General features: G+C 68.8%; 46 protein-coding genes (1 of these 46 running past the window's edge). 22 read left to right on the top strand and 24 right to left on the bottom strand.

Annotated elements, in window-relative coordinates:
* Positions 1–2,078 carry the 5' portion of a CDC48 family AAA ATPase gene (locus Q5H91_RS15460; protein ID WP_305174351.1) on the bottom strand. 208 nt of this gene lie to the left of the window's left edge, so only the first 2,078 of its 2,286 coding nucleotides appear in the window; the start codon lies at positions 2,076–2,078; its stop codon lies beyond the left edge, outside the window.
* A 283-nt stretch (positions 2,079–2,361) separates the two neighbouring features.
* Here Q5H91_RS15460 and Q5H91_RS15455 point away from each other — a divergent pair, with 283 nt between their 5' ends.
* Positions 2,362–3,252: a LysR substrate-binding domain-containing protein gene (locus Q5H91_RS15455; RefSeq protein ID WP_305174350.1), complete on the top strand. Its 891-nt coding sequence runs from the start codon at positions 2,362–2,364 to the stop codon at positions 3,250–3,252.
* Between the two features lie 57 nt (positions 3,253–3,309).
* Here the strand turns inward: Q5H91_RS15455 and Q5H91_RS15450 are convergent, their stop codons facing one another.
* Complete coding sequence (locus Q5H91_RS15450) at positions 3,310–3,765, bottom strand: peptidylprolyl isomerase (RefSeq protein ID WP_305174349.1); 456 nt, start codon at positions 3,763–3,765, stop codon at positions 3,310–3,312.
* A gap of 107 nt (positions 3,766–3,872) precedes the next feature.
* Between Q5H91_RS15450 and mgtE the strand changes: the two genes are divergently transcribed.
* Positions 3,873–5,276: a magnesium transporter gene (mgtE, locus tag Q5H91_RS15445; protein ID WP_305174348.1), complete on the top strand. Its 1,404-nt coding sequence runs from the start codon at positions 3,873–3,875 to the stop codon at positions 5,274–5,276.
* 16 nt (positions 5,277–5,292) lie between these two features.
* The gene (locus tag Q5H91_RS15440) at positions 5,293–5,700 is read left to right on the top strand and encodes a DUF1489 family protein (RefSeq protein WP_305174347.1); all 408 of its coding nucleotides are present in this window, start codon (positions 5,293–5,295) and stop codon (positions 5,698–5,700) included.
* 7 nt (positions 5,701–5,707) lie between these two features.
* Here the strand turns inward: Q5H91_RS15440 and Q5H91_RS15435 are convergent, their stop codons facing one another.
* The 6 genes from Q5H91_RS15435 to Q5H91_RS15410 all read right to left on the bottom strand — a co-directional run bounded on the left by Q5H91_RS15435 (position 5,708) and on the right by Q5H91_RS15410 (position 11,242).
* On the bottom strand, positions 5,708–6,409 hold the full coding sequence (locus Q5H91_RS15435; RefSeq protein ID WP_305174346.1) for a GIN domain-containing protein: 702 nt from the start codon (positions 6,407–6,409) through the stop codon (positions 5,708–5,710).
* 10 nt (positions 6,410–6,419) lie between these two features.
* A complete protein-coding gene (locus tag Q5H91_RS15430) occupies positions 6,420–7,157 on the bottom strand; it encodes a head GIN domain-containing protein (RefSeq protein WP_305174345.1) in 738 nt (245 codons plus the stop codon).
* Between the two features lie 111 nt (positions 7,158–7,268).
* Positions 7,269–7,802 (bottom strand): CarD family transcriptional regulator, encoded by a 534-nt coding sequence (locus Q5H91_RS15425; protein ID WP_305174344.1) that lies wholly within the window; start codon positions 7,800–7,802, stop codon positions 7,269–7,271.
* Between the two features lie 263 nt (positions 7,803–8,065).
* Positions 8,066–8,407 (bottom strand): ferredoxin FdxA, encoded by a 342-nt coding sequence (gene fdxA / locus Q5H91_RS15420; RefSeq protein ID WP_305174343.1) that lies wholly within the window; start codon positions 8,405–8,407, stop codon positions 8,066–8,068.
* 52 nt (positions 8,408–8,459) lie between these two features.
* Complete coding sequence (locus Q5H91_RS15415) at positions 8,460–8,744, bottom strand: S4 domain-containing protein (RefSeq protein ID WP_305174342.1); 285 nt, start codon at positions 8,742–8,744, stop codon at positions 8,460–8,462.
* Between the two features lie 14 nt (positions 8,745–8,758).
* Positions 8,759–11,242 (bottom strand): helicase-related protein, encoded by a 2,484-nt coding sequence (locus tag Q5H91_RS15410; RefSeq protein WP_305174341.1) that lies wholly within the window; start codon positions 11,240–11,242, stop codon positions 8,759–8,761.
* Between the two features lie 199 nt (positions 11,243–11,441).
* Here Q5H91_RS15410 and Q5H91_RS15405 point away from each other — a divergent pair, with 199 nt between their 5' ends.
* Together Q5H91_RS15405 and Q5H91_RS15400 are read left to right on the top strand one after the other, a co-directional pair.
* Positions 11,442–12,917 carry a M23 family metallopeptidase gene (locus Q5H91_RS15405; RefSeq protein WP_305174340.1) on the top strand — a complete coding sequence of 492 codons (1,476 nt, stop codon included), beginning with the start codon at positions 11,442–11,444 and terminating at the stop codon, positions 12,915–12,917.
* Between the two features lie 441 nt (positions 12,918–13,358).
* Complete coding sequence (locus Q5H91_RS15400) at positions 13,359–14,090, top strand: Npun_F0296 family exosortase-dependent surface protein (protein WP_305174339.1); 732 nt, start codon at positions 13,359–13,361, stop codon at positions 14,088–14,090.
* A gap of 102 nt (positions 14,091–14,192) precedes the next feature.
* Here Q5H91_RS15400 and Q5H91_RS15395 read toward each other — a convergent pair whose 3' ends face one another.
* The 6 genes from Q5H91_RS15395 to Q5H91_RS15370 all read right to left on the bottom strand — a co-directional run bounded on the left by Q5H91_RS15395 (position 14,193) and on the right by Q5H91_RS15370 (position 20,815).
* Complete coding sequence (locus tag Q5H91_RS15395) at positions 14,193–15,839, bottom strand: ATP-binding protein (RefSeq protein ID WP_305174338.1); 1,647 nt, start codon at positions 15,837–15,839, stop codon at positions 14,193–14,195.
* Positions 15,840–15,905: 66 nt separating this feature from the next.
* Positions 15,906–16,625: a TIGR02186 family protein gene (locus Q5H91_RS15390; RefSeq protein ID WP_305174370.1), complete on the bottom strand. Its 720-nt coding sequence runs from the start codon at positions 16,623–16,625 to the stop codon at positions 15,906–15,908.
* 41 nt (positions 16,626–16,666) lie between these two features.
* A complete protein-coding gene (locus Q5H91_RS15385) occupies positions 16,667–17,581 on the bottom strand; it encodes a sulfite exporter TauE/SafE family protein (protein WP_305174337.1) in 915 nt (304 codons plus the stop codon).
* A 184-nt stretch (positions 17,582–17,765) separates the two neighbouring features.
* Positions 17,766–18,728, bottom strand: a complete 963-nt coding sequence (locus tag Q5H91_RS15380; protein ID WP_305174336.1) for a hypothetical protein — start codon at positions 18,726–18,728, stop codon at positions 17,766–17,768.
* Positions 18,725–20,068, bottom strand: a complete 1,344-nt coding sequence (locus Q5H91_RS15375) for a glycosyl transferase family protein (protein ID WP_305174335.1) — start codon at positions 20,066–20,068, stop codon at positions 18,725–18,727. The genes Q5H91_RS15380 and Q5H91_RS15375 overlap by 4 nt, the downstream gene beginning before the upstream one ends.
* Positions 20,069–20,329: 261 nt before the next feature.
* The gene (locus tag Q5H91_RS15370; protein WP_305174334.1) at positions 20,330–20,815 is read right to left on the bottom strand and encodes an outer membrane protein assembly factor BamE; all 486 of its coding nucleotides are present in this window, start codon (positions 20,813–20,815) and stop codon (positions 20,330–20,332) included.
* Positions 20,816–20,957: 142 nt separating this feature from the next.
* On the opposite strand from Q5H91_RS15370, the gene Q5H91_RS15365 reads away from it, so the two are divergent.
* The 6 genes from Q5H91_RS15365 to Q5H91_RS15340 all read left to right on the top strand — a co-directional run bounded on the left by Q5H91_RS15365 (position 20,958) and on the right by Q5H91_RS15340 (position 26,486).
* Positions 20,958–21,473 carry a ubiquinol-cytochrome C chaperone family protein gene (locus Q5H91_RS15365; protein WP_305174333.1) on the top strand — a complete coding sequence of 172 codons (516 nt, stop codon included), beginning with the start codon at positions 20,958–20,960 and terminating at the stop codon, positions 21,471–21,473.
* Positions 21,470–22,006, top strand: a complete 537-nt coding sequence (locus Q5H91_RS15360) for a YceD family protein (protein WP_305174332.1) — start codon at positions 21,470–21,472, stop codon at positions 22,004–22,006. Before Q5H91_RS15365 ends, Q5H91_RS15360 begins: the two co-directional genes overlap by 4 nt.
* A gap of 135 nt (positions 22,007–22,141) precedes the next feature.
* A complete protein-coding gene (locus Q5H91_RS15355; protein ID WP_305174331.1) occupies positions 22,142–22,645 on the top strand; it encodes a Ros/MucR family transcriptional regulator in 504 nt (167 codons plus the stop codon).
* Positions 22,646–22,937: 292 nt separating this feature from the next.
* On the top strand, positions 22,938–24,104 hold the full coding sequence (locus Q5H91_RS15350; RefSeq protein ID WP_305174330.1) for a PepSY-associated TM helix domain-containing protein: 1,167 nt from the start codon (positions 22,938–22,940) through the stop codon (positions 24,102–24,104).
* Positions 24,101–24,274, top strand: coding sequence for a hypothetical protein (locus Q5H91_RS15345; RefSeq protein WP_305174329.1), 174 nt, complete (start codon positions 24,101–24,103; stop codon positions 24,272–24,274). Before Q5H91_RS15350 ends, Q5H91_RS15345 begins: the two co-directional genes overlap by 4 nt.
* 16 nt (positions 24,275–24,290) lie before the next feature.
* The gene (locus tag Q5H91_RS15340) at positions 24,291–26,486 is read left to right on the top strand and encodes a TonB-dependent receptor (RefSeq protein WP_305174328.1); all 2,196 of its coding nucleotides are present in this window, start codon (positions 24,291–24,293) and stop codon (positions 26,484–26,486) included.
* A gap of 202 nt (positions 26,487–26,688) precedes the next feature.
* Here the strand turns inward: Q5H91_RS15340 and Q5H91_RS15335 are convergent, their stop codons facing one another.
* On the bottom strand, positions 26,689–27,258 hold the full coding sequence (locus tag Q5H91_RS15335) for an alpha/beta hydrolase (RefSeq protein ID WP_305174327.1): 570 nt from the start codon (positions 27,256–27,258) through the stop codon (positions 26,689–26,691).
* 189 nt (positions 27,259–27,447) lie between these two features.
* On the opposite strand from Q5H91_RS15335, the gene epsC reads away from it, so the two are divergent.
* From epsC to Q5H91_RS15315, 4 genes are all read left to right on the top strand, one after another.
* A complete protein-coding gene (epsC, locus tag Q5H91_RS15330; RefSeq protein WP_305174326.1) occupies positions 27,448–28,428 on the top strand; it encodes a serine O-acetyltransferase EpsC in 981 nt (326 codons plus the stop codon).
* Positions 28,428–29,198: a gamma-glutamyl-gamma-aminobutyrate hydrolase family protein gene (locus Q5H91_RS15325; protein WP_305174325.1), complete on the top strand. Its 771-nt coding sequence runs from the start codon at positions 28,428–28,430 to the stop codon at positions 29,196–29,198. Before epsC ends, Q5H91_RS15325 begins: the two co-directional genes overlap by 1 nt.
* A gap of 1 nt (position 29,199) precedes the next feature.
* Positions 29,200–29,451 (top strand): hypothetical protein, encoded by a 252-nt coding sequence (locus Q5H91_RS15320; RefSeq protein ID WP_305174324.1) that lies wholly within the window; start codon positions 29,200–29,202, stop codon positions 29,449–29,451.
* Between the two features lie 175 nt (positions 29,452–29,626).
* On the top strand, positions 29,627–30,493 hold the full coding sequence (locus tag Q5H91_RS15315) for an SMP-30/gluconolactonase/LRE family protein (RefSeq protein WP_305174323.1): 867 nt from the start codon (positions 29,627–29,629) through the stop codon (positions 30,491–30,493).
* A 42-nt stretch (positions 30,494–30,535) separates the two neighbouring features.
* Here Q5H91_RS15315 and Q5H91_RS15310 read toward each other — a convergent pair whose 3' ends face one another.
* Positions 30,536–31,255, bottom strand: a complete 720-nt coding sequence (locus Q5H91_RS15310) for a FadR/GntR family transcriptional regulator (protein WP_305174369.1) — start codon at positions 31,253–31,255, stop codon at positions 30,536–30,538.
* A gap of 137 nt (positions 31,256–31,392) precedes the next feature.
* On the opposite strand from Q5H91_RS15310, the gene Q5H91_RS15305 reads away from it, so the two are divergent.
* Together Q5H91_RS15305 and Q5H91_RS15300 are read left to right on the top strand one after the other, a co-directional pair.
* Positions 31,393–32,991 (top strand): sodium/sugar symporter, encoded by a 1,599-nt coding sequence (locus tag Q5H91_RS15305; protein ID WP_305174322.1) that lies wholly within the window; start codon positions 31,393–31,395, stop codon positions 32,989–32,991.
* Positions 32,992–33,165: 174 nt separating this feature from the next.
* Entirely contained in the window at positions 33,166–35,643 is a 2,478-nt protein-coding gene (locus tag Q5H91_RS15300; protein WP_305174321.1) for an ATP-binding protein, read from the top strand.
* Positions 35,644–35,687: 44 nt separating this feature from the next.
* On the opposite strand, the gene Q5H91_RS15295 is transcribed toward Q5H91_RS15300, so the two are convergent.
* The 3 genes from Q5H91_RS15295 to Q5H91_RS15285 form a co-directional block, all read right to left on the bottom strand.
* The gene (locus tag Q5H91_RS15295; protein WP_305174320.1) at positions 35,688–38,741 is read right to left on the bottom strand and encodes a TonB-dependent receptor; all 3,054 of its coding nucleotides are present in this window, start codon (positions 38,739–38,741) and stop codon (positions 35,688–35,690) included.
* 175 nt (positions 38,742–38,916) lie between these two features.
* Positions 38,917–40,347 (bottom strand): glucoamylase family protein, encoded by a 1,431-nt coding sequence (locus tag Q5H91_RS15290; RefSeq protein WP_305174319.1) that lies wholly within the window; start codon positions 40,345–40,347, stop codon positions 38,917–38,919.
* Positions 40,344–41,354 carry a LacI family DNA-binding transcriptional regulator gene (locus Q5H91_RS15285; protein ID WP_305174318.1) on the bottom strand — a complete coding sequence of 337 codons (1,011 nt, stop codon included), beginning with the start codon at positions 41,352–41,354 and terminating at the stop codon, positions 40,344–40,346. Before Q5H91_RS15285 ends, Q5H91_RS15290 begins: the two co-directional genes overlap by 4 nt.
* A gap of 141 nt (positions 41,355–41,495) precedes the next feature.
* On the opposite strand from Q5H91_RS15285, the gene Q5H91_RS15280 reads away from it, so the two are divergent.
* A complete protein-coding gene (locus tag Q5H91_RS15280) occupies positions 41,496–43,778 on the top strand; it encodes a glycoside hydrolase family 3 N-terminal domain-containing protein (RefSeq protein ID WP_305174317.1) in 2,283 nt (760 codons plus the stop codon).
* 55 nt (positions 43,779–43,833) lie between these two features.
* On the opposite strand, the gene Q5H91_RS15275 is transcribed toward Q5H91_RS15280, so the two are convergent.
* From Q5H91_RS15275 to Q5H91_RS15265, 3 genes are read right to left on the bottom strand one after another with little or no spacing between them, the layout of a single operon-like run.
* On the bottom strand, positions 43,834–45,351 hold the full coding sequence (locus Q5H91_RS15275) for an efflux transporter outer membrane subunit (protein WP_305174368.1): 1,518 nt from the start codon (positions 45,349–45,351) through the stop codon (positions 43,834–43,836).
* A 45-nt stretch (positions 45,352–45,396) separates the two neighbouring features.
* Entirely contained in the window at positions 45,397–48,624 is a 3,228-nt protein-coding gene (locus tag Q5H91_RS15270; RefSeq protein WP_305174316.1) for an efflux RND transporter permease subunit, read from the bottom strand.
* A gap of 6 nt (positions 48,625–48,630) precedes the next feature.
* Positions 48,631–49,905 carry an efflux RND transporter periplasmic adaptor subunit gene (locus tag Q5H91_RS15265; RefSeq protein ID WP_305174315.1) on the bottom strand — a complete coding sequence of 425 codons (1,275 nt, stop codon included), beginning with the start codon at positions 49,903–49,905 and terminating at the stop codon, positions 48,631–48,633.
* A gap of 106 nt (positions 49,906–50,011) precedes the next feature.
* Between Q5H91_RS15265 and Q5H91_RS15260 the strand changes: the two genes are divergently transcribed.
* The 4 genes from Q5H91_RS15260 (at position 50,012) to Q5H91_RS15245 (ending at position 55,480) form a co-directional block, all read left to right on the top strand.
* Positions 50,012–50,635: a TetR/AcrR family transcriptional regulator gene (locus tag Q5H91_RS15260; RefSeq protein ID WP_305174314.1), complete on the top strand. Its 624-nt coding sequence runs from the start codon at positions 50,012–50,014 to the stop codon at positions 50,633–50,635.
* Between the two features lie 80 nt (positions 50,636–50,715).
* Positions 50,716–52,233 (top strand): tryptophan halogenase family protein, encoded by a 1,518-nt coding sequence (locus tag Q5H91_RS15255; protein ID WP_305174313.1) that lies wholly within the window; start codon positions 50,716–50,718, stop codon positions 52,231–52,233.
* A gap of 125 nt (positions 52,234–52,358) precedes the next feature.
* The gene (locus Q5H91_RS15250; protein ID WP_305174312.1) at positions 52,359–54,911 is read left to right on the top strand and encodes a TonB-dependent receptor domain-containing protein; all 2,553 of its coding nucleotides are present in this window, start codon (positions 52,359–52,361) and stop codon (positions 54,909–54,911) included.
* 53 nt (positions 54,912–54,964) lie between these two features.
* Entirely contained in the window at positions 54,965–55,480 is a 516-nt protein-coding gene (locus Q5H91_RS15245) for a GNAT family N-acetyltransferase (protein WP_305174311.1), read from the top strand.
* An 84-nt stretch (positions 55,481–55,564) separates the two neighbouring features.
* Here the strand turns inward: Q5H91_RS15245 and Q5H91_RS15240 are convergent, their stop codons facing one another.
* Both Q5H91_RS15240 and Q5H91_RS15235 read right to left on the bottom strand, forming a co-directional pair.
* Positions 55,565–56,872 (bottom strand): sigma-54-dependent transcriptional regulator, encoded by a 1,308-nt coding sequence (locus Q5H91_RS15240; protein WP_305174310.1) that lies wholly within the window; start codon positions 56,870–56,872, stop codon positions 55,565–55,567.
* Positions 56,869–57,671, bottom strand: an 803-nt coding sequence (locus Q5H91_RS15235) for a sensor histidine kinase (RefSeq protein ID WP_305174309.1), incomplete at its 5' end; no start/stop codon positions are given. The genes Q5H91_RS15240 and Q5H91_RS15235, both read right to left, overlap by 4 nt.

Genomic DNA, 57,671 nt, shown 5'->3' with positions numbered 1-57,671 from the left:
ACGTCCTCCAGATCGGCGCCGGTGTAGCGATCGGTCCGCCGCGCGACCGCGTCGAGGTCGACATCGGCGGCCAGCGGCATCTTCTGCGTCTGGATCTTGAGGATGCGGCGGCGCCCCTCCTCGCTCGGCACGCCGACATAGACCAGCTCGTCGAACCGCCCGGGGCGCAGCAGGGCGGGATCAACCAGATTGGGGCGGTTGGTGGCGCCGATCACCACCACCGCCTGCAACTCCTCCAGCCCGTCCATCTCTGCGAGGATGGTGTTGACGATCCGCTCGGTCACCTGCGGCTCGCCCGCGCCGCCGCCACGCGCCGGCACCAGAGAATCCAGCTCGTCGATGAAGACGACGCACGGCGCCACCTGCCGCGCGCGCTGGAACAGCTTGGCGATCTGCTGCTCGCTCTCGCCATACCATTTCGACAGCAGGTCGCTCGACTTGGTGGCGATGAAGTTCGCCTCCGCCTCGCGCGCGACCGCCTTCGCCAGCAGGGTCTTGCCGGTGCCGGGCGGGCCATAGAGCAGGAAACCCTTGGCCGGACGGATGCCGAGGCGGCGAAACGCGTCGGGGTCCTTCAGCGGCAGCTCGACGCCCTCCTTCAGCCGCATCTGCGCGTCGTCGAGGCCGCCGACATCCTCCCAGCGGACGGTCGGCGCCTGGACCATCACCTCGCGCATCGCCGATGGCTGAACGCGTTTCAGCGCGCCGAGAAAGTCCTCGCGCGTGACCGACAGCGTGTCGAGCACCTCGGGCGGGATCGTCCGCTCCTCCAGGTTCAGCTGCGGCATGATGCGGCGCACCGCCTCGATCGCCGCCTCGCGCGCGAGGGCAGCGAGATCGGCACCAACGAAGCCATAGGTTGTGCGCGCCAGTTCGGCCAGGTCGACCTTGTCGCCCAGCGGCATGCCGCGGGTATGGATGCCCAGGATCTCGCGCCGCCCGCGCTCGTCGGGAACGCCGACGACGATCTCGCGATCGAAGCGGCCGGGGCGGCGCAGCGCCTCGTCCAGCGCCTCGGGCCGGTTGGTGGCGGCGATCACGACCAGGTTGGCGCGCGACTCCAGCCCATCCATCAGCGTCAGCAACTGGGCGACGAGGCGCTTCTCCGCCTCGCCCTGCACCTGCCCGCGCTTGGGCGCGATCGAATCGATCTCGTCGATGAAGACGATCGACGGGGCGGACTTCGACGCCTCCTCGAAGATCTCGCGCAGCTTGCCCTCCGACTCACCATAGGCCGAGCCGAGGATCTCGGGGCCATTGACGAGGAAGAACGAAGCGTCGGATTCATTGGCCACCGCGCGCGCCAGCCGGGTCTTGCCGGTGCCGGGCGGGCCATAGAGCAGCAGCCCCTTGGGCGGCTCGACCCCCAGCCGCTCGAACAGTTCGGGATAGCGCAGCGGCAGCTCGACCATCTCGCGCAGCTGGTCGATCGTCGATGCCATGCCGCCGATATCGTCATAGGTGACGTCGGCACGGCGCGTGTCGCGCGCCTCCTCATATTCCGGCCGCAGTTCGATCTCGGTATTCTCGTCGATATGGACAACACCCTTGGGGCTGGCCGAGACGACCTGCAGGCGGATTTCCTGCAGGGCATATGCGGGCGCGTTCATGAAGCGCTGGACGGTCGGCGGCATGTCGGCGACCCGCTGATGCCCGGCGGTCGCGACGACATCGCCCTGGCAAAAGGGGCGGCCGAGGAACGTGCGCTTGAGCGCGGCCGACGATCCCTGCAACCGCAGATTCTGCTGCGCCGGCGCGAAGACGACGCGGGTGGCCGGCCGCGAGACGGCGCGGCGCACCTCGACGAAATCGCCCGAACCGACCCCGGCATTGGCGCGCTGGAGACCGTCGATGCGCAACAGCTCCAACCCCTCATCCTCGGGATAGGGGCCGACGGCGCGGGCGGGAGTGGATTGCTTACCGACGATCTCGATAATATCCCCTTCGCCGATACCCAGCGTCGCCATCAGCGCGCGGGGCAGGTGGGCCAGCCCGCGGCCGGAATCCTCGGACCGGCTGTTGGCGACCTGGATCTTGCGCACTTCGGAGTCGGTGGGGGCAGTATCGGCATCGGCCATCGTCGGTCCTCTCTTCGTCGGGCAAGCGCGCGAGACGGATGACGGGTTCCGGATGCGAGCAGGGCAGGAGCGAGCAGAAGGTAGCGACTGCGAAGGCGAAAAAAAGGGCCGGTGCCCGAAGGAACCGACCCATTAAGTTTTTAGGAGAGGATGCCTGAAAGGCGGGTTCCTTTTGCGTTGCGGTGGACTATGTTGCAAGTGCGAAATGGTTGATTGTGATTGCGCTAACAACAATCGTGGTCGGTATAGTCCGGCCCTGGATGATCCGGGATAGAGAGGAGAGATGCGGAGGCTACCCCCCCTAGGTGCGATCGAGGCATTCGTGCAGGTCGCGCGACTCGGCTCGATCAAGGCGGCGGCCGAGGAGCTGGCGCTGTCGGCGCCGGCCCTGTCGCGGCGCGTGCAGTCGCTGGAGCGATTCATCGATCGCCCGCTGTTCGCGCGGCGCCATCAGGCGATGGTGCTGAACGAAGACGGCGAGAAGCTGCTGGCGCAGATCGCGCCGGTGCTCGACCAGCTGTCGAACGCGGTCGAGGAGATGACCGCGGGCAAGGAATTGCTGCGGCTGCGGCTGGGCGTGCTGCCGCTGTTCGCGGCGCAGCGGCTGTTTCCGCATCTGGGCGACCTGCGCCGCACGCACCCGGAGCTGCACCTCGACATCGATACCGCCGGCCATGGCATCACCCGGCTGGGCGAGGGGCTGGACGCAGTCATCGCGCTGGCGCGTGACATCGATCCGTCGCTCTATTCGAAGCGGTTCGATACCAACTCGGTCTATGTCATCGGCGCGCGCACGCTGGTCGAGGGACCGCGGCCGATCACCAGCCCCCGGCAGCTCTCGGAGCAGACCGCGCTGCTCCACCGCGAAATGCCCGACACCATTGCGGCGTGGAGCCAGGCGGCCGGCATCGGCCCGATCAAGCCGCTGGCGGTCGATTATTTCGATGCGGGCGGGCTGATGCTGGAGGCGGCGGCGCAGGGGCTGGGGGTGGCGTTCATGCACGCCAGCCACTTCAACCACGCCAACGATCCGCGGCTGGTGCGGCTGTTCCCCGAGATCGAGGTGGAGAGCCCGTACAGCCACTGGTTCGTCTGCCGCCCGCGCGCGATGCTGTCGCGGCCCGTGCGGCTGTTCCACGACTGGCTGTTCGGGACGCTTGCGGGGCTGGAATAGGATCAGCCCCGGACCGTCACGCCAGCTTTCGCCGGGGTGACGGTCCGAAGCGCGGCGTTACGCCGCGCGGGCCTTCACGATCTTGCCCGGCTCGCGCGGGGGTTCGCCCTTGGGCAGCGCGTCGATCAGGTCCATGCCGTCCGATACCTGGCCCCAGACGGTGTACTGGCCGTCGAGGAAGCGCGCGTCGTCGAAGCAGATGAAGAACTGCGAGTTGGCCGAGTTCGGATCATTGGTCCGCGCCATCGAGCAGGTGCCGCGGACGTGCGGCTCCTTCGAGAACTCCTGCTTCAGATTGGGCTTGTCCGAACCGTGCATGCCGGTGCCGGTCGGATCGCCGCCCTGTGCCATGAAGCCGGGGATGACGCGGTGGAACACCACGCCGTCATAGAAGCCCTCGTTCGCCAGCTCGGCGATGCGGGCGACATGCTCGGGCGCCAGGTCGGGGCGCAGCTTGATCGTGACGTCGCCGCTGTCGAGCGTGATCGTCAGCGTTTCGGGGGTGTCGGCCAATGGTCTTCTCCTGAATGGATGGTCGGCAGATAGGGAGGGTGGTCGCGACTGGCAAATCGCCCGACAGCGCGGTAGGAGCGCGCCGACGCAAGCGAAGGGAGGCGGCGATGAGCGACAGCGAGCTTCCCGAAGTGGAAACCCCGGAGCTGGACGAGCTGGACGAGGACGACCGGCTGCGTCCTGAATTCGTCCGCGCCGTGCTCGACGCGGTCGAGGAGGGCGAGACCGACGCGGCCCGCGCGCTGGTCGAGCCGCTCCACCCCGCCGACGTCGCCGACCTGTTCGAGCTGACCCCGCACGAGCAGCGCGCCGGGCTGGCGCACGCGGTCGCCGACCTGCTCGACGCCGACGTGTTCGCGGAGATGAACGATTATGTCCGCGAGGACCTGATCGATGCATTGACCCCGACCGAGGTCGCCGACCTGGCGGCCGAACTCGATACCGACGACGCGGTCGCGATCATCGAGGACATGGAGCCCGAGGATCAGCGCGAGGTGTTGCGCGCGCTGGACCCCGACGACCGCGCCGCGATCGAGGAGGCGCTGTCCTACCCCGAGGAGTCGGCCGGGCGCCTGATGCAGCGCGAGCTGATCGCGGTGCCGGAGCATTGGACGGTCGGCGACGTCATCACCTATCTGCGCGGGCACGAGGAGCTGACCACCGATTTCTGGGAAGTCTTCGTCGTCGATCCGCAGCACAAGCCGGTCGGCACCTGCGCGCTGTCCTGGATCCTGCGCACCCCGCGCTGGGTGCCGATCGCCGACGTGATGAGCCGCGAGCAGACGCTGATCCCGGTCGACATGGACCAGGAAGAGGTGGCGCTGCGCTTCCAGAAGTACGCGCTGATCTCCGCCGCGGTCACCGACTGGTCGGGGCGGCTGGTCGGCATGATTACCGTCGACGACGTCGTCCACATCATCCAGCAGGAGGCGGGCGAGGACGCGCTGCGCCTGTCCGGCGCGGGCGAGGGCGACATCAACCAGCCGGTGCGGCTGACCGTGCGGACGCGGATGATCTGGCTGATCGTCAACCTGGGCACGGCGATGGTCGCATCGTCGATCGTCGGGCTGTTTCAGGACACCATCGCCGCCTTCGCGCTGCTCGCGGTGCTGATGCCGATCGTGTCGGGCATGGGCGGCAATGCCGGCACCCAGACGCTGGCGGTGGTGGTGCGCGCGCTGGCGACCAACCAGCTGACCAGCTCGAACACCCGCTGGATGATCCTGCGCGAGCTGCGCATCGCCGCGGCTAACGGTACCATGCTGGGGCTGCTGATCGGTGCCGGCACCTATCTGGTTTTCGGCAATGCCGATCTGTCGATCGTGATCGCGACGGCGATGCTCATCAACAACGTGACTGCCGGGCTGGGCGGGGTGCTGGTGCCGGTGACGCTGGACAAGATGAACGTCGATCCGGCGGTGTCGTCTGCGGTGTTCGTGACCACGCTGACCGACACGATGGGGTTCTTCTCGTTCCTGGGACTGGCGACCTTGTGGGGGCTGCACGGCTGACCCACATCGGTCGGCGATGACGTTGCACCTGACCAAAGTGGCGTTCGGCGCGACCAGCGTCGAGCATCTGGACGAGCGCCTGACAGCCCGCGCCGCGGCGGGCGAGCTGTTCCTGACCACCCGCTACCTGCCCAAGCGGCACGAGGAGGTGGCGGGCGCCGGATCGCTGTTCTGGATCATCAAGCATCAGCTGGTCGCCCGCTCGCCGATCCTGTCCTTCGGCGAAGCGGAAGGGGGTCGCGTCGCCATCCATCTCGGCCCCGGACTGGTGCTGGTGCAAGCGCGGCCCAAGCGAGCGCATCAGGGCTGGCGCTACCTTGAGGCCGCCGACGCGCCGGTCGACCTGGGCGGCGAGGCGGCGAGCGGCCTTGCCGCGATGCCGCCGGGGCTGGTGGGGAAGCTGGCGGAACTGGCGCTGATCTGAAGGTCGTCTACGACCCCGTCCCGCACGCCACCGGCCCGGCGGGTGCGGGGCGGATGACGCACTTCGGCGTGCCGGCGACCGTCACGTGGCCGATACCGGCGCTGGTCACGGTCGCGGTGTAGCGCGCCTGCGCGGCGATGTCGCCGGTGCCCCCCAGCCGAACCGAGAGGTCGTCGGCGACCAGCCCGCCCGCGTCGATCCCGCCTGCACCGCCGGCGGCGAGTCGCACGGTCCGCGCACGCCCACCGGCGATCGCCAGCGTGCCGTCGCCGATCACGCTGGCGAGCGCCAGGTCGGCGTCGACCGCCCCGGCGGTGATCCGGCCGGGACCAGCGATCGACAGGTCGACGCGCGGGCCCTTCAACCGATCGACCGTCACTGCCGCGGCACCGTTGACGGTGATCGCCGCCAGCGCGCCGGTGCCGAGCGTCACGATGGTCGGCTCCGCCGCGTTGCCGGTCGGGCGTTCCTGCCAGCCATCGGTGCGGCGACGGATCGACAGGGTGGTGCCGCTGACCCGAACCTCGATCGAGTCGACCGCGTCCTGACCGCCGGTGATGCGCGCCGCGGGCGAGACGCCGGTGGCGATCCGCACCACGACGGCCGTGTCGACGCGCACCCGGTCGAAGCTGCCGACCGACACCGTCCGCTCCGCCGCCCCGACCGGCGCGGCGACGGCGATCAGGGCGAGGAAGGGGGCAATCCGCATGCCGCGGAGCTTAGCCGCAATTGACCTTGCCGCCACCCATCTTGGCCACCGAGCATTTCGCGCCGCCGGTGATGTCGACATCGCCCGATCCCATGATCGTCACCTCGGCATGGCGGGTGACGGTCGCCTGGATGTCGCCCGCGCCGGCAATGGTGATCTCGCCCGTCTCAGCGCGCAGCGGCTGGGCGCGGACCTTGCCGGAGCCGCCGATCGACACCTCCAGCGAACGCGCGGTGCCCGCCGCGGCGATATCGCCCGAGCCGCCGATCGCGAACTCCGCCTTGTCGACCGCCAGCCCGCGCACATCGAGCCGGCCGGAGCCGCCAATGTTCCCCTCGAACGAGCCGCCGGGCACCCGGTCGATCGTGATCGTGCCCGACCCGCCGATATCGGCGCCGGTGATCCGCGGCATGGTGACGAGGAAGCGGACCTTGTCGCCTGATCCCCAACTGATGCCCTTGCGCCGCGACAGCTTCAGCGCCTTGCCGTCACGCTCGACCAGAACTTTGTCGAGTGCGGCGGGCGTGCCGGTCGCCGTGACCGAGTAGCCGCCGCCGACCCGCACCTCGACATCGCCGGCAGCGCCCAGCTCGATCGTCTCGAATCCCTCGACCGGATAGGTCCGCTCGCCGCCGGACCCGCGCGGGGTCACGCCCTGATCGTCATCGTCGCTCCACGACATCGAACAGGCCGCGACCGGCACGGCGAGCAGCGCGAGGATCAGCGGGAGTTTCAGGCGACGGTTCATGTTTCCCTCCTGTGTGTTGCTGTACTAATACAGGCGGAATGGCACGACCGCAACGAAAAAGGGGCGGCCCGTTGCCGGACCGCCCCTTTTGGGAGTGTAGCGGTGCGCCGGTTAGGCGGCCGGCTTGTCCTTGTTGTAGATCGCGGCGGCAGCGCGAAGGATCTCCAGGATCTTCTCCTGCGCGCGCGGCTCGTCGATCTCTTCCATCGCGGCCAACTCGCGCGCCAGGCGGCTGCATGCCGCCTCGAAGATCTGGCGCTCGGAATAGCTCTGCTCGGGCTGGTCGTCGGCGCGGAACAGGTCGCGGGTCACCTCGGCGATCGACACCAGGTCGCCCGAGTTGATCTTCGCCTCATATTCCTGCGCGCGACGCGACCACATGGTGCGCTTGACCTTGGGCTTGCCCTTCAGCGTGTCCATCGCCTCGCGCATCGTCTTGTCCGACGACAGCTTGCGCATCCCTACGCTCTCGGCCTTGTTGGTCGGCACGCGGAGCGTCATGCGCTCCTTCTCGAAACGGAGGACATAGAGTTCCAGGCTGGCACCCGCGATCTCCTGCTTCTGCAGCTCGATCACGCGGCCTACGCCGTGCTTGGGATAGACAACATAATCGCCGACGTCGAAGAACAGCGCCTTGGCAGCCATGATGGCCCTTTCATCGGAACGCCGATCGGGCCCGACGCAGGACGGGCGGGCGATCGGTTACAGGAGTTCGAACAGGCGGGCGGCAAAGCATTGCCCCCGTCGCGAACGCCTTTAACACGTTCGCAACAAAATTACCAGCGGACGCACGCGCAGCCGACATCGTCCATTGGCCGAAGACGTCACCCCGGTGCAGGCCTGGGTCTTTCCGCTCTCGCCGTCACGCCTGCCAAGCAGGAGATCCCGGACTCCGCCGGGAACTGGCGTCAGTCGCCGGCGCCGGGTTCCGGCGAGAAATATTTGTCGTACTTGTCCTCAACGCCCTTCATCGCGTCGGCGTCGGGCGGCGTCTGGTCCAGCTTGCGCGTGACATTGGGCCATTGCGCGGAGAAGGTGGTGTTCAGCTCCAGCCACTTTTCCAGCCCGTTCTCGGTATCGGGCAGGATCGCCTCGGCCGGGCATTCGGGCTCGCACACGCCGCAGTCGATGCACTCGGACGGATTGATGACGAGCATGTTCTCGCCCTCGTAGAAACAGTCGACCGGGCACACCTCGACACAGTCCATATATTTGCAACGGATGCACGCGTCGGTGACGACGTAGGTCATATCAGGCTCCGGGACTTTATCCGCGCGCTGCTATGCGTCGCGGGAGGTGTCGTCAATCAAGCTCGCCTTCTGGCGGCGAATTAGCAGCTTGCAGGTCGAGATAGCAGCCCTGCGCCTCGGCGGGCGGACCGCGCCGCGCCGGCAGCGCCTCGACCCGCAGCACGCGTACCCGGCCGCCGGGCGCGACGAACGTCAGGATATTGCCCGACCGCACCGGCGCATGGGCGCGGTCGACCAGCCGCCCGTCAAGGCGCAGCCGCCCCTCTTCGGCCAGTGCCTGCGCGGCAGTGCGGGTACGGGCAAGGCGCGCCCACCACAGGAATCGGTCGAGGCGCATCGAGGGCTCGCCCATCAGCCGTGGCCCAGCAGCGCCGACAGGCCGGCAAAGGCATTGTCGCCGGCAGCGGGGTGGACGGCGACGCGCTTCGCCGCAGGGCGGCCACGCCAGACCCAATGGGCCGCGTCACCCTTCGGATTCTGGAAGCCGAGTTCGGCCATCAGCCGTGCCAGCGTCGCCGGCTCCAGCCCGATCGAGGTGGCAAGCGCCGGATCGGGGGCAAAGGGTGCGCGTCCCTGACGGGCATCATGCGCGGCGCGGGCGATCCGCTCGACCAGATCGACGCGAACCGCCTGCAGTCCCAGCGGCCGGTAACCGGCGGCGACGGTCGCGCCGGGTGCGCCGCGGGAGAGGACGGTCGCACCCTCGCGCGGGGTGTCCGGTGCCTCACCCCGCACCGCCATCAGCGCGCGCCGCAACGCGGCGGCTCCGGGTTTCAGCAGGCGCGGGTCGAACAGGTCGAGTGCGCCGAGCGTCACGCCGATCCGGCGGAAGCGACGGCGCTCGTCCTGCCCCAGCGCGTCGAGCGATGCCCTGAGCGGGAGGCGCGGCGCGATGCCGCCGGCTGCCTCCAGCGCCGCGGCGATGGCGCGAAAGGCGGGCGTGGCGGAGGGATCGCGCGCGCCGTCTGCCAGCGCGGCGAGCACCGGCGCTTGCCGCGCGACGGCCGCGGTCAACCAGCAGGCCAGCCGCTCGGCGATCCGCTCGCGAGTCGAGCGGTCGAGACAGTCCAGGTCGCGGTCAAGGACGATGCGTGGCCTGGCGACGGCCGGACCGGGTGCCAGCGAAGCGACGCGGTGCCCGGTCCAGCCGATCGCCCCGTCGGCAAGCGCGAACTGCGCGTCGTCCGCCTCGACCAGAGCGGCGGCGCGGCGCGCGCGCTCGGTGCCGAGGCGCTTTTCTGCCGCGGCGAGCAGCATTCGCTTGTCACCCGCCCGTGCGCCCGGCTCGACCGAGAAGCGGAACCCGTCGAGCCGACCGATCGGATGATCCTCGACCGTCACCTCGCCCTCCGGCCCGACCACGACCGGCAGCGCGCCGGCATCGGCACCGATGCGGCGGATCAGCGCGGTGGTGCGCTTGTCGACGAAGCGCTGGGTCAGGCTGGCGTGGAGCCCGTCGGACAGCCGCTCCTCGATCGCGCGGGTGCGCTCGGCCCAGTGCGCGGGGTCGGCGAGCCAGTCGGCGCGCTGCGCGATATAGGCCCAGCTGCGGATCGCCGCGAGCCGCCCGGCCAGCGTCTCGACATCGCCGGCGACGGTGTCGAGCCGGGCGATCTCGTCGGCGAACCACTGGTGGGGAATATGGCCGTGCCCCTCCGACAGGTGGCGGAACAGCCGCTCGACGAAGCGGGCATGTGGGTCGAGGCCGAGCTTGCGGAAATCGGGCACGCCGCACGCCGCCCACAGCCGCGCGACCATCGACGGGCGACGGGTGCGGTCGCGCACCCAGGGCTCGTCGGCCAGCCGCTTCAGCACGGCAAGGTCGATCGCCTGTGGCGCTGCGCGCAGGACGCCGGGTGGAGGAGGGCGCTCCAGCGAGGCGATCAACGCATCGATGCTCGACAGGTCGGGATCGCCGTCGCGCCAGAACAGATGGTCGAGGCGGGGGAAGCGATGCTCCTCGATCGCCAGCACCTCCTCCGGCAGGAAGGCGCCCGGCCCCTCCTCGACCAGCGCACCGAAGGTGCCGTCGCGTTGGTGCCGCCCGGCGCGCCCGGCGATCTGCGCCATCTCGGCCACGGTCAGCCGCCGCTGCCGCCGCCCGTCGAACTTGTGCAGCCCGGCAAAGGCGACGTGTGCGACATCCATATTCAGGCCCATGCCGATCGCATCCGTGGCGACGAGATAGTCGACCTCGCCCGCCTGGAACATCGCGACCTGGGCGTTGCGGGTGCGGGGAGACAGCGCCCCCATCACCACCGCCGCCCCGCCGCGCAGCCGGCGCAGCATCTCGGCGACCGCATAGACCTCCTCGGCGCTGAACGCGACGATCGCGGAGCGCTTGGGCAGGCGGCTGATCTTCTTCGCGCCGGCATAGGTCAGGGTGGAAAAACGCGGGCGACCGACGATCTCCGCCTCGGGCACCAGGTCGCGGATCATCGGCCGCAGCGCCTCCGACCCCAGGATCATCGTCTCCTCGCGCCCGCGCACGCGAAGCAGCCGGTCGGTGAAGACATGCCCGCGCTCGGGATCGGCGCCCAGCTGCGCCTCGTCGAGCGCGACGAAGGCTGCCTCGTGCGCGGGCATCGACTCCGCGGTGCAGAGGAACCAGCGCGCGTCGGGGGGCAGGATCTTCTCCTCGCCCGTCACCAGCGCGACACGATCCGCACCCTTGATCGCCACCACCCGGTCGTACACCTCGCGCGCCAGCAGGCGCAGGGGAAAGCCGATGATGCCGCTGGAATGCGCGCACATCCGCTCGACCGCCAAATGCGTCTTGCCCGTGTTGGTGGGCCCCAGAACGGCGGTCACGGTGCCGGATACGCGGCTGTTCATGCCCACAACATCGGGACTTACGCGGTTCGGCGCAATGACCAGATTGCGCGGGGCGGCACCCTGGCGCGGGGCGGCCACTGCTCGTCGCAGCTGGGGGCTGCAGGGGCCGCGGTTAATTTGACTTTAGCACGTCTGCTTCACAACGTCCGGGCACGCCGGGGGGAACGGCGGCACCCGATAGCAACGAGAGCGTCGCCCTTTGTTTCTGAAAAGCGATCAGGGTCTGGAACTCGCCGGCGGCACCAGTCAGCGTGGATTTGGCCGTCTTGCAGCAGCTCCCACCCACACCGACTGGCGCGCGCGTGCCGCGCAGATCGACTGGGTACCCGATCTCGGCACGCAGATCGGCAGCCGCGACTGGTGGCGCGGCGTCGCGACCTGCACCGCGCTGTGCGCCGCGACCTGGGCGCTGGCGCCCGGACTGAACCGGCCGCTGATCGGCAACGTCCCCGCACCACTCACCGGGAACGAGTGGGAAGAGGCGCGCGCGCAGGGCGTCGCGCCGCTCGGCCTGGGCGCCGGTACCGGCCGCCGCATGGCCGCGACCGACCTCGTTCGCCCGCTGGCCGAAGCACCCGAGCGGCCGCTGATCGAGCTGACCGCGACGCTGGGCGACGGTGACAGCTTCACCCGCGCGCTGGAACGCGCCGGCGTGGGCCGGGGTGAGGCCGCGACCGCGGCGAAGCTGGTCGGTGGCGCCGCGACGCTCTCCGACATCCCCTCTGGCACGCGCATCGCGATGACGCTGGGTCGTCGCGCCAGCCGCTCGGTGCCGCGCCCGCTGGAGCAATTGTCGCTGCGCGCGCGCTTCGACCTGGCCGTTACGGTGGCGCGTGCCACCGACGGATCGCTGTCGCTGGAGCGCAAGCCGATCGCGATCGATCACACGCCGCTGCGCCTGCAGGGGCTGGTCGGGTCGAGCCTCTACCGCTCCGCCCGTGCCGCCGGTGCGCCAGCCCGCGCGGTGGAAACCTATATCAAGGCGATCGCCACGCGGCTGTCGATCGGGCGCGACGTGTCCTCAGCCGATACGTTCGACATGGTGATCCAGCAGGATCGCGCCGCGACCGGCGAGGTGAAGCTGGGCGAGCTGATGTACGCTGGGCTAGACCAGGGCCGCCGCAAGCTGCGCCTGCTCCACTGGACTGCGGCGGGTGAGCGCAACCCCGACTGGTTCGACGCCGCAGCCGCGCAGGTCGAGCGGCGCGGCAATATGGGCATGCCGGTGGCGGGGCGCGTCACGTCGAACTTCGGGATGCGGATGCACCCGCTGCTCGGCTTCATGCGGATGCACAAGGGGATGGACATCGCCGCCGCCTACGGCACGCCGATCCTCGCGGCGCGCGACGGCACCGTCGCCAGCGCCGGGCGCAACGCGGGCTATGGCAATTTCGTGAAGCTGAACCATGCCGGCGGGCTTGCCAGCGGCTATGGCCATATGAGCCGGATCGCGGTGCGCGGCGGCCAGCATGTCCGGCAGGGACAGGTAATCGGCTATGTCGGCTCGACCGGCATGTCCACCGGGCCGCACCTCCACTGGGAAGTCTGGCGCAACGGCCAGTCGATCAACCCGCGCTCCATCTCGTTCGCCAGCGTCGCGCGGCTGGCGGGCAGAAACCTGTCGGCATTCAAGCGTCGGGTTGCCGAGCTGACGCAGGTGCGTGTCGGCCGCTGATCGATCAGCCGGCTGATCGGGCGGGCGGATGCCGCCTGCCCGACTTCATGTGCCGGGCGCACGACAGCAATGATTCCCCGATTTCGCTGAACCGGAGATGACCCGGGGGTCGAGTCGACGCCGCGCGTCCCGTGCGGCGACTCTGACTTCCATGAATTCAGCACATTTCAGCAAGAATATTGTAAATAAAACGCGTCGGTTCACGCGAAAAAGCAGTCCGATGGATAATTGTCGGAATATCATGGACTGACTAAGTGCCTGCACGTTCCGTGAAAATACGACTTCGGGATGCGTGTTCGAGGTCCTGTCCCAAAATTGGATCGATTTCCATGTCCCGGAACTCGCCGGATCTGCCTATTAGGCGCCAACGGTCCAGACGGTTTCATTTTGCTCCGGGTGGGGCGTTGTTCAAAAACCAATTTTGATTTGGGGGTTTATACCATGCGCAAGATTTCCGCCGCTCTCGCCTTCGGCGCTGCCGTTCTCGCCACGCCGGCTTTCGCAGGCGTCGCGTTCACCTCGGTCGCTGGCACCAGCGCGAACAACACCGGCGTCGCCGGTGCGACTGCCAACATGACGTTCAACACCCCGAGCATCGGCACCGCGGGCGAAGCAACGTCGAAGGGCCTCGTTGCGAACCTGTCGGGCTCGGCGACGCGCAGCGACGTTGTCGGTTCGGGTCAGGCCAACGGCAACGGTTCGGGCAACTTCAACGTCTACACGCCGGCGCCGTATGACGGTAACGGGTTCTTCGCGATCGGTGGCGACGGGTCGCTGAAGCTGTCGTCGGCTACCGGCACCAACTTCTCGAGCATCAGCGTATTCATCGGTTCGATCGACGCGTACAACTCGATCGACCTGTTCGACCAGACCGGCGCATTCATCCGCAGCTTTTCCGGCACGCAGTTGAACAACGATGTCGCTCCGGCCTATCCGGGTGACGGGACGCAGGCCGGCAGCCGTTTCGTGACCTTCAACGCCACCGCTGGTACGCTGTTCAGCGGCATCAAGTTCTACAACACGGGCGGCAACAGCGCGTTCGAGTTCGACAACGTCTCCTTCACCGCCGCCGTCCCTGAGCCGGCGACCTGGGCGATGATGTTCCTCGGCTTCGGCATGGTCGCCGGTGCGGCGCGCTACCGCCGTCGCAGCAGCAAGGCCGTGTTCGCCTGATCGCGCATCCGTTATCCTTGGGATAACTGAAGGGGGGCTGTCGGTTTCGACCGGCGGCCCCTTTTTGTGGTCGGCGACGTGGCGGGGTCCGCCGATACCGGCTTAGCGGCCCTGCGCACGCCAGCGCTTGATCGTTCGCTCCAGGATCCCGTCCTCTCCGCCCGTTTCCCTCCACAGTTGCGAGAACAGCGGATCGTCCGACGCGGGGCGGCGATTCTCCTCCAGCGCGTCGAACGCCACACGGATCGGGATCGACACGCCCTCGCCGCAGATGATGCACTCGCGGTTACGCAGTGCCGGGATCGAATCGAGGAAGCCGCGCGCACCCTCGGGCATCGCCGCCTTGACGAAGGCCTGGTCGCGATCGTTGTTCAGCCGCATCGCGATGATCGTGCCGCACTGCGACAGCACGCCCTCTGCCAGATCCGACGGCCGCTGGGTCACGAGGCCGAGCGAAACGCCGTATTTGCGCCCTTCCTTCGCGATCCGGCCGAGCACGCGGCCGACCGCATTGTCCGTCTCGCGCCCGGCGGGGATGTAGCGGTGCGCCTCCTCGCAGACGAGCAGGATCGGGCGCTGGGGCTCATTGCGTGCCCAGATCGCGAAGTCGAACGTCATGCGGCTCAGCACCGCGACGACGACCGCGGTGATGTCCGACGGCACACCAGACACGTCGACGATCGAGATCGGCTTGCCATCGCCACCCATGCGGAAGATGCGGGCGAGAAAATCGGCCATCGTATCAGCGACGAGCATGCCGGAGAACATGAAGCCGTAGCGCGGGTCGGACTTGATCTCGTCGATCTTGGTCTTCAGCCGCAGATAGGGGGCGGTGTCGCCGGCACGGTCGAGCTTGCCCATCTCGGTCGTGATGATGCCGGTCAGGTCGGACAGCAGATAGGGGACCGGCGCGTCGACGGTCAGCTTGCCGATCTCCTGGCCCAACCGCCCCTTGGACTTGGCGGCGAGCAGGCACTTGGCGAGGATGTCGGCATCGACCTGGCGCTGCGACCCAGCGCCCGTGAGGAACACCTCGCAATGCTCTTCGAAGTTCATCAGCCAGTACGGCATCTGCAGATTGCCGACATCGTAGATCGCGCCGTTGCCGCGGAAGGCAGCGGCATATTCGCCGTGCGGATCGATCATGACGATATGGCCCTGCGGCGCCAGATCGCAGATGCGATGCAGGATCAGCGCAGCAGCGGTCGACTTGCCCGTACCGGTCGAACCGACCAGTGCGAAATGCTTGCCCAGCAGCGCGTCGACCTGAAGCGCGGCGCGGACGTCGGCGGTCGGATAGACGTTGCCGATCTGGATGTGCGGTCGGTCGGTGGCCGAATAGACCTGGCGCAGGTCGGCGGTGGTCACCGGATAGATCTCGCATCCCGGCATCGGATAGCGGGTGACGCCGCGCCGGAAGCTGTAGAGCTTGCCGGTCAGCCGTTCCTCCTCACCCTCGCCCAGAAAATCGATGTCGGCGGCGACCAGCGTGCCGGCGGCATCCTCCAGTTTCAGGGCGCGAATGTTGGCGACAAGCCAGGTGCTGCCGATCCGCATCTTGACCTGGCTGCCGACCTGTCCTGCCGCCGCCGCGACCGTATCAGGATCGTCGGCGATTGCCGCGATGGCGGCCCGGTCGAGCAGCACGCGGCTCGACGAGCCGGCAATCGCCAGCACGCAGCCGATCGCCGCGTGGGTCGTCAGCGGCGTGGCGCCGGCGAACGCTTCCGATCCGAACATCTGGCTCATCGCGCGGCGCTGCTTTCTCTTGTTTCGAGAACGGCCTAGCGCGGCATCGGTAAATTAAGCGTGGACTTAGAAACGCCGTGCGACCGCGCCGGCGATCCATCCCAGCCCCACCGACAGGACCACCGCGACCGCGCCGTAGAGCAGTCCCGCCCGTTCCGCGGCCCGCGCGACGAACCGCTCGAAACCCGACTTGCGGATGTCGATGTCGCGCACCGCCGCCGCCAGCACACGGCCGTCGCGGATCAGGAAGGTCTCGGCGGTGAAGCGCCCTACCGGGACGCGCGCCGGGATGGTGACACGGGCGCGGTAGAGGACGCTGTCGGTGATCTCCACCGCACGCGGGTTCTCCAGATAGAGCCCGGCGCGGCTCTTCAGGTCGACGAGCCCGCGTCCGAAGCGCTGCTGCACATCCGGCGCGGCGGTCGAGACGGGCGAGAGCTGCAGGCTGTCGAGGCCCAATTCGTAGATCGCGCGTGCGCGATCGTCGACGATGTCGGCGATCGGCCGCGACGAGGCGATGGCGTAGAAGGAGGGAGCGGAGCGATAGCGGGCGCTGGCGGCGTTGACCCAGATGCCGGCGACCTTTTCCTTCTCGCGCAGCAGGATCGACTGGGTCGGGCCCTTCACGACGACGACGATGTCGGCCGGCTTCTCGCCCACGGGCACGCGGCCGCCGGGATAGAGGATCGCGCCGAACAGCAGCAGGTCGGCGCCCGTGAAGCTGTAGGCGATATCGATTGCCCGCTGCGACACGTCGGGCACCAGCACCGGCTTTGCCTGCCCCATCGCCAGCGGCGCGGCGACGACGAGCAGGGCGGCACGCGCCCTCACGACAGCGTTACCGAGAAGATCTCCTCGGGCCGCCACACGAGCCCCAGCAGGATCCGCACCCCGACTGCCAGCACCATCAGCGCCAGCGCGAGGCGAAGATATTCGGGGCGGATGCGGTTCGCCAGCCGCGCGCCGATCTGCGCGCCGGTGACCGAGCCGACCAGCAGCAGCCCGGCAAGCACGATGTCGACCGCGTGCGTCGTCGTCGCATGGACCATCGTCGCGACGGCGGTGACGAACAGCGTCTGGAACAGGCTGGTCCCGACCACCACGCCGGTCGCCATGCCGATCAGGTAGATCATCGCCGGCACCAGGATGAACCCGCCGCCGATGCCCAGCAGGATGGTCAGCACACCGGTCACGAAGCCCAGCAGCAGCGGCGCCAGCGGCGAGATGTAGAGGCCCGAGGCGTAGAACCGGGTGCGGAACGGCAGCGCCGCGACCAGCGGGTGATGGCGGCGCTTCGCCGCGCGCGGCGCGTGGCCCCGGCGGCTGCGGACGATCGCCGACAGCGCCTCGCGCGCCATCAGCCCGCCGATCGAGCCGAGCATCACGACATAGACGATCGCGATCACCGTATCGATCTGGCCGAGCGCCTGGAGCAGCTTGAAGATCCACGCGCCGGCAAAGGTGCCCAGCACGCCGCCCGCGACCAGCACCCCGCCCATCTTGAAATCGACCCCGCCGCGGCGGACATGCGCGAAGACGCCCGACACGCTGGCACCGGTGACCTGGCTGGCCGAGGAGGCGGCGGCGACAGTGGGGGGGATGCCGTAGACGATCAGCAGCGGCGTGGTCAGGAACCCGCCGCCGACCCCGAACATGCCCGACAACAGGCCGACCCCGCCGCCGAGCAGCACGATCACCAGGGCGTTGACCGACAGGTTCGCGACCGGAAGGTAGAGATCCACGCCCGCTCTCCTAGGACGCTATGGCCTCCGCGCCAATCGCACGAGTACAAAAAGGCGGCCCGGCGGATCGCGCCGCCGGGCCGTGAAGGTGGTGCGCGCGAAGGTGAATGAAAACGCGCCATTTCGGCATAGGCGCGGTGAGTTGAACGGTGCTTGATCGCGTCGTTCAGGGACGGTTTGGCTTCTACAGGTCGGTGCCAAGGGTCAGGGCGGGACCAGAGCCGGGCCGCGCGTCGCCCGCGATCCGCTGTCGCCAATCGAGCGTCAGGCGGATCACGCGACCGTGCATTGGCACACCAAGCGAGGCGGTTGGGCCGATGTCGACGCGGGCAGCGCCGCGCTGCGCACCCGCCCAGCCACCGATGCCGAGGTCGAGCCGCAGGCCGCCGGCAGTGGTGACAGGCCGTGTCACGCGAACCGCGCCGTCCGCGAATCCGTCCAGCCGGCCACGAACGACAGCACCGGCCTGCGCATAGGCTTCCGCTGTCAGTCCGAGCGGCAGCGGGTGCGGGTCGAGGCCGGCTACCACCAGCGCCGCCGGCCCGCCGCGGCCTCCATTCAGGGCGACGCGCTGCTCGACCAGCAGGTGGACCGGGGCGGCGGTCGGTTGCCAGTCGAGCCCGAACGCCGCCTCTCGCGCGCCGCCGTCGAGCGCCGTTGCGAATCGCGCCGATGCCGCGAGCCGGTGCGTGCGGTCGAACGTGTAGCGCAGGCGGATGCCGGCCTGCGAGCCGCCGAGCTGATTGCCGGGCCGCGTCTCGGCCAGCCCGGTGCGGCCGATCGCCCAGAGGCTGGCCGACCAGCGACCCGGCTTGCTGGTCGGCGAGAGGGACGGCAGGCGCAGCGACCGCGGGAGATCAGGCTCTGCCGGCCGAGCGGCGGGCGTCGGAGGCGACGTCGTCGCAGGCGTTGGTATCGCGGACGCGATCGGCACGATCTTGGTCGGTGTCGCGGCTGTCGGCGCATGGGCCACGACAGGTCGGGTCACAGGCGCCTCGGCATAGAAGGCCGTGGCGGCAGCGACCGGCGGTGCGATCGCGCGGATCAGCGCGGGCACCGAGTCGACGCTCGGCCACAGGATCGCGACGCGCACGCCGCTCCAGCCCATGACGATCAGGCCCAGGAAGCGGAGCGGCCGGCCGGTCACGCGGGCGCGTCCGGGAAGACATGCGCGGTCTTCTCCCAGGCGAGCGGCCGGCCGCGCATCATCGCGACATAGCGGCGGATCGCTCGCGCCGCCGCGAGCATCGCGACGAGATTGCCCACCAACAGTCGCGGCACCGACCAGAAGCCCTGCCGCCAGCCATAAGCCTGGGCGGTGAAGATCGCCCGCATCGCTATACGCCACGCCAGCAGCCCGGCGTTGATCGCGAGCAGCGTGCGCAGCAGCGGCGGCAGCGGCGCGACCGGCGTGCCGGTCCACCAGTGGCCGACCGCGCTCGCCAGCCAGGCGGGAACGGCCAGATAGGCGACGAGCAGCAGCAGCATGGCGAGCGGCGTGCGCCGGTCCCGCGCACGCCACCAGTGTTCCATGATGGCGAGCGGGCGTCCCCAGCCGGTCCGGTCCCAACCGGCAAGCGCGATGCCGGTGATCCAGCGTGCCTTCTGCTTCACGGCCGCCGCCAGCGTGTCGGGGAAATAGGCGCGCACCGCGACGATCTCGCCATCGGCGTCGAGCAGCCGCGCGAAGATCGCACCATGCCCGAGCGCGGCGATGCGCAGCCCGAGTTCATAGTCCTCGACCAGGCTGTCGGGGTCGAACGGGTCGCCGCCATTGCCCGCTGCCAGCCCCGCCAGCGTCTCGACGGCGATCGCGCAGCCGGTGCCCGCCAGCGGCATGCCTGCGCCCAGCGCGGTGCGGACGGCGAGGTGATTGGCATGCGCCTGCGCGAAATCGTCGGCATAGTGCGCACCCACGATCGAGCCGGGTGCGATCAGCGGCAGCACCGGCAATTGCACGACGCCATGCCGCTCGATCAGCGAGTCGAAGACGCGCAGCTCGTCGGGATGGACCACGTCCTCGGCATCGTGGAGGATCACGGCCTTCGCGGGCCGGTCGAGCGACATCAGGTCGCGCCACAGGCTGTTCAGGCAGTCGGCCTTGGTCGTCGGGCCGGGGCGGGGGCCGATGACCAGCCGGACGCGGCGGTCGCGATCGGCCACGGTGCGGGCCGCCGCGATCGTCGCCGCGTCATTCGGATAGAGCCCGACATGGATGGCGAAATCGGGATGGTCGTAGCGGGCGAGGGCGGTCGCGAGCATCGCGGCGATCACCGGCTCCTCGTCCCAGGCGGGCACGAACACGAACAGTCGGCCTGGGCGGCCGGGTACGGGCAGTCCGGCCACCGTCGCCGCGGGCCGGCGGCATCGCCAGATCCGCCGCAGCCAGTAGAGCAGGTCCACCGCCAGATCGTCGATGCCGCCGACCAGCAGGCCGACTGCCGCAAACAGCATCGCCTCCCGGACGAGCAGGTCGATCGTGTCCATGCGCTCCCCCCGAGCCCCTATCCCACCGGAATGGAGGAACCGGGCATGGGCATCAACGCGGTGTTTTCAGGACTTTTCTGCGTGCCGAACCAAAGCGGGACTGGTGCGTTTGGCGCGGTGATCCCTCCCCCTTTCCGGGATCGGTGCCGGTTCCAAGCACGGCCCGGCCGCGCCGCTGCGTAGCAGGCGGCGCGGCCAAACGTGTTCGTGGATGGCGGTGCCGGCCCCGCCCCACACGCGCGAGCGCGTTAGATAGCGCCGTTACGGTGTGTCGCGATTGCCGCCGGTGCTGCCGCCCATGCCGCCCGCGGCCCCGACCGTGCCGATATTGCCGAACAGATCCTCGAAGAAGCCGCGCTGGCGGCCTAGGGTCGGCGTCTTCTTGCCATAGGGCGAGATCGCCGCGACCTGCGCCATGCCGCCGCGACGGATCGCGGTGACGGTGCCGGCCTTGTCGAAGCTGATCTGGATGGTCGTCTGGTCGCGGACCTTGGGCGTCTGGAACCCGTAATTGCGGCTGTCGCGCGAGACGTAATACCAGTCGCCCGCGCCGAACTGGCTGGCAATGGTCGGCTGGCCCAGCACCTGCTGCACAGATTGGCGGTTGTCGACGCCCGGTTGCACCGAATTCACCAGATCGGCGTCGATGACATAACCCTGGTGCGACCGGAGCGGCGTGCAGCCGGTGGCGAGGAGGCCGGCCACGAGGCTCGCCGTGACGGCGACGCGGACAGGGAGGGAGGACATTGGGGGCAACTCCGCGCGGGCGACGAGACGGCGACAGCGTCGAACAGGGCGAGCCGGCCCGCGATTGCATCGGCCGCCGATCGCCTCGATATGCGAGGAGCCGGCCGCGCACAAGCCGCCGGTCAGGATCGGGAAGACGGGTGTGGGCTGGCTGCAATCGCTATGGGGCAAGAAGCGGGACGAGGCGTGGCTGCCGCTGTACAATGCGGTGGTGCTGCGCGCGCGGGCCGAATACTGGTATCTGGCAGGCGCGGTGCCCGACACGGTCGACGGCAGGTTCGACATGATCGCCGCGGTTCTGTCGATGGTCCTGCTGCGGCTGGAGGGCGAGGCGGACGGCGCCGCGCCCGCCGCGCATCTGACCGAACATTTCGTCGACGACATGGACGCGCAGCTGCGCCAGATCGGCATCGGCGACATCACCGTCGGCAAGCATGTCGGCAAGATGATGGCGGCGCTCGGCGGGAGGCTGGGCGCCTATCGCGACGCCTTCGCCGGGCCGGGCGAGCCGTTGGAGACCGCATTGGCGCGCAATCTCTATCGCGGCCAGCCGCCTGCCGACACGGCGGTGGCGCATGTGGCCGACGCTCTGCGCGCGCTACGTGCCGGCTTGGCCGACACCCCCCTCGACGCGCTGCGCCAGGGGATGCTGCCATGACGCCCGAGTGGAGCCGGCCCGAGCGCCTCGACGCGATCGGCGAGGGCGAGCGGACTGTTGCGATCGAGGCCGATGCGGATGAGCGCACGGCGCTGGCGCGGCGGTTCGGCGTGATCGCGATCGACCGGCTGTCAGCGCGCCTGACGGTGCGGGCCGAGGCGGGCGGCGTGCTGGTGACGGGCCAGGTGACCGGAGAGGTCGTACAGGCCTGCTCGGTGACCGACGAGCGGCTGACCACTGCGGTCGACGAGCCCGTGGCGCTGCGCTTCGTTCCGCCCGCGGAAGGGACGGACGAGGTCGAACTGTCGGCTGACGCGCTCGACACGATCGAGATCGAGGGGAGCGCGATCGATCTGGGCGAAGCCGCGGCGGAAACGCTGGCCCTCGCCATCGATCCTTTCCCCCGTGGCCCCAATGCGGCGACGGTGTTGCGCCAGGCTGGCGTGGTCAGCGAAGATGAAGCACGGCCATTCAATGCGTTTTCCAGCTTGAAGGACAAGCTTGCCGGCAAGAGTGGACCGCCTGAAAGCTGATACTGTTCTGCGGCCGGTCGGTGATTGTCGACGATTATCGACAGATTGTAACATATTTCAGCTTGATCTTCGGTCGCAACGATGTTGACGGCACAAATGCGGACGCTAGGTAAGACTGCGTATTTGGAGACGTAAATGGCCGACGATATCAACGACGCGAATGCCGTCGAACTCGCAACCGAACTGACGATTGCTTGGTTGGGCAATCCCAACACTCGTACGTCGGCCGAAGAGGTGCCCGCATTCCTGGGCAAGATGCACGAAACCGTTGCGGCTTTGCTGGGTGCGGGTACGCAGGCGCCGGTGGCCGAGGCTCCGGCCAGCGACTTCACCCCGGCGGTCAGCGTGCGCAAGTCGCTGGCGTCGAAGGATCACATCATCTCGCTGATCGACGGCAAGCCGTACAAGACGCTGCGCCGCCACCTGGCGACCAACGGCCTCACCCCCGCAGAATATCGCGAGCGCTACGGCCTGAAGTCCGACTATCCGATGGTGTCCGAGAATTACTCGGAGAGCCGCCGCGCGATGGCCAAGAAGATCGGTCTGGGCCGCAAGCCCGGTACCAAGGTCGCGCGTTCCGACGAGGGCGCCGCCGCTGCCCCGCGTCGCCGCAAGGCCGAGCCCGCGCGCGCGGAGTAATCAGGATCGGCCGGGTGACCGGCTGTGATGATGATCGAGGCGCCGGTGGCGATCGGGGGTGTGTCCCTGCGATCGTCGCCGGCGCTTTTCCTTGTGCGGGATGTTCGGAAATTTCTCGTTCTGCTTGCGGACCGGCCGAGCGGTCGCGCTGAAGCGCATATCGGGAGATCTCAGGTGTCTCGCGCTCTCAGCAAGGTCGCGGACCTGTAGGTGACCCGCCCGACGATCCTCGGCCACCCATAGCTCGCAGATAACGATTGCGAGTGAATTTCATTAACGTTAGCAGGCGTGTGTGACGCGCGCGACGATCCGGTGCTGGTATCTGATTCATAAGTGGACGAGCCTCGTCTGCACCGCGTTCCTGTTGATGCTGTGCCTGACCGGCTTGCCGCTGATCTTCCATGACGAGATCGACGCGGCACTCAAGGCCGGTCCTGCCGTGCAGGGACCGGGATCGTCGGGCGACGGACCGGGGCTGGTGTCACTCGACACGATGCTCGCGACGGCGCTGGAAAAGCGGCCGGGCGAGGTGCCGCTGTTCATGGCGTTCGACAATGACGGGCCGCTGACCACGATCACCACCGGACCCCGGCCCGACGCGCCGGCCGCAGCGATGACGATGCAGATCTTCGACCGCACGACCGGCCGCGCCGTGGGCATGGAGGACGAGAGCGGGGTGATGCCGTTCCTGCTCCAGCTGCATACCGACATGTTTCTGGGACTGAAGGGTGAGCTGTTCCTGGCGGCGATGGGCCTGTGCTTCGTCGTCGCGCTGGTGTCGGGGACGGTTCTCTACGCGCCGTTCATGCGCAAGCTGGACTTCGGCACGCTGCGCACCACGCGCAGCCAGCGACTGAAGTGGCTGGACTATCACAATCTGCTCGGCATCGTCGCGCTCGCCTGGATGTCGGTGGTTGGGCTGACAGGCATCGTCAACGCGCTGGTCACGCCGATCACCAAGGCGTGGCAGGCGGGCGAGCTGGCGGCGATGACCGCCGCCTATGCGGAGCGACCCGCGCTGCCGCCCGCGCGCTACGGCTCGCTCGACCGGGCGATGGTGGCGGCGCGGCGGGCGATCCCGGGCATGAACCCGCAGTTCATCGCCTTTCCGGGCGGCAGCTATAGCTCGAAGCATCACTATGCCGTGTTCTTCCAGGGCGCGACGCCGCTGACCGAGCGGTTGCTGACCACCGCGCTGATCGATGCGGAAACCGGGCGGCTGACCGACGCGGCGCCGATGCCGTGGTATTTCAAGGCGCTGTCGCTGTCGCGACCGCTGCATTTCGGCGATTATGGCGGCTTGCCGCTGAAGCTGCTCTGGGCGCTGCTCGACCTGTTCACGATCGTGGTCCTGGGGTCGGGGCTGTACTTGTGGCTCGGCAAGCATCGCACTCCGCTCGACGCGCGGGTGCGCGAGGTGGAGAGCGGCGGCCGGTTGGAACCGGTGGCGGTGCCATGATCGCGGGCTGGCGCCGCTCGACCTGGGCGATCCCGATCCTGCTCGCACTGGCGAGCGTGGTGGGTTTGGTCAGCGCGCTGACCGGCGACGGTTTTCGCGACGGGATAGCGTGGGTTGCGCTCGCTTTGCCCGTGGCCGCCACGATCGGCGCGATCTGCGCCAGACGATAATTACAGACAAAGGGGAATGACGTTGAGACTGTTCGGCACCGCATCGCTGGCGGCAATCGCCGCGATGACTACCGCCATGCCGGCGATGGCGCAGGACCGCCCGGCCGAGCCGGCGAGCGACGACATCGTCGTGACCGCGCAGGCGCAGAACCAGACGCAGGTGATCCGCGGCGGTCAGTTGGGCATCCTCGGCGACAAGCCCGCGTCCGACGTTCCGTTCAACATCCGCAGCTATGACAGCACGCTGATCCTGAACCAGCAGCCGCAGACGCTGGGCCAGCTGCTGGAGAACGACCCGGCCGTCCGCACCACCTATGGCTTCGGCAATGCCGCCGAGCTGTTCGTGATCCGCGGCTTTCCGCTGTTCAGCGACGATATCGGCATGGACGGCCTCTACGGCATTACCCCGCGCCAGCTGGTCGCACCCGAACTCTACGACCAGGTGCAGGTGCTGAACGGGGCGAGCGCGTTCCTGAACGGCGCGGCGCCCGGCGGCACCGGCATCGGCGGCAGCGTCAACCTGATCCCCAAGCGCGCCGGGGCGAAGCCGCTGACCCGCGCGACCGCAAACTACACCGCCGACGGGCATTTCGGCGGCGCGGTCGACGTCGCGCGGCGCTTCGCCGACGGCGCGGTCGGGGTACGGCTGAATGGGGCTTACCGCGCCGGTGACGTGGCGGTCGACGGCGAGTTCCGGCGCACCGCCGTGGCGGGCGGCGCGATCGACTATGACGGCGGCAACCTGCGGCTGATGCTCGATGGTGCCTATCAGAAGGTGCGCGTCGACCGGCTGCGGCCCAAGGTGACGATCGCCTCCACCGCGATCCCGCGCGTGCCCGACGCCAAGGCCAATTATGCGCAGGACTTCACCTATTCGACCTTACGCGACGTGTTCGGCACGGCGCGGCTGGAATATGATCTTGCCCCGAATGCGCTGTTCTACGCCATGGCGGGCGCGCGCGACGGGTCGGAGGACGGCATCTATGGCGGGATCACCGTCACCGATGCGGCGACCGGCGCCGGCACCGGGAACGCACTTTACGTGCCGCGCACCGACAATAACGAGGCGGTGCAGGCCGGCGTGCGGGTGAAGCTGGCGGCGGGTGGCATCACCCACGAGTTCAACGTCGGCGGCAACCGCAGCTGGCAGGTGAACCGCAACGCCTATGACTTCCGCTACGGCCCGGGCTTTGCGGGGTTCGCGACCAACCTCTATGCGACGCCGCAGGTGGCGCTGCCGTCGTCGACGCTGGTCGGCGGTGATCTGGACGATCCCTTCCCGATCGCGCGCAGCCGGCTGGGCAGCATGTTCGCGTCGGACACGATCGGCATCGCTGGCGACCGGGTGCTGGTGACGGGCGGGCTGCGGCTCCAGACCCTGTCCTATCGCAGCTACTCCTATGCGGACGGCAGCCTGTCGTCGGGCTATTCGAAGGACGCGGTGACGCCTGTCGCCGGGCTGGTGGTGAAGCCGGTCGATGGCGTGTCGCTGTTCGCCAATCGTATCGAGAGCCTGGCACAGGGGCCGGTCGCGCCGACGACCGGCTTCGACCCGACGACGGGCGCGACCCTGCCGGTCATCAACGCGAGTGAGACGCTGAGCCCCTATCGCTCCGTCCAGTACGAGGCGGGTGGCAAGCTGGCGGTCGGGCGGTTCAACGCCAGCATCTCGGTGTTCAGCACCGCGCGGCCGATCGGGCAGGTCTCCGCCGACGCTGCCGCCCCCGGCTTCGTCCGCTTCGGCTTCTTCGGCGAGCAGCGCCACCGCGGCGTCGAGCTGTCGGTCGACGGCGAGCTGACGCGCGGGCTGCGGCTGATCGCCGGCGGCTCGTACATCGACGCGCGGCTGCGCGATACGATCGACCCTGCGACCGAGGGCAATCGCGCACCCGGCGTGCCCGCGTGGCTCGCCAATGCCAATGCCGAGTGGGACCTGCCGTTCCTGCGCGGACTGACGCTGACCGGTCGCGTCGTCTATACCGGGGAGCAGCAGGTGAATGTGGCGAACACGCTGGAGATCCCAGCCTGGACCCGCTTCGACGTCGGTGCGCGCTTCGTCGCCTCGGTCGCCGAGACGCCGGTCACGCTGCGCGTCAATGTCGATAATGTCGGCAACAAGCGTTACTGGGCATCGTCGTTCGACAGCTTCAACCAGGCGCTGCTCCAGGGTTTGCCGCGTACCTACAAGGCGTCAGTGACGGTGGATTTCTAGAGCGGGTCGACATCCAGCATCACAGGCATTGAAAACTTCCCATCGTCATTCCCGCGAAGGCGGGAATCCAGACGCGCGGAGGCTGCTTGTAGAGCCGCGCCGTCGGAGGTTCTGGATTCCCGCCTCCGCGGGAATGACGAAACATGGCCTGCACGCCGACACACCCCCAGCCCCTCCCTATCCAGGGCGGGGTAGAAGGACTTTAGCGCCGTCCTGCTATCGCATGGGCGCGGTCGACGTCGTGGGCCACCACCTGCTCGGTCAGGCGCAGGAACAGCCGCTGCGCCTGCCGCCAGGCGACTGCGCCCGATCCGCGCTGCCGCTCGCGCGCGCCGATCACCAGCCGGCTGCCCCAATCATCGACGGCGGCCTGCACCGGCGTAGCGGCGGCACCGGGCTGGATGACCAGCGAGGGAAAGGGCAGGCGGGTCTGGGGCGAGTCGAACAGTCCGGGTTCCGCTCCCTCGTTGGGCGCGAAGAGGAGCGCGCCGGCGATCCGGTCGACATAGTCGGCGGGTGACAGCCGCGCCCACCACGCGCTCGCCGCGCAGCCCAGACCGTCGGCGACCAGCAGCACCGCCCGGTCCGCCCCGCGTACTGCCGTGTCGAGGCGCGCCGCCCAGCGCGTGCGGTCGCCGGCCGAGCGCACGCTGAGCGGCACCGCCTCTCCGCCTGTCGCGGGCCAGCCGAACATCGTCGCCCAGGCGGGGGGACGGCCGCTGTCCAGCACGGTGACGATCGAGAAGCGGTCGGTCGGGGCCAGTGCGATCATGGGCATCTCCTCGCCGTAACGAACGGTCATCCATACGCTTTTGCTTGGCGGGCCGGACCACCGATCCGCCGGACGGGTCAATTGCCGCGACGAGTGCCAACCGGACTCATCGATCTTGATCCATGAATAGGTTTTCTTGCAATACCTACTAAACTGATGGGATATTGTGGGGCGGCACGGAGACGAAGCATGACGCCGACCCACGACCGCCCGTTGACCCTGATGCGCCCGGTGCCGACCGGATCGGCGATCGCCGACGCCACGGCTGCGCTGAAGACGGCGCGCACCGCATGGCGCGGACGGCAGCAGGCCGGCCGCGACGTCGCCAGCTTTCCCGGCCGCGCCGCGCTGGAGCGGATCGTCGAGACGCTGGCGGCGGCGCTCTATCCGCGCCGGCTCGGTCACTTTCGCGGGCTCGAGAAGGATGAGGATGGGTTCGTCGTCGCCAAGCTGCTCGCCGCCACCACCGAGCTGGAGCGCGAGGTCGCCGCCGAGCTGGGCTATTGGGAGGCGGAGGCGGGCGGCAGCCGCTTCGACCCCAACCAGCCCGGCACCATCGTGCGGCTGTTCGCCGCCGGGCTCGGCAGCGTGCGCCGGCTGATCGACAGCGATGTCGAGGCGGCGTTCCTGGGCGACCCGGCCGCGCGCAGCGTCGACGAGATCCTGGTCTGCTATCCCGGCGCGATCGCCAGCCTGCACCATCGCATCGCTCACCAGCTGCACATGCTGGGCGCGCCGATCACCGCGCGGATCATCTCCGAATTGGCCAATGAGCGCACCGGCATCGACATCCATCCCGGCGCGACCATCGGCGAGCGGTTCTTCATCGACCACGGCACCGGGGTGGTGATCGGCGAGACCGCGATCATCGGCCGCGGCGTGCGCCTGTACCAGCATGTCACGCTGGGCGCGCGCACTCCGCTCGGCGCACGGACGGTGGGGCCGCGCGAGCGCTATGCGCGGCATCCGATCATCGAGGACGACGTGGTCGTCTATGCCGGCGCGACCATCCTCGGCCGGGTGCGGATCGGGCGGGGCACGACGATCGGCGGCAATGTCTGGCTGCTGACCGACGTCCCGCCCGACAGCATCGTCGTCCAGCCCGAGGCGCAGGTCGCCGACGCGGGCGGCGCGGTGACGATCCGCGAAGCGCTGGCGGCGGCGGGCTGATGGCGACGGGTATCAGTCGCCAGCGGCCGGTGATCGGCGTGCTGTGCTGCAACGAGGTGGTCGACCGGCCGGTGCAGGTCGTTGCCAGCCGCTTCGTCGCGCCGCTGTCGACCCTGTCGGACGCCACCGTGCTGCTGGTCCCGGCGCTGGCCGACAGCAGCGACGCGCGCCAGCTGGCGGCGATCCTGGACGGGCTGCTGCTGACCGGATCGCGCTCGCACGTCGCGCCACACCGTTATGGCGGGCCGGATGTCACCGGCCAGTTCGACGAGCAGCGCGACGAGGTGGCGCTGGCATTGGCCGACCGGATGATCGAGGTCGGCAAGCCGGTCTTCGGCATCTGCCGCGGGTTGCAGGAGATCAACGTGCTGTTCGGCGGCACGCTGGCGATGGATCGGGGCGGCACCCATCAGCGCGAGGACGGGCAGGACGGCGGCTATGCCGGGCTGTTCGCGCACCGGCACGAAGTCGAGCTGACCGCTGGTGGCCGGCTGGCCGGTGCAACCGGCGTGCGGCGGCTGTCGGTCAATTCGGTCCACCAGCAGGGTATCGACCGCCTGGGCGGCGGCCTGGTGGTCGAGGCCGTCGCCGCCGGCGACGGGCTGGTCGAGGCGATCTGGGCGCATCCCTGCGGTGCCGACGTGCTGGCGGTGCAGTGGCATCCGGAATGGGATGCCGCGGCCAATGCCGGCAGCCGCGCCTTCTTTGCCATGATCGGGGCGTCGCTGCGCGGTGGCCCGGCGCATCTTCCAACACCGAAGGGACATTGAGATGAAGAAGATCCTCCTCGCCACGCTGGTCGCCGCGGCCGCACTGTCGCTCGGCGCCTGCCAAAAGCCGGTCGTCGAGGAAAATGCGACCACGGCCGAGGCGAGCTTCAACGAGGCCGAGATCCCGGCCGAGGGCAATGCCGGCGGCATCGACGATTTTGCCAACTCTTCCGCCGGCCTCGCCGACCCGACGGTCGGCAACGCCGCCGCACCGCTGGGTAACGCGACGGAGCCAACCGGCAACACCCTCTAACCGCTTTCCGCCACGCGCCAGGAATGCTCCCTAGGCGTAAACTCCGGCCCGGCAGCCTTGCTGTCGGGCCGCTTTTCGTTGCGGAACGTGCGGGTTGCGCTGTCGCGATCGGGACAATTATAGGACATTTGCCGAGCGTAAGGGCATCCCGCACCCGCCGGCCAAAGGAGAGCAGATGGCCAGCAGCAGCGCACGCGTGATCCCCGGCAGCGGCCGGTCGACGCTGGGCGAGGGGCCGCTCTGGTCCGCGCGCGAGGGCGCGGTGTACTGGGTCGATATCCTCGGCAAGCGGCTGCACCGTCTGACGCTGGCGGACGGCGCGGTCACCCGCTGGGACATGCCGCGTCCGATCGGCTGGGCGGTCGAGCGCGAGACCCAGCCGGGCTTCATCGCCGGCTTCGATACCGGCTTTGCCGAACTGACGCTCGATCCGCTGACCATCCGTCCAATCGGCGATCCCGAGCCGGATCTCGCCGACAACCGGATGAACGATGCCAAGGCCGATGCGAAGGGCCGGATCTGGGCGGGCACCATGCCCTTCTCGTGCGAGGGGGACAGCGGCGCCTTCTACCGGCTCGATCCCGATCTCAGCTGGGTCAAGGCTGATGGGCCGTACTGCATCCCCAACGGCCCGGCGATCGCGGCCGACGGGACGTGGATGGTCCATACCGACACTGCGCGCGGCACCATCTACCGCTATGCCATCAACGACGACGGCAGTCTGGCGCCGCGCACCCCGTTCGTCACGTTCGAGGCCGAATGGGGCAGCCCGGATGGCATGACCTTCGACGCCGATGGCGGGCTGTGGGTGGCGCATTGGGGCACCGGCCAGGTCAGTCGCTTCGATCCCGATGGCCGGCGCGAGCGCTGGCTGACCCTGCCCGCATCGCAGATCACCAGCTGCACCTTTGCCGGCGAAGGGCTGGACCGGATGTTCGTGACTTCGGCCGCCGACGGCAAGGACGACGAGGAGCATGCCGGCGCGCTGTTCGAGGTCGATCCGGGCTGCCGCGGCCTGCCGACGCCGCGTTTCGGCGGATAACGGGGAAACGCCCGACGCGATGCGGCGTCGGGTCACCCGATCCTACTGCTCGGCGATCAGGTCCAGCACGTCGCCGATGATCCGTCGCATTGCGACCTGCGCGGCGGCCGGGTCGCGCGCCTCGATCGCCTGAGCGACGGCGGCGTGGTCGGCGATGTTGGCGGTGCGGCCCTTCACCCGGTTGGTGAAGCGGATCGAGGTTTGCAGCGCGGTCGACACCACCGCCTCGAACTGCGCGTAGAAGGGATTGTGCGAGGCGCGCAGCACCGCGATGTGGAAGACGATGTCGGCGCCCAGCGGATCGCCGCGGCCCTGGTCTGCCTCTTCCATGCGGGTCAGGCCATTGCGGATCTTGGCCAGATCCGCTTGGGTGTGGAAGCGGGCGGCGAGCGCGGCCGCCTCCGGCTCGATCGCGATGCGCAGCTGGTTGAACTGGCGCAGCAGCTCGACCGAGAATTTCCGCTCCAGCATCCAGCGCAGCACGTCGGTGTCGAACAGGTTCCAGCTGGCGGTCGGCTGGACCAGCGTGCCCTGACGTGGCCGGGCGCTGACCAGCCCCTTGGCCGTCAGCATCTTCACCGCCTCGCGCGTCACCGACCGGCTGACGCCATATGCCTTGGCGATCTCCGCCTCGGTCGGAAAGGGCCGCTGCTCGTAGCGGCCGGTGACGATCGCGCGCCCCAGCGAGTCGAGCATGCCGTGGGTCAGGTTGCGGCCAAGCGCGTCGCGGTTCGGCTCGATATCGTCGGGATCGGTCACCATCGGCCAAAGCTCGCGCAAACGACCATCTCCATCTCCCCGAAACCGGCCATCCGTTCCGCTGGACAGGCCGTCCTTATAATATAAATATCGTTCAACCCTCGACTGCAAGGGGGCGCGTTGAAGGGGGAGAGCGGGGCGTGACACTGTCGACGATCGATCTGGTGGTGGTGATCGCCTATGCGATCGGTATTTTCGTGCTGGCGCAATGGGTCAGCCGCGAGAAGGCCGGGCACCAGAAGGACAGTTCCGACTATTTCCTGGCGTCCAAATCGCTGCCCTGGTGGGCGATCGGCGCGTCGCTGATCGCGGCCAACATCTCGGCCGAGCAGATCGTCGGCATGGCCGGGTCGGGCTACGCGATCGGCCTCGCCATCTCGTCCTACGAGTGGATGGCGGCGCTGACCCTGCTGATCGTCGGCAAATGGTTCCTGCCGATCTTCCTGAGGAACGGCATCTACACGATGCCGCAATTCCTGGAACAGCGCTACGGTCCCAGCCTGCGCACGCTGATGGCGGTGTTCTGGCTGGGGCTCTACGTCTTCGTCAACCTGACCTCGATCATCTGGCTGGGCTCGATCGCGGTCAACCAGGTGGCGGGCGTCGATCAGGACGTGGCGCTGGTCGGCCTCGGCCTGTTCGCGCTCCTCTATCAGCTGAAGGGCGGGCTGAAGGCGGTGGCGCTGACCGACATCGTCCAGGTCACGCTGCTGGTGTTCGGCGGACTGTGCGTGTCGGCGATCACCCTGTCGCAGATCGGCGGCGACGCCGGCATCCTGGGCGGCTTCACCAAGCTGAGCCAGGCGGCGCCGGGACATTTCGACATGATCCTGTCGCGCGACAATCCCTTCTACAAGGATCTGCCCGGCATCTCGGTGCTGATCGGCGGCATGTGGATCGCGAATCTCAGCTATTGGGGGTTCAACCAGTACATCATCCAGCGTGCGCTGGCCGCCAAGGACCTGCCGGAGGCGCAGAAGGGCATCGTGCTCGCCGCCTTCCTGAAGCTGGTCATGCCGTTCGTCATCGTCCTGCCGGGCATCGCCGCGGTGGTGCTGGCGCCCGACCTCGCCAAGCCGGACCAGGCCTATCCGACGATGCTGCGGCTGCTGCCGCCGGGGCTGCTGGGCCTCGTCTTCGCCGCGCTGATCGCCGCGATCATCGCGTCGACCGCCTCCAAGATCAACTCGATCGCGACCATCTTTACCCTCGACCTCTACGCCAAGCGCAAGGGCGCGCCGAGCCGGGCGGAAGAGGGCGCCGCGCGGGATCCGGCGATGGAGCGCCGGCTGGTCACGGTCGGCCGGATCGCGGCGGGCGTGGCGATCGTGATCGCAATGGTCACCGCCCGGCCGCTGCTCGGCAAGTCGGACCAGGCGTTTCAGTATATCCAGGAATATACCGGCTTCTTCACCCCCGGCATCACCGTGATCTTCCTGCTCGGCCTGTTCTGGAAGCGCGCGACCGAGGCGGGGGCGCTGGTCGCCGCGATCGGATCGTTCGTGCTGTCGATCGCGCTGAAATACGGCCTGCCCGACCTGCCCTTCATCGACCGAATGGGCGTGGTGTTCCTGGCGACGCTGGCCCTCGCGGTGGTGGTGTCGCTCGCCCGCCCGCAGGCCCGCGAGGCCAACCGCGTCGTCACCAGCGACGTCAGCTACGCCACGGCGTCCAGCTTCAACATCGCCGCGATCGGCGTGGTGCTGATCCTGATCGCGCTCTACGCCACCTGGTGGTGAGTGTGGCCCGGGTGCCGCGGTCCGCGATAATCCAGGTTATCGCGGATCGTCTTGCCCCGGACGCCGTTGCTAGAGCCTGACCCGCGTCGCGCCCGCCCTTGGGCGGCGGCATGGGATTTCGATGGGTAAGGGGAACGGGCCGCCGATCCTCGCTTCAGGGGCTCTACCGAAGACATGACGGACAGCGAGCAGGAAACCCCGCGGCAGCGCGAACGGCGGCGGCTCGCGGCGCTCGACCGCTACGCGATCATGGACACGCCGCGCGAGGCGGCGTTCGACGAGGTCGCGCAGCTCGCCGCCGACCTGTGCGGCACCCCGATAGGGGTCGTGAACCTGATCGGCGAGGGGCGCCAGTTCTTCAAGGCCGAGGTCGGGCTGGGCGTGCGCGAGACGCCGCTGGAAACCTCGTTCTGCAATCTGGCGATCCTCGAAGAGGAGTTCATGCTGGTCCCCGACGCGCGGCTGGACCCACGCTTCACCGACAATCCGCTGGTGCACGGCGAGCCGGGGCTCCGCTTCTACGCCGGTGCACCGCTGCGCACCGACGACGGGCTGGCGATCGGCACGCTGTGCGTCCTCGACACGCGGCCGCATGATCTGGGCGACGTGCAGCAGCGTGCGCTAAAGGTGATGGCGCGCCAGCTGATGAACCAGCTGAACCTGCGGCTCGCATCGACCGAGCGGCGCGAGCAGGACGACCGCTATCGCATCCTGTTCGATTCGATGGACGAAGGATTCTGCATCATCGAGTTCATCGACGGACCCGATGGCCCGCTGAGCGACTACGTCCATGTCGAGGCGAATGCCGCCTATGCGCTGAACGCCGGCATTCCCGATGTCGTCGGGCAGAAGGTGCGTACCATGGTGCCGGCGGAGGCGGGCGACTGGGTTGAGCGTTATGGCAGCGTGCTGCGCACCGGCACGCCGATCCGCTTCGAGCGCGAGCTGGAGGCGACCGGCCGCTACCTGTCGCTCTCGGCCTTCCGGGTCGAGCCGGCCAGCCGCAACCAGGTCGCGGTGCTGTTCCAGGACATCACCAGCCGCCGCCGGGCCGAGCTGGAACTCGTCCGCCTGAACGAGACGCTGGAAGCGCGCGTCGCCGAGGCGCTCGCCGAGCGCAAGGTGCTGGCCGATGTGGTCGAGGGCACCGACGCCTATGTCATCATCGCCGACATGACCGGGCGGCTGCTGGCGATCAACGGTGCGGCGGTGTGGGAGCTGGAGCGCAGCTTTGGCATCGCTCCGCAGATCGGCGACAATCTGATCTCGCTGCTCGACGATCAGCCCGCCGCCCAGGCGCGGGTCGCCGCGCTATGGGCACGCGCGCTGTCGGGTGAGGAGTTCGTCGAGATCGCGCCGGTCGACCGTCCCGGCGACGACCGCTATTACGAAATGCGCTTCAACGCCCTGCGCGATGCCGAGGGACGGCAGATCGGCGCGTTCCAGTTCGTCTACGACGTGACCGAGCGGTTGGCGGAACAGGCCCGGCTGCGCGAGGCGGAGGAAGGGCTGCGCCAGGCGCAGAAGATGGAGGCGGTCGGCCAGCTGACCGGCGGGCTGGCGCATGATTTCAACAATCTGCTCGCCGGGATCTCGGGCGCGTTCGAGATGATCGGCACCCGCCTGTCGCAGGGGCGCGGGCGCGACGTGGAGAAATATCTGGCGGCGGGGCAGGGCGCGACCCGGCGCGCCGCGGCGCTGACCCACCGCCTGCTCGCCTTTTCGCGCCGGCAGACGCTCAGCCCCAAGCCGATCGTCGTCAACCGCCTGATGAGCGAGCTGGTCGAGCTGATCCAGCGCACCGTCGGCCCCGACATCCGGGTCGAGACGATCGCCGCGGCCGGGCTGTGGCCGGCGCTGGTCGATGCCAACCAGCTGGAAAACGCGATCCTCAATCTGTGCATCAACGCGCGCGACGCGATGCCGGACGGCGGCCGGATCACGATCGAGACGGCCAACAAGTGGATCGACCACCGCACCGCCGCCGAGCGCGGGCTGGAGGCGGGGCAATATGTCACCGTCTGTGTCAGCGACACTGGTACCGGCATCGACAAGGAAACGCTGGCCCGCGTGTTCGACCCGTTCTTCACGACCAAGCCGCTGGGCGAGGGCACCGGGCTGGGCCTGTCGATGGTCTATGGCTTCGCACGCCAGAGCCACGGCCATGTCCGCATCTACTCCGAGGTGGGGCAGGGAACGATGGTGTGCCTGTACCTGCCGCGCCACTTGGGCGACGCCGAGGAGGTGGACGAGGCGCCGCTCAAGGCGACGCCGCTGCGCGCCGCGACCGGCAAGACGGTGCTGGTGGTCGACGACGAGCCGACGGTGCGGATGCTGGTCGTCGATGCGCTGGCGGAGCTGGGCTATGCCTGTGCCGAGGCGGGCGACGGCGCCGAGGGGCTGCGCATCCTCGAGGCGGCCGAGCATATCGACATGCTCATCACCGATGTCGGCCTGCCCGGCGGGATGAACGGCCGCCAGGTCGCCGAGGCCGCTCGCGCGCTGCGCCCGGAGCTGAAGATCCTGTTCATCACCGGCTATGCCGAGAACGCCGTCCTGAACCACGGCCACATCGCACGCGGCATGGAGGTGCTGACCAAGCCCTTCGCGGTCGACGACCTGACCGCGCGGGTGGACCGGTTGCTGCGATAAAAGCGGAGTGGCGGGCAGCCCCGAGGCCGCCCGCCGATGTCAGGTCAGAACGAGAAGCCCGCCGACAGCTTGATCGTGCGCGGCTGGTTGCCACCGATGCTGTAGCCGACCCGCTCGCCATACACGGTCGGCGAGCCTGCATCGCGGACATTGTCGGCCGGGTTGTTGTTGAAGTCGACATAGTTGCGGTCGTTCATCAGGTTGATGATGTCGACGCGCAAACGGATCCGCGTGTCATCGGTGATGAAGCCGAGCGGGATATACTTGGTGACCGCCACGTCGAGCTGGCGTCGGCCCCAGATATCGCCGAGCGAGTCGCGGAAGCCGCCGATGAGAACGCGCTCGAACGGCACCGCCGAGTTGATGAACGCCTTCTGGTATAGAGGCGACTCGATCTGGAACTTCGCCGACAGCGTCACGCCGATCGGCGTATCGACGCTGCCCGCCGCGACGAAGCGGTGACGCGGCACACCCGAGGAGCGCAGGACCGGATAGTCGTTGATCGACGGATAATCGAGCGAGAAGGTCTCGCCGAACTGCCGGTTCTCGGTCGCCTCGGTATAGGTATAGGTCGCGTCCAGGCTCCACGGCGAGGCGGCCGAGTAGGTCTTGGTCAGCTTGACATAGGCGGCGTCGGAGCTGGTCTCCAGCCCGTTGCTGCCGATGATGATCGAATTGAAGCCCGGCGGCGTGAAGTTGAACGGCGAATTGGGCACGTCGGTCGCGCTCGCGGGATCGTTGTAGAAGAACGATCCGTCCGGACGGCGATTGCCCAGCAGATAGACGAAACCGTCCTTGCTCTCGATATGGGTATAGCCGACCTCCAGCTCGACCGGGCTGAACCGGCCCCGCAGACCCAGGCTGAACTGGTCCGAATAGGGCACCTTCAGGTCGTTGTTGATGAAGCGCAACTCGCGCCCGCCGCCTGACGTTCCAGCCAGCAGCCGCTGGCGTCCTTCGGGCGTCAGATAGACCGGATCCCAGGCGATGCAGGTCGAACCCGCGGTGCAGGGATTCTGCGTATCGTTGCCGATGAAGTTGAACACGCGGGTGGCATAGGCACCCTGCGCCAGCTCCTGCTGCAGGAAATCGAACTGATTGCGGTCGTACGAGCGGCCATAGCCGCCGAACATCGAGAAGCGGCCCGCCTCGTCGAAACGGTAGGTGAAGCCGAGCCGCGGTTGGAACGCACCCTTGAACGTCTTACGGTTGCTGCCGTTCGAGATGTAATCGTTGATGTCGTAATCGGCGTTGTTCAGGTTCGGATAGTTGATCGACGACACCGCCGCGACCTGCGCCGCCGATGGCACATAGTCGAGATATGCGGGCGTGCGCTCATAATCCCAGCGCAGGCCGATGTTCAGGGTCAGGCGATCGGTGACGTCCCAGTCGTCCTGCGCGTAGATGCCGAATTGGAAATTGTTCGAGCGGATCGCGGGATCGGCGTCGCCGATCGCCGCACCGAATTCCAGCCGATAGGGCAGGGTGGTGTTGAAGCCGCCGCCCAGCGTCGTGTCATAGCTGAACAGCGGGTTGCTCAGGTTCTGCTGGACCGAGTTCAGCCGCACCCACTTCGCCTTGCCACCGACCTTGATCGTGTGGCGCTCGATCCCGGTCCAGGTGAAGTCGTCCTGGAAGGTCCAGCCCTTCTGCCCCTTGTCCTGGAAATTGCCGCCGCCGCCGATGCGCAGCAGGTTGAAGGTCGAGGTCGCCGTGCCGTTGATCTGGGTGGTGCGGTACAGGCTGGCATTGCCGTCTGTGATCGGCGACGGGAACCAGCTGACGTCCTCGTACGACAGGCGCGCGTCGTTGATCCAGTTGTCGGCGGTGTGCTGCCACCGGGCCATGCCGCGCCATTCCTTCACCCGGTTCGCGGTCGCGGTTTCGGCGGCGGCGATGCCGGTGCCGATCTGCACGCCGGATTCGTTGCGATACTTGCCGGTGAACTCGATCAGGTCGGCATCGGTCGGCACGATGTCGATCTTGCCGAAATACAGGTCCTCGTTGAACCGCTGCGAGAAGGTGCCGTAATATTGCTGCAGCTGGCTGGGCAGCGAGCTGGGCAGGACGCCGTTGTCGGGGCGGACGTCATAGGGGCTGTCGATCCGCTTGCCCTCGTAGCTGACGAAGAAGTGCGCGACGTCCTTGACGATCGGGCCACCCAGAGCGCCGCCGAACTGCTTGTTGGTCGTGGTGACCTTGTCGATCTTGGTCGGGTAGATCTCGGTCGGGCGACGCGCGCGCAGCTTCTGGTCGGTATAGTCGATGAAGCCCTCGCCGTGGAACGCATTGGTGCCCGACTTGGTCGTCGCGGTAATGGCGACCGAGCTGACCTGGTCGAACTCCGCCTTGTAGTTGGAACTGAGCACCTGATACTCGCCGATGGCGAGCTGCGGGAACGGGTTGCCGGGAGTGGAGTCCTGACCGGTGATGCCGTTCTTCAGGACGTAATCCTTCTGGCTGACGCCGTCGATGAAGACGTTGACGGTGCGGCTGTCCTGCGCGCCACCCTGAATGCGGGCCTGCCCGCCTTCGCCCTCTACGAAGCGGACGCCCGGCGCCAGGTCGGCAAAGGCCAGGAAGTTGCGGTTGTTCTGGGGCAGCTGCTCGATCAGCCGCTGGGTGATGTTGATGCCGACCTGGCCGCCGGCCAGCGAGCGGATGCGGCTGCCGGTCACGATGATGTCGCCGCCCTCGCCCTGCGCGGTGCCGCCGGGGGTGGTCTCCTCGGTCGCCTCGGCGGGCTGGGTCGGGGCCGTGGTCAGATCGATGTCGAGCCCGGCATTCTGGCCGACGCGCAGCGTGAACTCGTCGGAGTTGCGCGTGCCGTTCTGGAGCTTGACCTCGAGCCGGTAGGTGCCGGCGCGCAGCGACGCGAAATTATAGGTGCCGTCGGCCGCGATCGGCACGGTGCGGCGATAGTTGGTGGCGACCTCGATCGCCGACACTTCGGTGGCGGCATTGCTGGTCGGAGAGGTGATGCGACCGCGGAGAGACGCCTGGCCGACCTGCGCGGTGGCGGCAACCGGCGCCAGCATGGCGCCTGCGGCCAGGGTGGTCGCGGCGATCAGCGCCGCGCGGAACACGGTCTTGTTCATGGAAATCATCCTCTCCTGTCGGCGGGGCCGCGTCGGCCAGACGCCGTCTCCGTAAAATAACGGTTTCGTCATGTAACCGGTTACTTTGGACGGGGAGGATGCTCAACAATGCTTTACAGGATCTGCGTCTTTCGGTGGTGACTGTGGCCGAGGCGCAACGGTCGTCGTTCGGTGACTATCGCCGGGCCAGCCAGCCGCCATTGAAGCCCGCACGCTCCAGCCCGCGGCGGATCGCCGGGGCGCGGTGCATCGTCTGCCATACCAGCTCCGACCGGTGATTGGCGATCGCGCCGCTGATCGCACCCTGGTCGATGCCGAGATAGTCCTTGGCGACCCAGCCGTGCGTCGCGCTGACGGTGCCGCTGTTGGACGGCACGTCGGCGTAGCGGAACGAGGGGTTGAAGCTGTCGCGAAACCCGTACTGCCCATAGAGTCCCGGCTGCCTGCGCAGCGCCGCTGCCGCCGGCACGACGATCTCCGGCGCGAAGGCGAGGCTGCCGAGCGCGGCGGTGGGTGCGATCGTACCGTCGTCGCGTTCGTCGGGCTGGCCCAGCGGGCCGCGCGCGGCATAGCCGTAGAACTGCCGCTCGGTGCCCTTGAACATCCGCTTCACATCGGCGGGTCCGTCGCACGCGGTCAGGCCCCAGACATCCCTGCCATAGCCGTCCCACCGCATCGGGTTGGCGATGCAATAGGCGCGGTTGGCATAGGTGGCGCGGCGGCTGTTCTCGAAATAATCCATGTTCGCCTGCCGCATCGTCGCGTCGCGGATGTCGCGGAAGTCGATCCACATCTGGCTGTACTGGTGCCCGAACAGCGGTGCGAAGGCGAGGTGGCGGGTGGCGCCGGTGCCGCGCCAGAACGCCGGATAGGTCTTGGCCCAGGCGTCCCATGCGCCGTCGGCGAGTGGTTTCGACCGGGCACCGAGCCCGACGACATAGACCATCATCCCCTCGTTATACCCGTCCCAGGCGCGCTCGATGAAGCCGCGGCCGGGGTGCCAGCCCATCGACACGGTGCCGCGATCGTTGGTGAACCAGGGCCAGTCGGCACGCTCGGTGATCCGCTCGGCGAGGCGGCGGATCTCCGCCTCGACCGGGTCGGCACGGTCGTACCAGGCGCCGGCGAACAGGATGCCGAGGAACAGGAGCGTGGTGTCGACGCTCGACAGTTCGGTGTCGCGGAAGCGGGTGCCCGTTTCCATGTCGAGGAAGTGGTAGAAGAAGCCCTTGTGGCCGCTGGTGCCGCTCGGTGCGTCGCCTTGGGGTGCGGTTTCGAAGAAGCGCAGCGTCGTCAACGTCAGGTCGCGCGCCTCCTGCCGCTTGATCCAGCCGCGCTCGACCCCGACCGGATAGGCGGTGAGCGCGAAGCCGACCGCGGCGATGCTGGCGAAGGACGGCGTCGGCCAGCGATCGGGCACCAGCCCGTTCCTGCGGCTGGCGAGATCCCAGAAATAGCGGAAGGTGCGGTGCTCAAGATCGTCGAACCAGCCGGGCAGGCTGCGTTTCGCGGCGGCTGCGCCAGCGCTAGTGGGCAGCATCGCACCCGCCGCGACCAGCGGTGCGCCGGCCAGGAGGGTGCGGCGGTCGAGGATCATGTCGGTCATGGGTCCGTCCGTTCGGTGGTGGTGGTGCGGACGACCAGCGTTGGCGTCAGCCATTCGGTGTCGCCCCCCGGCCTGTCCGAGGGATGTTCGAGAGCGTCGATCAGCCGTGCCACGGCGCGCGCGCCCATGTCGGCCAGGTGCACGCGCACCGTGGTCAGCCCCATGTAGCGGGCGAGCGGCACATCGTCGAAGCCGGTCACCGCCACCGCGTCGGGCACGTCGAGCCCGGCTTCCCTGAGCGCCTGGAGCGCGCCCAGCGCCATCATGTCGTTGGCGGCGACGATGCCGTCGACCGCCTCGCCCTCGTCCAGCAGTGTGGCGACGGCGCGTTCGCCGGCCTCCTCGCGGAAATTGCCCTCGATCACGCGCGAGGGCTGGCCGGGCGCGTGGCGCGCCATCGCGGCCAGGAACCCCTCGCGCCGCTCGCGAGCGTCGATGTTGCCGGCGGGACCGGCGACATGGACCAGCGCGCGCCGCCCGCTCGCCAGCAGGTGACGGACGATCGCGTCGATCCCGGCGCGGTTGTCGACCCGCATCGCGCCGCGGCCCGTGCTGTCGGGCGAGTTGATGAGCATGGTCGGGATGCCGGCGGGCAGCGCCTCGTCCAGCCCGGTCGCGTCGATCTGCGGCGCCATCACGATCAGCCCGTCGACCCGGCCGCGCATCGACCGCATCGCCTGCGCCGCCAGTTCGGCATCGGCATGCATGTTGGACAGCAGCAGGTGATAGCCGTGCGCGCCCGCCTCGCGGTCCATGCCCCGAACGATCTCGGAGAAGAACTCACCGTGCAGGTCGGGCAGGACGACGCCGATCGCGTGGCTGCGCGCCAGCGACAGGCTGCGCGCGCCGGCATGGGGAACGTAGCCGAGCGACTTGGCCGACGCGAGCACGCGGGCGCGGGTGTCGGGATGGACGTTGCTGTGCCCGTTCAGCGCCCGCGAGACTGAGGCGACCGACACCGCGGCGTGGCGCGCGACGTCGCGGATCGTGGCGGATGCCGGCTTCAACACACCCTCTTCCCTCATCATGGCTCGACATCGCGTCGTGGGTCGGTCCATGATTGCCATGCGGCAAGCATCGCGTCTATGTAACCGGTTACAGACGACGGTCAACGCGAAACCTTGGCCGGTGAGGGGATGGACGCTGAGATGACGGACATGATGATTTCGCGGCGCGCGGCCCTGCTCGGCGCGGGTGCGGCGACCGCCTGGGCGGCCAGCCCGGTACGCGCGCTGGTGATGCAGGCGGGCACGGGCGCGGTGCCCGCGTCGGTCGACGCCCTGCTCGCGCGGATGACGCTGGAGGAGAAGGCGGGCCAGTTGCAGCTGAACGCCGCGGCCTGGGCGGGCGGCGTCGCCACCGCGCTGAACCCGCCGGGCGGCGCGAGCAATTTCGATGGTCAGCTGGCCGATGCGGTGGCGGGCAAGCTGACCGGCGTGTTCAACGGCAACGGCGCGGCAATGGCGCAGCGGATGCAGGCGGCGGTGATGAAGGGGTCGCGGCTGAAGATCCCGCTGATCTTCGCTGCCGACGTGATCCACGGCCACCGCACCATCTTCCCGGTGCCGGTCGCCGAGGCGGCGAGCTTCGAGCCCGACCTGGCGATGCGCACCGCGCGCGCCGCCGCGTTCGAGGCGGCGGGTGCGGGCATCGACTGGACCTTCTTCCCGATGGTCGACATCGCCCGCGACCAGCGCTGGGGCCGGACTATGGAGGGCGCGGGCGAGGACGTGCTGCTCGGCAAGCTGTTCGCCGCCGCGCGCGTGCAGGGCTTTCAGGGCAAGGACCTGAAGGCGAACGACGCGATGATGGCCTGCGTCAAGCATTTCGCGGCCTATGGCGCGGCGGAATCGGGGCTGGACTATAACGTCGTCGACCTGTCCGAACGGACCCTGCGCGAGGTCTATCTGCCGCCCTACAAGGCCGGGTTCGACGCTGGCGCGATGAGCGGCATGGCCTCGTTCAACGAGATCAACGGCGTGCCCTCGCACGGCAATCCGTGGCTGCTGGACAAGGTCCTGCGTGACGAGTGGAAGTTCCCCGGCATCGTCGTCGGCGACTATACCGGCGACGAGGAGATGATCGCGGCGGGCTTTGCCAAGGACGGCAAGGATGCGGCGCGCATCGCCATCCTGGCAGGCGTCGACATGAGCATGCAGTCCAACCTCTACGCGCTCCACCTGCCGGCGCTGGTGCGCGAGGGTGCGGTGCCGCAGGCGGTGGTCGATCGCTCGGTCCGGCGGGTGCTCGCGGTCAAGCACATGCTGGGCCTGTTCGACGACCCGTTCCGCCGCATCGACGCACGCCGCGAGAAGAGCCGCTCGCGCACCAAGGTGAATCTGGCGCTGTCGCGCGAGGCCGGGCGCAAGGCGATCGTGATGCTGAAGAACGAGGGCGACGTGCTGCCGCTGGCCAAGGATCGCAAGGTCGCGATCATCGGTCCGTTCGCCAGCGGTCAGCACGACCTGAACGGGCCGTGGGTGGTCTATGGCGACAACGCCAATGCCGTCGATCTGGCAGCAGGCGTGCGCGCGGTGGTCGGTGCCGGCAATGTCAGCGTGACCGCGGGTTCGGGCGTCGAGGAGCCGCTGGCCGGCGGGATCGAGGCGGCGGTCGCCGCGGCGAACGCGGCCGACGTCGTGCTGCTCGCGATCGGCGAGAACGAAGGCATGTCGGGCGAGGCGCAGTCGCGCACGTCGATCACCGTTCCCGCGCCGCAGATGGAACTGGCCGAGGCGGTAGCGAAAACAGGCAAGCCGGTCGTCGTCGTGCTGAAGAACGGCCGTGGCCTGGCGCTGGAGGGGGCGGTGCGCGACGCGCCGGCGATCCTCGTCACCTGGTTCCTCGGCTCGGAAAGCGGACACGCGATCGCCGACGTGCTGTTCGGTACCTACAGCCCCGCCGGCCGCCTGCCGATGAGCTTCCCCTACGAGAGCGGGCAGGAGCCGTATCACTACGATCACAAGATGACCGGGCGTCCCCAGCCGGAGGGGCCGCGCCAGCCCTACAAGGCGCAGTGGCGCACGGCACCCAACGCCGCGCTCTACCCGTTCGGCCACGGCCTGACCTATGGCAAGGTTTCCTATGCGGGGCTGGCGGTGAGCCCGCCGACGCTCGGCTGGAACGGCAAGCTGGAGGTGAGCGCCACCGTCACCAACAGCGGCACGCGCGCGTGCGAGGAGGTGGTGCAGCTCTACATCCGCGACCGGGTGGCCAGCATCACCCGCCCGGTCCGCGAGCTGAAGGCGTTCCGCAAGGTCGCGCTGGCGCCCGGCGCCAGCGAGCGCGTCGCCTTTACCCTGACCCGCGAGCAGCTCCAGTTCCTGGGGCTCGACCTGCAACCCACGGTCGAGCCGGGCACGTTCGACCTGTGGATCGCACCCTCCGCACAGGCGGAGGGCGTGCACACGACCTTCGATCTGGTGCGATAGGCTCTGCCTGACAGCGGCATCCCGGCCAGCGCCGGGATGCCGCGGGTGGCGTCGCTTACCGGTCCGCGGCCGGCAGCGGCGCTTCCTTCGGCGCATCGGCATCGCCGGTCAGACCGCCGCCCAGCGCACGGTACAGCTCGATCAGGTTCGTCTCGCGCGTCAGGCGGGTGGTGACGAAACTCTGCTGCGCGGCATAGGCGGCGCGCTGCGAGTCGAGGGTGGTCAGGAAGGAATCGATGCCGGCGCGGAAGCGCGCGTCGGACAGGCGCGCGGTGATGCGGGCGGCGTTGGCACGCGCGGACTGGGCCGATACCTGCTCGCCGATCGTGCCCCGCTGCGCCAGCGCATCGGCGACCTCACGGAACGCGGTCTGGATGGTCTGCTCATAGGTGGCGACCGCCGCCTGCTGCGACGCGCGGGCATAGTCCAGATTGCCGCGCAGCCGCCCGCCATCGAACAGCGGCAGCGACACCGCCGGCTGGGCGTTGTACGTGAAGCTGCCACCAGCGAAGAGGCCCGACAGCGCGGTGCTGATCGTCCCCAGCGTCGCGGTCAGCGAGATTGACGGGAACAGGGCCGCGCGCGCGGCACCGATATTGGCGTTCTGCGCGATCAGCTGATGCTCGGCCTGGAGCACGTCGGGCCGGCGGAGCAGCGCGTTCGAAGATATGTCGGCGGGCAGCGCGTCGAGCGTGTAGTTCGGCGCGGCGAAGTCGGCGGGCAGCAGGTCGGCCGCGACCGTCGTGCCGGCGAGCAGGTTCAGCGCGTTCTGGTCGCGCGCGATCTGGGTCTGGAGCGTCGCGATGTCGTTGCGGGCGGACTGGTAGTTGGTCTCCGCCTGCCGCACCTCCAGCTCGGACCCGACGCCGATGCGGAACTGCGCGGTGGTCAGGTCCAGCGTCTGCTGGAAGGTCTTCAGCGTGTCGCGCGATAGGCGCAGCTGCTCCTGGTCGGACGCCATGGTCAGCCAGGCCGTCGCGATCTCTGCGATCAGGCTGACGCGGGCGGCGCGCTGGGCCTCCTCGGTCGCGAAATATTGCTGGAGCGCGGCCTGCGACAGATTGCGGACCCGACCGAACAGATCCAGCTCGAACGCCGAGAAGCCGGCGTTGACCGAGTATGCCTCGATATTGCTCGACGCGCCGGTGCCGACGCTGGTGCCCGCACCCGCGCCGCCGGCACCGGTTCCAGCACCTGCCCCGCTGCCCGCGCCCGTCCCGGTTCCGGCGCCCGCGCTGGCACCCGAGCTGCCCGCCGCGCCGAAGATGTTGTTGGTATAGATGCCTGCACCCGACGCGGTGGTCGACGGCACCAGGTCGGCGCGCTGGACGCGGTACTGCGCGCGGGCCTGAAGCACGTTGGCGGCGGCGAGCTGGAGGTTGCGGTTGTTGGCCAGCCCCAGCTCGATGACGCCGCGCAGGCGCGGGTCGACGAAGAAGTCGCGCCACGCCGTGCGCGTCACGTCGCGCGCGTCGGTGGCGGCGGCCGGATAGGCGCCGCCCTGTGGCAGGGTCGCCGGGATCGCACCCGCCGGCCGGACATAGGTCGGCGCCAGGTTGCAGCCGGCCAGCATCGTCGATGCCGCCAGCAGGGCCGAGATCAAGGATTTCGTCACTGCTTATGCTCCCTGCGGCTGCGGGCCGCCATGCGGCGCCTCGCCCGCGTCGAACGGCCGGTCGTCGCCCTGTGGCGCGTCGCCGTCGTGGTGCCGGCCCTTGCCTTCGCCGTCCTCGTGCTTGCCGTGCCCGAACAGGCGGCTGACCACGACGAAGAACATCGGCACGAAGAAGATCGCCAGCACCGTCGCCGACAACATGCCGCCGACCACCGCGCGGCCGATCGCGTTCTGCCCGCCCGCGCCGGCCCCGGTCGACACCGCCAGCGGCAGCACGCCGAAGATGAAGGCGAGCGAGGTCATCAGGATCGGGCGCAGGCGCAGGCGTGCCGCCTCCACCGCCGCGTCGAAGGCGTTCATGCCGTCGCGAATCCGCTCCTCGGCGAACTCGACGATCAGGATCGCGTTCTTCGCCGAGACGCCGATCGTGGTGATGAGGCCGACCTGAAGGTAGATGTCGTTGTTCAACCCCGTCAGCATCGCCGCCAGCACCGCGCCGATGACGCCCAGCGGCACCACCAGCAGCACCGCGATCGGCACCGACCAGCTCTCGTAGAGCGCCGCCAGGCACATGAACACGATCAGCAGCGACAGCCCATAGAGCGCCGGCGCCTGCCCGCCAGACAGCCGCTCCTCATAGGAAAGGCCGGTCCATTCCAGCGAGGTGCCGGGCGGCAGCTTGGCGTGGATCGCCTCCAGCGCCTTCATCGCCGCGCCGGTGCTCTGGCCGGGTGCGGGCGAGCCCTGGATCTGCATCGCCGACTGGCCATTGTAGCGGGTCAGCTGCACTGGCGCGTTGCGCCACTCCTGCGTCGAGAAGGCGTTGAACGGCGCCATCTGCCCGGTCGCGCTGCGCACATAGAGCAGCCCGATATTCTCCGGCGACATGCGATAGGGCGCATCGGCCTGGACATAGACGCGCTTCACGCGGCCACGGTCGATGAAGTCGTTGATGTACCCGCCGCCCCAGGCGGTGGCGATGGTCGAGTTCACGTCGCTCAGGTCGAGGCCGAGGGCGCGCGCCTTGTCCTCGTCGATGTTGACCTTCAGCTGCGGCGCGTCGTCCAGGCTGAGCGGCCGGACCTGCGCCAGCGCCTTGTCCTGCGCGGCCATGCCCAGCATCATGTTGCGGGCCTGGACCAGCTTCTCGTGACCGATGCCGCCGGTGTCGACCAGCTGCGCATCGAAGCCGGTGGCATTGCCCAGCTCCTGCACCGCCGGCGGGATCAGCGCGAAGATCATCCCGTCGGTGTACTGCGAGAAGGCGCCCATCGCGCGGCCGACGATCGCCTGCGCCTTGTTGTCGGCGCCGCCGCGCTCGTCCCACGGCTTCAGGTTGACGAAGACCAGGCCGGCATTCTGGCCCTGTCCGGCGAAGCTGAAGCCGTTGATGGTGAACACGCCCGCGACGTTGGCGCCCTCCTGCTTCAGGAAATGGTCGCGGACCAGCGTCAGCCCCTTCTCGGTGCGCGCGCTGGTGGCGCCCGCCGGACCCTGGACCAGCGCCAGCACGGTGCCCTGATCCTCCTCGGGCAGGAAGCCACTGGGCAGGCGGATGAAGATCACCGCCATGCCGGCGACGATCAGCGCGTAGACGAGCAGCGAGCGCTTCCAGCTGCGCGCCGTCCGCTTCACCCCACCCTCATACTTGTGCTGGCCGCGGTCGAACTTGTCGTTGAACCAGCGGAAGAAGCGGGCGAAGATGCCGTTGCCCTCGATCCGCTTGGGATCGTGCGGCTTCAGGATGGTGGCGCACAGCGCGGGCGTCAGGATCAGGGCGACCATCACCGACAGGACCATCGCCGACACGATGGTAATCGAGAACTGGCGATAGATGACGCCGGTCGACCCGCCGAAGAACGCCATCGGCAGGAACACCGCCGACAGCACCAGCCCGATGCCGATCAGCGCGCCGCTGATCTCGTCCATCGACTTGCGCGCGGCTTCCTTGGGCGACAGGTGTTCGGTGACGATCAGGCGTTCGACGTTCTCGACCACCACGATCGCGTCGTCGACCAGCAGGCCGATCGCCAGCACCATGCCGAACAGGGTCAGCGTGTTGATGGTGAAGCCCGCCAGCGCCATGACCCCGAACGTGCCGAGCAGCACCACCGGCACCGCGATCGTCGGAATGACGGTCGCGCGCCAGTTCTGGAGGAACAGGAACATAACGAGAAAGACGAGGATCACCGCCTCGACCAGGGTGTGGATCACCTGCTCCACCGACAGCCGCACGAACGGCGTGGTGTCGTAGGGGTAGATGACCTTCACGTCCTGCGGCAGGGTCTTGCCGATCTCGGCGGCGCGGTCCTTGACCAGCTGGACGGTGTCGAGCGCGTTGGCGCCGGCGGCGAGGCGCACGCCGAAACCGGCGGCGGGCTTGCCGTTATACTGGACGTCGAAGCCGTAATTCTCGGCGCCCAGCTCGACCCGGGCGACGTCGCTCAGCCGCACGACCGCGCCGTTGGTCGTCGTCTTCAGGCGGATCGCGCCGAACTGCTCGGGCGTCTGGAGCCGCGACTGGACCGAGACGGTCGCGTTCAGCATCTGCTCCTTGGGTGCCGGCTGCGCGCCGATCTGCCCGGCGGACACCTGCGCGTTCTGCGCCGACACCGCCGCCGACACGTCCGCGACGGTCAGCTGATAGCTGTTGAGCTTCAGCGGATCGATCCAGATGCGCATCGCGTACTGCGCGCCGAACACCTGCAATTCGCCGACGCCCGACACGCGGCTGATCGGGTCCTGGAACTTCGACACGACCATGTCGGCCAGGTCGTTGTTGGTGTGCGACCCGTCCTGCGAGACGAGGCCGACGACGACCAGGAAGCTGGCCGCCGACTTCGTCACCTGAATGCCCTGGCGCTGGACCTCCTGCGGCAGGAGCGGGGTGGCCGCCTGCAGCTTGTTCTGGACCTGCACCTGCGCGATGTCGGGATCGGTGCCCTGCTCGAACGTCAGGGTGATCGTCAGCGTGCCGGCCGACGAGGACGAGGACGAGAAGTAGCGGAGGTTGTCGATGCCCTTCAGCTGCTGCTCGATGATCTGCGTCGTCGTGCGTTCCAGCGTCTCGGCATCGGCACCGGGATAGGTGGCGGTGATCGCGACCGCGGGCGGCGCGATCTCGGGGAACTGGGCGATCGGCAGGCTGCGGATCGCGATGACCCCGGCCAGCATCAGCACCATGGCGATGACCCATGCGAAGATGGGCCGGTCGATGAAATAGCGGGACATGGGGCGTTACTTTGCCTCGCCGGCGGCGGCCGGCTTCTGGTCCTGGCCGGCGGCGGCCGGCTTCTGGTCCTGGCCGGCGGCCGGCTTCTGATCCTGTCCGCCCGCGCCGCCCGGCTGCTGGCCGGGCTGCTGCTGCGCAGCGTTGGGGTTCCAGGCGACGGCCTTCACCGGCATGCCGGGGCGCAGCATCATGCCGCCCTCCACGATCACCTTGTCGCCGGCCTTCAGCCCGTCGGTGACCAGCCAGTTGTCGCCGATCGTACGCGGGGCGGTGAGGACGCGCGGCTGCACCTTGTTGTCGGGGCCGACGACCATCACCGTCGCCTTGCCCTTCTCGTCGCGGGTGACCGCGCGCTGGGGGACGAGGATCGCGTTTCCTTGCGTCCCCTCGACCAGCTCGGCGCGGACGTACATGCCGGGCAGCAGCAGCGAATTGGGATTGGGGAACAGCGCGCGGATCGCCTGGCTACCGGTCGCCGGATCGACAGTGACGTCGGCGAACTTCAGCGTGCCCTCGACCGGATAGGTGGAGCCGTCCTCCAGCTTCAGCCGCACGCGCGCCGCACCGCCGCCGCGCGACAGCTGGCCCGCCATGATCTGCTGGCGCAGGCGGAGCAGGTCGGCGCTCGACTGTTGGATATCGACATAGACCGGGTCGAGTCGCTGGATCGTGGTCAGCGGCTCGGTCTGCGCCGCGGTGACCAGCGCGCCGGTGGTGAAGGTCGAGCGGCCGATCCGGCCGGAGATCGGCGCGCGCACCGTGGTGCGGGCAAGGTCGATCTGCGCGCTGCGCAGCGCCGCCTGCTGCGCGGCGACGTCCGCCTCCGCCTGCTGCGCCTGCGTCGTCGCGTTCTCGAAGTCCTGGCGCGAGATGGCGTTGATCTTGACCAGCTCGCCGTAGCGGCGGGCGAGCGCGCGGCTCGACGCGATCGCGGCGCGGGCGCGCGTCACCGCGGCGCGGGCGCTGGCGACCTGCGCCTGATACGGCGACGGATCGATCCGGTAGAGCGCCTGGCCCTGGCGGACGAAGTCGCCCTCCTGGAACAGCCGGGCGGTGACGAGGCCGTTCACCTGCGGACGGACCTCCGACGTCTCATAGGCGTTGGTACGGCCGGGCAGCTGGGTGGTCAGCGTCACCGCCTGAGGCTGGACGGTGACCACGCCGACCTGAGTCGGGCCTGCCGGCTGCTGTTGCTGCTGCTCCTTGCCGCCGCCGCATCCGGCAAGCGTCAGGGCGGCGAGCATCAGGGCGATACTGGTTGCCGGCGCGGAATTCTTCATGGTTTCGACCTGCTGCCTTGCCAATTCGTGAGTGATCGATCATTCACGGTTCAGCCGACTACTCCTAAAGGTCGATCCTTGGCAAGCCACCGGGACCGGGACGAGAATGAAATTATTGCACTGCACCAATGCCGCGCGTGCAACCCGGGCCGATGCCCGGCGGGAACATCTGCTGGAAACCGCGCGGGCGCTGTTCGTCCAGCGCGGCTTTCACAGCACGGGCGTGGCGCAGATCGCGGCCGCCTCGGGGGTGAAGGTCGGGCAGATCTATCGCGACTTCCAGAGCAAGGAAGACATCATCGCCGCGATCGTCGAGCGCGATATCGAGGGATTCCTGCACGAGGCGTGCCTTGCCCAGGCGATCGATCGCGGCGACCGGACGGCGGTCCGGACCTGGATCACGCGGCTGCTCGCGATCGACGAGCCGATCGAGGATTGCCGGATGATGACCGAGATCTTGGCCGAGATCGCCCGCAACGACCGGATGGCGGAGATCAACCGCCGGATCGAGCGGCGGGTGCGCGACAGCCTGACGACCGCGCTCGCCTCTTTGGCTCCTGCCCATGCCGATCCTGCCAGGCTGGACCTGCTCGCCGATTTCATCATGACGATCGGCACCGGACTGACCTGTCGCCGCATCGCCAGCGAGGGCGGCGATGCCACCGCGCTCCACGCCAAGATCGAGCGGATCATCGACGACGAACTGGCGCAACTGCCGGTGGAGGCGTGACGCTGTTCGCTTGACGACAATCGTTTGCGGCGCTGTATGAGGCTCCGCAGCGACGAACGATCGTCGCGCGGGGGAGGGCGATGATGGACGACAAGGCAGACGATGCGATCCGGTCTATCCTGATCGTCGGCGGCGGCACGGCGGGCTGGATGACTGCCGCGGCGCTCGCCCATGCGCTGCCGCGCGGCTGCCGGATCGAGCTGGTCGAATCGGAAGAGATCGGCACCGTCGGCGTGGGCGAGGCGACGATCCCGCCTATCCGCCTGTTCAACGACACGCTGGGCATCGCCGAGGCGAATTTCGTCCGCGAGACCAAGGGCAGCTTCAAGCTGGGAATCGAATTCGTCGACTGGGCGCAGCTCGGCCACCGCTATTTCCACCCCTTCGGCACGTTCGGGAAGCCGTTCGACATGCTCGCGGTCCACCAGCACTGGCTGGCGGCGCGGGCGGCGGGATGCGAGATCCCGCTCGATGACCTGTCGATGGCGTGGGGCGCCGCCAGCCGCGGGCGCTTTGCCCAGCCACTCGGCGATCCGCGCAACGTCGGCTCGACCTTCGACTATGCCTATCACTTCGATGCCGGGCTCTACGCCGCATTCCTGCGCCGCTATGCCGAGGCGCGGGGCGTGGTGCGGACCGAGGGACGGGTGGCGCATGTCGCGCTCGATGGCGAGAGCGGACGCGTCGCAGGCGTCACCCTGGCCGACGGGCGGGTGCTGGCCGCCGAGCTGTTCGTCGACTGTTCGGGGTTTCGCGGGCTGCTGATCGAGGGGGCGCTGCACACCGGTTATCAGGACTGGACCCACTGGCTGCCCTGCGACCGCGCGCTGGCGGTGCCCTCCATGCAGGACGGCGATCCGCTGCCCTATACCCGATCGACCGCGCGCGCCGCGGGGTGGCAGTGGCGCATCCCGCTCCAGCACCGCACGGGCAACGGCTATGTCTATGCCAGCCGGCATGTCAGCGACGACGAGGCGGCGGCGACGCTGCTCGCGAACCTCGACGGCGAGCCGCTCGGCGATCCGCGCCCGCTGCGCTTCGTCACCGGGCGGCGCAACCTGTTCTGGCATCGCAACGTGATCGCGATCGGGCTGGCGAGCGGGTTCATGGAGCCGCTGGAATCGACCAGTATCCACCTGATCCAGGCGGGCATCGCCAAGCTGCTCGCGCTGTTCCCCACCCGCGCCTTCGACCCGCTGGTGATCGACGAGTATAACCGGATCGCGATCACCGAGTTCGAGCGGATCCGCGACTTTTTGATCCTTCACTACAAGCTGACCGCGCGCGCCGATTCGCCGCTGTGGCGCGACTGCGCGGCGATGGCGATTCCCGACACGCTGGCGCTGAAGATCGCGCATTTCCAGGACGGTGGCCGGCTGATCGCGCGCGATATGGACCTGTTCGGCGCGGCGAGCTGGCTGGCGGTGCATATCGGCCAGCTCAATTGGCCGCGCGGTGTCGATCCGCTGCTCGGCTATGCCAGCGACGCAGGCCAGAGCACCGCCTATGTCGAGCGGCTCGCCGCGACGATCGCGCGCGTCGCCGACACGATGCCGCGCCACGCCGACACCATCGGCCGCCTGATCGGCACCGCCTGACGCTACGGCAAGGCTGTGCCAGCAATCGTTTGCATTTTTCCTTTGCAAACGATTGAAACGTGCGTATCAGCGCGAGGGTATCGCCTGCCAAAGAGCCGGCGGAACGTTCAGGAGAGGATTCTACGATGATGCGCGCCGATCGCTATTCCTGCACCTCGATACTGGCCCTCGCCGCCGCTTGCTGGGCAATTCCCGCCGCGGCGCAGGATGCAAGCCCGTCGCAGGCGACGACGCCCGCCACCACCGCCCCTGGCGCGCCGAACCCGGCGACCGACCCCGGCGCGGTGCCCGATGCGGCGGCGCAGAGCGAGGACATCGTCGTCACCGCCACCACCGGCGAGCGTTCGCGTTTCCGCAGCTCGATCTCGGTCAGCCAGGTCAGCAACGAATCGATCCAGAACTTCACGCCGCGTTCGGAGGCGGAGGTGCTGCGCTCGATCCCCGGCCTCCAGCCGTCGGACACCGCCGGCCCGGGCGGTAACGCCAATATCGGCGTGCGTGGTATCCCGGTGTCGACAGGCGGTTCGGAATATGTCGCGCTGCAGGAGGACGGCCTGCCCGTCACGCTGTTCGGTGACATGAACTTCGGCAACAACGATTACTGGCTGCGCTTCGACCAGAATGTCGAGCGGGTCGAGGCGGTGCGCGGCGGCTCCGCCTCCACCGCGACCAGCCAGGCGCCGGGCGCGGTCGTCAACTATATCAGCAAGACCGGCGATCGCGCGGGCGGCTCGGTCGCGTACTCGAATGGCCTGGGATATCGCGAGCACCGCGTCGATTTCGATTACGGCGCGCCGATCAGCGACAGCCTGCGCTTCCACGTTGGCGGCTATGCCCGCAACGGCGGCGGCCTGACCAACGAGAACTGGAACATCCTGCGCGGCTACCAGATCAAGGGTAACGTCACCAAGGACTTCGCCGACAACAAGGGCTTCATCCGCATCCTGTTCAAGCGGCTGGACGAGCAGGCGCCGACCAACACCACCACGCCGTCTCTGGCCAAACTCGACGGCAACAAGGTCGTCGGGTTCAGCCCGCTGCCGACCTTCGACGGACGCGACGGATCGAGCTACTCGATCTACAATCGCAGCTTCCAGTATCTGACCAATGGCGGCCAGATCGAGAATGCCGAGGTGGAGGGCATTCACCCGCGCGTCACGTCCATCGGTGCGCAGCTGCACTATGACTTCGACAGCGGCTTCACCGTCGACGACTCGATCCGCTACACTGATATGAAGGGCAACTTCACCACCCAGTTCATCAACGTGCAGACCACCGCCAGCCTGCTCGGCTCGTCGGTCAACGGCAGCACCGTGGGGTCGATCCGCTACGCCGCGGGGCCGAAGCTGGGGCAGCTCTACACCGGCACTTATGTGAACAATAATCCCAACATCAACACGCGCATGACCGACATGGGCAATTTCGTGAACAACCTGCAGCTGACCAAGAAGTTCGACGTCGGTGCGGGCACGCTGCGCGCGATCGCCGGCTGGTTCCACATGAGCCAGAACATCCAGCAGGACTGGCACGTCAACCGCCAGTATAGCGAGCTGAACGGCGAGAATGCCGCGCCGCTCGACCTGTTCTCGCCGACCGGCAACCAGCTGACCGCGGCGGGACAGGCGGGCTTCAACGACAATTGGGGCACCTGCTGCCAGCGCACCGTCGACCTGAAATACACCGACGATGCGGCGTTCGGCTCGTTCAACTATTCGGGTGGCGGGCTGGAGCTGGACGCCAGCGTCCGCTGGGACAGCGTGAAGGGTGAGGGCACTGCGCAGGGCGGCCAGACCGGCCCGCTCTTCCGCGTGTCGGACGCGCTCGGTTCTGCCCTGCTGCCGTCGCTGGTGCCGAGCAGCACGGTCGAGAATATCGACTATCGCCGCAACTATGTCAGCTGGTCGGCGGGTGCGCTCTATGCCTTCACCAACTCGACCAGCGTGTTCGCCCGGGTCAGCCGCGGCGGCCGCTTCAACGCCGACCGCCTGGTGCTGTCGGGCAATTTCAACGCCGACGGCTCGCTGACCCAGAACGGGCGCGGCGTGTCGATCAACTATCTGAACCAGCAGGAAGTCGGCCTGAAGCAGCGCGGTGACCTGCTCGGCGGGTCGTACACGGCGGAGATCACCGGCTTCCGCTCGACCCTGACCGAGAATAATTACGACTTCACCCGCATCAACAACCCGGCGCCGAACAACGACCCGAACATCTCGAACAGCTATCGCTCGTACGGCATCGAGTTCACCGGCCGCTTCAACCTGGGCAATTTCCGCCTGGCCGCGGACGGGACGTTCATCAAGTCGAAGATCACCGACAGCGCCACGGCGGCGCTGGTCGGCAATCGGCCGGGTGGCCAGCCGGAGCTGCTGTTCTCGGTGTCCCCGTCCTACGACGCCGGCCTGTTCGCGGGCGGCCTGAGCTTCACGGGGCAGACCAGCACGCCGCTCGACGACTTCAACCTCTACACCGCCAAGGGGTCGACCTTCGTCAGCGGCTTCCTGAAATTCCGCCCTGTCGACCGGGTCGAGCTGGGGCTGAACGTCAACAACCTGTTCGATAAGCTCGGTTTCCGTGGCGGCGGCAGCCTGAACCCGATCCTGTCGTCGACCTCGGCGGTGTTCAACAACACCGCGCTCTATGGCCGGACGGTGACGGGCTCGATCCGCTACCGCTTCTGATCGACCAGTTCGCGCCGTTGCATTTCCCCGGCAACGGCGCGAACCCGGCCGCGATGACCGCACCCACGCTCCGCACCGCCCGCCTGATCCTGTCGGGCCATCGGCCCGACGACCTCGACGCGCTGACGGCGATCTGGTCCGATCCGCTGGTCTACGCCCATATCGGCGGGCGCGCGCGCGATCGGGAGGAGGTGTGGTTGCGGCTGCTGCGCCATATCGGCCAGTGGACCGCCTTCGGCCACGGCATGTGGGTGCTGCGCGAGGCCGAGACGGGGCAGATCGTCGGAGAGGCAGGGCTGATGACCTCGCGCCGCACGGTCGAGCCGCCGCTGCCCGACCTGCCCGAAGCCGGCTGGACGCTGGCAAGCTACGCCCACGGCCGCGGGCTGGCGCGCGAGGCGATGGAGGCGGTGCTCGACTGGGCGGGGCATGCCGGCGTTGCGCGGACGGGGTGCATCATCGATCCCGACAATGCAGCCTCGATCCGGCTGGCGGAACGGCTCGGCTACCGCGCCGCGGGCGAGGCGCGGTATGGCGGACGTCCGATCCTGACCTTCGTTCGTGGGTGAACCGCGTATGCGGGCATCCAGAGCCGCTGAGGCTCGGTTCCAGCCATGACCTGAACTCTCGCCTGCGCGGGATGACGATGGGAGCTAACCCGACCGCACCCGCCGGCGCAGTGCCGCCAGGTCGATGCCGTGGCGCTGGACCTTGTAGTAGAAGGTCTTGCGCGGCAGTCCCAGCTGCTCCATCGCCGCGCCCGTCTCGCCGCCCGCGATAAGCACCGCCTCGACGATCGCGTCGCGCTCGAACGCGGCGACACGGTCGGGCAGGGTGCCGGCGGGGGGCAGGGCGGCGCCAGCCTGATCTTCCAGCCCCAGGACGAAGCGGTCGGCGAAATGCGCCAGCTCGCGGACATTGCCCGGCCAATCGTGATCGCCGAGCCGGTCGCGCGCAGCGGCGGTGAGCGGCGGGATCGGCACGCGCAGCCGCGCGGCAGAGGCGTCGACCAGATGCGCGAACAGCAAGGGCACATCCTCGCGCCGCTCGCGCAAGGGCGGCAGGCGCAGGCGCACCGCGGCGAGGCGATAGAACAGCTCGGGCAGCATCGCCGCCGATCCACCCTCACCACCGGTGGCGATCACGCGCAGGTCGATCGGCGTCGGCGCACGGCCGCCGCTGCCCGGCACGGCGCGGTTCTCGACCAGCGGCACCAGCCGTGCCTGCAGCATCGGCGAGGCGCGGTCGACATCGTCGAGGAACAGCGTGCCGCGCGCCGATGCCGCAACGCCGCCCGCGCCGGCGCCGCCGAACAGCTCGCCGTCGATCACCGCATCGGGCAGCGCGGCGCAGGCGACCGCAACGAAGCGGTGTCGTGCGCGGCGCCCGGCACGGTGGATCAGGCGGGCGAGCAGCTCCTTGCCGGTGCCCGTCTCGCCCTCGACGAACAGGTCGATGCCGGCATCGGCCAGCACCGGCACCATCTCGCGCAGCCGCCGTATGGCGGGCGATCGGCCGATCAGCCCGGCCGCGACCGTCTCGTCGGTGCTGGCCGCCGCGGCGCGCAGCCGGCGGTTGTCGAGCGCCAGGCCGCGCGCGGTCATCGCCCGGCCGACCGCGGCGACCAGCGCGGCGGGATCGAACGGCTTGGCCAGGAAATCCCATGCCCCCGCCTTCAGCGCGTCGACCGCCATCGCGACGTCGGCATGGCCGGTGACCAGGATGACCGGCAGCGCCGGGTCGCGATCGTGGAGGGTGCGGAACAGCTCCAGCCCCGACATGGCGGGCATGCGGATGTCGGTGACGACCACGCCCGGAAAGTCGGCGTCGATCGCGTCGAGCGCCGGTGGCGCGGCCGGCCAGGCGTCGACCGCGAAGCCGGCCAGCGTCAGCAGCTGCGCGGTCGAGGCGCGCAGATCCTCGTCATCCTCGACCAGCGCGACGCGGCCTTGCGCGCTCATGCCCGGCGCAGCTCGACGGCAAAGGCGGCGCCGGTTGTCGAGGGCACCAGCCGCAGCGACCCGCCCAGGTCGCCCATGATGTCCTGCGCGATGATGAGGCCGAGGCCGAGGCCCTTGGGCCGGCTGGTCGCGAAGGGCGTGAACAGGCGGCTGGCGATCGCCGGATCGATCCCCGGCCCATTGTCGGCGACGGTCAGCACCACCGTGTCGGGATGCAGGTCGAGCGTCAGCGTGACCGCCGCATCGGCGCGCCCGGCCAGCGCCTCGATCGCGTTCTGGAGAAGGTTGACGACCACCTGCTCCAGCCGCACGCGCCCGGCGACCACCAGCAGGTCGAACGGGATGTCGGGCAGCGACAGCACGACGCGCGACAGCCCCTCCTTCAGGATCAGGCGCGCGCCGTCGATTACCTCGATCAGCGGCACCGGGCCGATCGTGCCGCTGCCCTTGCGCGAGAAGCCGCGCAGTTCGGCGGTGACCGCGCCGATCCGCTCGGTCAGCCGGTCGATCGCGCGCAGGTTGCCGCGCACCTCCTCGACCTGGCCGCGGTCGAGCAGCTGTTCGCCGGCCGCGGCATAGTTGCGGATCGCCGCGACCGGCTGCGCCGTCTCGTGCGCGACGCTGGCGGTGATCTGCCCGAGCGCGGCGAGCCGGTTGGCCTGGCGCAGGTCGTCGCGCAGATCCGCGGCCCGCGCCTCGGCCGCCGCGCGTTCGGCGATCTCGCGGCTGAGGTCGGCGGTGCGCGCCGCCACCGCCGCCTCCAGTGCCGCGGTTCGCCCGGCGCGCCGCCGTGCCCGCC

Origin of the sequence: Sphingomonas aurea, from assembly GCF_030678875.1 — a bacterium.
Lineage (GTDB): Bacteria > Pseudomonadota > Alphaproteobacteria > Sphingomonadales > Sphingomonadaceae > Sphingomonas > Sphingomonas aurea.
The sequence above is the reverse complement of the archived record's forward strand: the minus strand, read 5'-3'. Positions and strand labels throughout refer to the sequence as shown.

Excerpts from the sequence above, each read along its gene's own strand:
- Q5H91_RS15270 (WP_305174316.1), bottom strand. The coding sequence starts at position 48,624 with ATGTCCCGCTATTTCATCGACCGGCCCATCTTCGCATGGGTCATCGCC.
- Q5H91_RS15345 (WP_305174329.1), top strand. The coding sequence starts at position 24,101 with ATGATCGCGGGCTGGCGCCGCTCGACCTGGGCGATCCCGATCCTGCTC.
- Q5H91_RS15260 (WP_305174314.1), top strand. The coding sequence starts at position 50,012 with ATGAAATTATTGCACTGCACCAATGCCGCGCGTGCAACCCGGGCCGAT.
- Q5H91_RS15300 (WP_305174321.1), top strand. The coding sequence starts at position 33,166 with ATGACGGACAGCGAGCAGGAAACCCCGCGGCAGCGCGAACGGCGGCGG.
- Q5H91_RS15425 (WP_305174344.1), bottom strand. The coding sequence starts at position 7,802 with ATGGCTGCCAAGGCGCTGTTCTTCGACGTCGGCGATTATGTTGTCTAT.
- Q5H91_RS15370 (WP_305174334.1), bottom strand. The coding sequence starts at position 20,815 with ATGTCCTCCCTCCCTGTCCGCGTCGCCGTCACGGCGAGCCTCGTGGCC.
- Q5H91_RS15295 (WP_305174320.1), bottom strand. The coding sequence starts at position 38,741 with ATGAACAAGACCGTGTTCCGCGCGGCGCTGATCGCCGCGACCACCCTG.
- Q5H91_RS15375 (WP_305174335.1), bottom strand. The coding sequence starts at position 20,068 with ATGGACACGATCGACCTGCTCGTCCGGGAGGCGATGCTGTTTGCGGCA.
- Q5H91_RS15395 (WP_305174338.1), bottom strand. The coding sequence starts at position 15,839 with ATGAGCCAGATGTTCGGATCGGAAGCGTTCGCCGGCGCCACGCCGCTG.
- Q5H91_RS15415 (WP_305174342.1), bottom strand. The coding sequence starts at position 8,744 with ATGCGCCTCGACCGATTCCTGTGGTGGGCGCGCCTTGCCCGTACCCGC.
- Q5H91_RS15255 (WP_305174313.1), top strand. The coding sequence starts at position 50,716 with ATGATGGACGACAAGGCAGACGATGCGATCCGGTCTATCCTGATCGTC.
- Q5H91_RS15335 (WP_305174327.1), bottom strand. The coding sequence starts at position 27,258 with ATGATCGCACTGGCCCCGACCGACCGCTTCTCGATCGTCACCGTGCTG.
- Q5H91_RS15360 (WP_305174332.1), top strand. The coding sequence starts at position 21,470 with ATGACGCCCGAGTGGAGCCGGCCCGAGCGCCTCGACGCGATCGGCGAG.
- Q5H91_RS15280 (WP_305174317.1), top strand. The coding sequence starts at position 41,496 with ATGACGGACATGATGATTTCGCGGCGCGCGGCCCTGCTCGGCGCGGGT.
- Q5H91_RS15325 (WP_305174325.1), top strand. The coding sequence starts at position 28,428 with ATGGCGACGGGTATCAGTCGCCAGCGGCCGGTGATCGGCGTGCTGTGC.
- fdxA (WP_305174343.1), bottom strand. The coding sequence starts at position 8,407 with ATGACCTACGTCGTCACCGACGCGTGCATCCGTTGCAAATATATGGAC.
- Q5H91_RS15275 (WP_305174368.1), bottom strand. The coding sequence starts at position 45,351 with ATGCTGGCCGGCTGCAACCTGGCGCCGACCTATGTCCGGCCGGCGGGT.
- Q5H91_RS15240 (WP_305174310.1), bottom strand. The coding sequence starts at position 56,872 with ATGAGCGCGCAAGGCCGCGTCGCGCTGGTCGAGGATGACGAGGATCTG.
- Q5H91_RS15250 (WP_305174312.1), top strand. The coding sequence starts at position 52,359 with ATGATGCGCGCCGATCGCTATTCCTGCACCTCGATACTGGCCCTCGCC.
- Q5H91_RS15430 (WP_305174345.1), bottom strand. The coding sequence starts at position 7,157 with ATGAACCGTCGCCTGAAACTCCCGCTGATCCTCGCGCTGCTCGCCGTG.
- Q5H91_RS15320 (WP_305174324.1), top strand. The coding sequence starts at position 29,200 with ATGAAGAAGATCCTCCTCGCCACGCTGGTCGCCGCGGCCGCACTGTCG.
- epsC (WP_305174326.1), top strand. The coding sequence starts at position 27,448 with ATGACGCCGACCCACGACCGCCCGTTGACCCTGATGCGCCCGGTGCCG.
- Q5H91_RS15400 (WP_305174339.1), top strand. The coding sequence starts at position 13,359 with ATGCGCAAGATTTCCGCCGCTCTCGCCTTCGGCGCTGCCGTTCTCGCC.
- mgtE (WP_305174348.1), top strand. The coding sequence starts at position 3,873 with ATGAGCGACAGCGAGCTTCCCGAAGTGGAAACCCCGGAGCTGGACGAG.
- Q5H91_RS15245 (WP_305174311.1), top strand. The coding sequence starts at position 54,965 with ATGACCGCACCCACGCTCCGCACCGCCCGCCTGATCCTGTCGGGCCAT.
- Q5H91_RS15455 (WP_305174350.1), top strand. The coding sequence starts at position 2,362 with ATGCGGAGGCTACCCCCCCTAGGTGCGATCGAGGCATTCGTGCAGGTC.
- Q5H91_RS15265 (WP_305174315.1), bottom strand. The coding sequence starts at position 49,905 with ATGAAGAATTCCGCGCCGGCAACCAGTATCGCCCTGATGCTCGCCGCC.
- Q5H91_RS15435 (WP_305174346.1), bottom strand. The coding sequence starts at position 6,409 with ATGCGGATTGCCCCCTTCCTCGCCCTGATCGCCGTCGCCGCGCCGGTC.
- Q5H91_RS15390 (WP_305174370.1), bottom strand. The coding sequence starts at position 16,625 with ATGGGGCAGGCAAAGCCGGTGCTGGTGCCCGACGTGTCGCAGCGGGCA.
- Q5H91_RS15440 (WP_305174347.1), top strand. The coding sequence starts at position 5,293 with ATGACGTTGCACCTGACCAAAGTGGCGTTCGGCGCGACCAGCGTCGAG.
- Q5H91_RS15315 (WP_305174323.1), top strand. The coding sequence starts at position 29,627 with ATGGCCAGCAGCAGCGCACGCGTGATCCCCGGCAGCGGCCGGTCGACG.
- Q5H91_RS15340 (WP_305174328.1), top strand. The coding sequence starts at position 24,291 with ATGACGTTGAGACTGTTCGGCACCGCATCGCTGGCGGCAATCGCCGCG.
- Q5H91_RS15410 (WP_305174341.1), bottom strand. The coding sequence starts at position 11,242 with ATGAACAGCCGCGTATCCGGCACCGTGACCGCCGTTCTGGGGCCCACC.
- Q5H91_RS15310 (WP_305174369.1), bottom strand. The coding sequence starts at position 31,255 with ATGGTGACCGATCCCGACGATATCGAGCCGAACCGCGACGCGCTTGGC.
- Q5H91_RS15355 (WP_305174331.1), top strand. The coding sequence starts at position 22,142 with ATGGCCGACGATATCAACGACGCGAATGCCGTCGAACTCGCAACCGAA.
- Q5H91_RS15290 (WP_305174319.1), bottom strand. The coding sequence starts at position 40,347 with ATGACCGACATGATCCTCGACCGCCGCACCCTCCTGGCCGGCGCACCG.